The organism is Brachyspira pilosicoli, assembly GCF_036997485.1.
Classification (GTDB): Bacteria; Spirochaetota; Brachyspiria; order Brachyspirales; family Brachyspiraceae; genus Brachyspira; species Brachyspira pilosicoli_C.
In genome coordinates this window covers 115,343-173,013 of record NZ_JAWLPU010000004.1, presented here as the reverse complement: position 1 = coordinate 173,013, position 57,671 = coordinate 115,343, and the positions used below count along the sequence as shown (strand labels likewise).

The 57,671-nt window shown below is 28.2% G+C and carries 52 protein-coding genes and 2 tRNA genes (2 of these 54 running past the window's edge); 24 read left to right on the top strand and 30 right to left on the bottom strand.

What is annotated here, in order from left to right; translation table 11 throughout:
- Positions 1-892 carry the 3' portion of a hypothetical protein gene (locus tag R4I97_RS10930; RefSeq protein WP_335785076.1) on the top strand. It extends 683 nt beyond the left edge of the window, so the window shows 892 of its 1,575 coding nt (coding positions 684-1,575); its start codon lies off the left edge, out of view; its stop codon occupies positions 890-892.
- 249 nt (positions 893-1,141) lie between these two features.
- Here the strand turns inward: R4I97_RS10930 and R4I97_RS10925 are convergent, their stop codons facing one another.
- The gene (locus R4I97_RS10925; protein ID WP_335785075.1) at positions 1,142-2,134 is read right to left on the bottom strand and encodes an RluA family pseudouridine synthase; all 993 of its coding nucleotides are present in this window, start codon (positions 2,132-2,134) and stop codon (positions 1,142-1,144) included.
- 34 nt (positions 2,135-2,168) lie between these two features.
- Positions 2,169-2,687, bottom strand: coding sequence for a dCTP deaminase (gene dcd, locus R4I97_RS10920; RefSeq protein WP_335785074.1), 519 nt, complete (start codon positions 2,685-2,687; stop codon positions 2,169-2,171).
- A 98-nt stretch (positions 2,688-2,785) separates the two neighbouring features.
- Between dcd and R4I97_RS10915 the strand changes: the two genes are divergently transcribed.
- On the top strand, positions 2,786-4,114 hold the full coding sequence (locus R4I97_RS10915) for a glucose-6-phosphate isomerase (protein ID WP_335785073.1): 1,329 nt from the start codon (positions 2,786-2,788) through the stop codon (positions 4,112-4,114).
- Between the two features lie 229 nt (positions 4,115-4,343).
- Here R4I97_RS10915 and R4I97_RS10910 read toward each other — a convergent pair whose 3' ends face one another.
- Positions 4,344-5,957 (bottom strand): peptide ABC transporter substrate-binding protein, encoded by a 1,614-nt coding sequence (locus R4I97_RS10910; RefSeq protein WP_335785072.1) that lies wholly within the window; start codon positions 5,955-5,957, stop codon positions 4,344-4,346.
- Positions 5,958-6,240: 283 nt separating this feature from the next.
- Here R4I97_RS10910 and R4I97_RS10905 point away from each other — a divergent pair, with 283 nt between their 5' ends.
- Complete coding sequence (locus tag R4I97_RS10905) at positions 6,241-8,094, top strand: tetratricopeptide repeat protein (RefSeq protein ID WP_335785071.1); 1,854 nt, start codon at positions 6,241-6,243, stop codon at positions 8,092-8,094.
- A gap of 403 nt (positions 8,095-8,497) precedes the next feature.
- Here the strand turns inward: R4I97_RS10905 and R4I97_RS10900 are convergent, their stop codons facing one another.
- Both R4I97_RS10900 and R4I97_RS10895 read right to left on the bottom strand, forming a co-directional pair.
- Positions 8,498-9,352: an ankyrin repeat domain-containing protein gene (locus R4I97_RS10900; RefSeq protein WP_335785183.1), complete on the bottom strand. Its 855-nt coding sequence runs from the start codon at positions 9,350-9,352 to the stop codon at positions 8,498-8,500.
- A 118-nt stretch (positions 9,353-9,470) separates the two neighbouring features.
- Positions 9,471-10,631, bottom strand: coding sequence for an ankyrin repeat domain-containing protein (locus tag R4I97_RS10895; protein WP_335785070.1), 1,161 nt, complete (start codon positions 10,629-10,631; stop codon positions 9,471-9,473).
- Positions 10,632-10,999: 368 nt separating this feature from the next.
- On the opposite strand from R4I97_RS10895, the gene tilS reads away from it, so the two are divergent.
- Positions 11,000-12,358 (top strand): tRNA lysidine(34) synthetase TilS, encoded by a 1,359-nt coding sequence (tilS, locus tag R4I97_RS10890; protein WP_335785069.1) that lies wholly within the window; start codon positions 11,000-11,002, stop codon positions 12,356-12,358.
- 276 nt (positions 12,359-12,634) lie between these two features.
- On the opposite strand, the gene R4I97_RS10885 is transcribed toward tilS, so the two are convergent.
- Entirely contained in the window at positions 12,635-13,012 is a 378-nt protein-coding gene (locus R4I97_RS10885; RefSeq protein WP_335785068.1) for a PepSY-like domain-containing protein, read from the bottom strand.
- A 417-nt stretch (positions 13,013-13,429) separates the two neighbouring features.
- Between R4I97_RS10885 and leuS the strand changes: the two genes are divergently transcribed.
- Entirely contained in the window at positions 13,430-15,991 is a 2,562-nt protein-coding gene (gene leuS, locus R4I97_RS10880) for a leucine--tRNA ligase (RefSeq protein ID WP_335785067.1), read from the top strand.
- A 95-nt stretch (positions 15,992-16,086) separates the two neighbouring features.
- Here leuS and R4I97_RS10875 read toward each other — a convergent pair whose 3' ends face one another.
- Positions 16,087-16,728 (bottom strand): SGNH/GDSL hydrolase family protein, encoded by a 642-nt coding sequence (locus R4I97_RS10875; protein ID WP_335785066.1) that lies wholly within the window; start codon positions 16,726-16,728, stop codon positions 16,087-16,089.
- Between the two features lie 484 nt (positions 16,729-17,212).
- On the opposite strand from R4I97_RS10875, the gene R4I97_RS10870 reads away from it, so the two are divergent.
- From R4I97_RS10870 to tmk, 3 genes are all read left to right on the top strand, one after another.
- Complete coding sequence (locus R4I97_RS10870) at positions 17,213-18,013, top strand: SDR family NAD(P)-dependent oxidoreductase (RefSeq protein WP_335785065.1); 801 nt, start codon at positions 17,213-17,215, stop codon at positions 18,011-18,013.
- Positions 18,014-18,151: 138 nt separating this feature from the next.
- The gene (mraY, locus tag R4I97_RS10865; RefSeq protein WP_335785064.1) at positions 18,152-19,300 is read left to right on the top strand and encodes a phospho-N-acetylmuramoyl-pentapeptide-transferase; all 1,149 of its coding nucleotides are present in this window, start codon (positions 18,152-18,154) and stop codon (positions 19,298-19,300) included.
- Positions 19,301-19,339: 39 nt separating this feature from the next.
- Positions 19,340-19,951 (top strand): dTMP kinase, encoded by a 612-nt coding sequence (gene tmk / locus R4I97_RS10860; protein WP_335785063.1) that lies wholly within the window; start codon positions 19,340-19,342, stop codon positions 19,949-19,951.
- On the opposite strand, the gene R4I97_RS10855 is transcribed toward tmk, so the two are convergent.
- Both R4I97_RS10855 and R4I97_RS10850 read right to left on the bottom strand, forming a co-directional pair.
- The gene (locus R4I97_RS10855; protein ID WP_335785062.1) at positions 19,920-20,336 is read right to left on the bottom strand and encodes a single-stranded DNA-binding protein; all 417 of its coding nucleotides are present in this window, start codon (positions 20,334-20,336) and stop codon (positions 19,920-19,922) included. The genes tmk and R4I97_RS10855 overlap by 32 nt on opposite strands.
- 109 nt (positions 20,337-20,445) lie before the next feature.
- Positions 20,446-21,102: a DNA-formamidopyrimidine glycosylase family protein gene (locus R4I97_RS10850; RefSeq protein WP_335764372.1), complete on the bottom strand. Its 657-nt coding sequence runs from the start codon at positions 21,100-21,102 to the stop codon at positions 20,446-20,448.
- A gap of 246 nt (positions 21,103-21,348) precedes the next feature.
- On the opposite strand from R4I97_RS10850, the gene R4I97_RS10845 reads away from it, so the two are divergent.
- Entirely contained in the window at positions 21,349-21,888 is a 540-nt protein-coding gene (locus R4I97_RS10845) for a nitroreductase family protein (protein WP_335785061.1), read from the top strand.
- A gap of 68 nt (positions 21,889-21,956) precedes the next feature.
- On the opposite strand, the gene R4I97_RS10840 is transcribed toward R4I97_RS10845, so the two are convergent.
- From R4I97_RS10840 to ilvD, 3 genes are all read right to left on the bottom strand, one after another.
- The gene (locus tag R4I97_RS10840; RefSeq protein WP_335785060.1) at positions 21,957-23,048 is read right to left on the bottom strand and encodes an iron-containing alcohol dehydrogenase family protein; all 1,092 of its coding nucleotides are present in this window, start codon (positions 23,046-23,048) and stop codon (positions 21,957-21,959) included.
- 114 nt (positions 23,049-23,162) lie between these two features.
- Complete coding sequence (locus R4I97_RS10835; RefSeq protein WP_335785059.1) at positions 23,163-24,101, bottom strand: bile acid:sodium symporter family protein; 939 nt, start codon at positions 24,099-24,101, stop codon at positions 23,163-23,165.
- 459 nt (positions 24,102-24,560) lie between these two features.
- Positions 24,561-26,243 (bottom strand): dihydroxy-acid dehydratase, encoded by a 1,683-nt coding sequence (ilvD, locus tag R4I97_RS10830; protein WP_335785058.1) that lies wholly within the window; start codon positions 26,241-26,243, stop codon positions 24,561-24,563.
- 140 nt (positions 26,244-26,383) lie between these two features.
- Between ilvD and R4I97_RS10825 the strand changes: the two genes are divergently transcribed.
- From R4I97_RS10825 to R4I97_RS10810, 4 genes are all read left to right on the top strand, one after another.
- Positions 26,384-26,923, top strand: coding sequence for a flavodoxin domain-containing protein (locus R4I97_RS10825; RefSeq protein WP_335785057.1), 540 nt, complete (start codon positions 26,384-26,386; stop codon positions 26,921-26,923).
- Positions 26,924-27,385: 462 nt separating this feature from the next.
- Positions 27,386-29,017 (top strand): NAD(P)/FAD-dependent oxidoreductase, encoded by a 1,632-nt coding sequence (locus R4I97_RS10820; RefSeq protein ID WP_335785056.1) that lies wholly within the window; start codon positions 27,386-27,388, stop codon positions 29,015-29,017.
- Between the two features lie 86 nt (positions 29,018-29,103).
- On the top strand, positions 29,104-29,607 hold the full coding sequence (locus R4I97_RS10815) for a DUF2147 domain-containing protein (RefSeq protein ID WP_335785055.1): 504 nt from the start codon (positions 29,104-29,106) through the stop codon (positions 29,605-29,607).
- Positions 29,608-29,651: 44 nt separating this feature from the next.
- Positions 29,652-30,557, top strand: a complete 906-nt coding sequence (locus R4I97_RS10810; RefSeq protein ID WP_335785054.1) for a hypothetical protein — start codon at positions 29,652-29,654, stop codon at positions 30,555-30,557.
- A gap of 78 nt (positions 30,558-30,635) precedes the next feature.
- On the opposite strand, the gene R4I97_RS10805 is transcribed toward R4I97_RS10810, so the two are convergent.
- From R4I97_RS10805 to R4I97_RS10770, 8 genes are all read right to left on the bottom strand, one after another.
- Positions 30,636-31,841 carry an OmpA family protein gene (locus R4I97_RS10805; protein WP_335785053.1) on the bottom strand — a complete coding sequence of 402 codons (1,206 nt, stop codon included), beginning with the start codon at positions 31,839-31,841 and terminating at the stop codon, positions 30,636-30,638.
- A gap of 1 nt (position 31,842) precedes the next feature.
- On the bottom strand, positions 31,843-34,665 hold the full coding sequence (locus R4I97_RS10800) for a methyl-accepting chemotaxis protein (RefSeq protein WP_335785052.1): 2,823 nt from the start codon (positions 34,663-34,665) through the stop codon (positions 31,843-31,845).
- Positions 34,666-34,720: 55 nt separating this feature from the next.
- Positions 34,721-36,133 carry a F0F1 ATP synthase subunit beta gene (atpD, locus tag R4I97_RS10795; protein WP_335785051.1) on the bottom strand — a complete coding sequence of 471 codons (1,413 nt, stop codon included), beginning with the start codon at positions 36,131-36,133 and terminating at the stop codon, positions 34,721-34,723.
- Positions 36,134-36,193: 60 nt separating this feature from the next.
- Positions 36,194-37,069 (bottom strand): inositol monophosphatase, encoded by an 876-nt coding sequence (locus R4I97_RS10790; RefSeq protein WP_335785050.1) that lies wholly within the window; start codon positions 37,067-37,069, stop codon positions 36,194-36,196.
- A gap of 26 nt (positions 37,070-37,095) precedes the next feature.
- Positions 37,096-37,878 carry an MlaD family protein gene (locus R4I97_RS10785; RefSeq protein ID WP_335785049.1) on the bottom strand — a complete coding sequence of 261 codons (783 nt, stop codon included), beginning with the start codon at positions 37,876-37,878 and terminating at the stop codon, positions 37,096-37,098.
- A 16-nt stretch (positions 37,879-37,894) separates the two neighbouring features.
- Complete coding sequence (locus tag R4I97_RS10780; RefSeq protein WP_335785048.1) at positions 37,895-38,671, bottom strand: ABC transporter ATP-binding protein; 777 nt, start codon at positions 38,669-38,671, stop codon at positions 37,895-37,897.
- 15 nt (positions 38,672-38,686) lie between these two features.
- Positions 38,687-39,661: a type I phosphomannose isomerase catalytic subunit gene (locus R4I97_RS10775; RefSeq protein WP_335785047.1), complete on the bottom strand. Its 975-nt coding sequence runs from the start codon at positions 39,659-39,661 to the stop codon at positions 38,687-38,689.
- A 330-nt stretch (positions 39,662-39,991) separates the two neighbouring features.
- On the bottom strand, positions 39,992-41,011 hold the full coding sequence (locus R4I97_RS10770; RefSeq protein WP_335785046.1) for a zinc-dependent alcohol dehydrogenase family protein: 1,020 nt from the start codon (positions 41,009-41,011) through the stop codon (positions 39,992-39,994).
- 228 nt (positions 41,012-41,239) lie between these two features.
- Between R4I97_RS10770 and R4I97_RS10765 the strand changes: the two genes are divergently transcribed.
- The gene (locus R4I97_RS10765; RefSeq protein WP_335785045.1) at positions 41,240-42,712 is read left to right on the top strand and encodes a glycogen/starch synthase; all 1,473 of its coding nucleotides are present in this window, start codon (positions 41,240-41,242) and stop codon (positions 42,710-42,712) included.
- A 24-nt stretch (positions 42,713-42,736) separates the two neighbouring features.
- Complete coding sequence (locus R4I97_RS10760) at positions 42,737-43,234, top strand: YajQ family cyclic di-GMP-binding protein (RefSeq protein WP_013243475.1); 498 nt, start codon at positions 42,737-42,739, stop codon at positions 43,232-43,234.
- Between the two features lie 82 nt (positions 43,235-43,316).
- On the opposite strand, the gene trxA is transcribed toward R4I97_RS10760, so the two are convergent.
- Positions 43,317-43,634: a thioredoxin TrxA gene (trxA, locus tag R4I97_RS10755; RefSeq protein ID WP_013243476.1), complete on the bottom strand. Its 318-nt coding sequence runs from the start codon at positions 43,632-43,634 to the stop codon at positions 43,317-43,319.
- Between the two features lie 277 nt (positions 43,635-43,911).
- Entirely contained in the window at positions 43,912-45,312 is a 1,401-nt protein-coding gene (locus R4I97_RS10750) for a lytic transglycosylase domain-containing protein (protein ID WP_335785044.1), read from the bottom strand.
- Positions 45,313-45,465: 153 nt separating this feature from the next.
- Between R4I97_RS10750 and R4I97_RS10745 the strand changes: the two genes are divergently transcribed.
- Positions 45,466-45,924 (top strand): hypothetical protein, encoded by a 459-nt coding sequence (locus tag R4I97_RS10745; RefSeq protein ID WP_335785043.1) that lies wholly within the window; start codon positions 45,466-45,468, stop codon positions 45,922-45,924.
- Here the strand turns inward: R4I97_RS10745 and R4I97_RS10740 are convergent.
- From R4I97_RS10740 to frr, 3 genes are read right to left on the bottom strand one after another with little or no spacing between them, the layout of a single operon-like run.
- Positions 45,921-46,829 carry a phosphatidate cytidylyltransferase gene (locus R4I97_RS10740; RefSeq protein WP_335785042.1) on the bottom strand — a complete coding sequence of 303 codons (909 nt, stop codon included), beginning with the start codon at positions 46,827-46,829 and terminating at the stop codon, positions 45,921-45,923. The genes R4I97_RS10745 and R4I97_RS10740 overlap by 4 nt on opposite strands.
- Positions 46,830-46,832: 3 nt before the next feature.
- Positions 46,833-47,558 (bottom strand): isoprenyl transferase, encoded by a 726-nt coding sequence (locus R4I97_RS10735; RefSeq protein WP_335785041.1) that lies wholly within the window; start codon positions 47,556-47,558, stop codon positions 46,833-46,835.
- A 2-nt stretch (positions 47,559-47,560) separates the two neighbouring features.
- The gene (gene frr / locus R4I97_RS10730) at positions 47,561-48,109 is read right to left on the bottom strand and encodes a ribosome recycling factor (RefSeq protein WP_335762550.1); all 549 of its coding nucleotides are present in this window, start codon (positions 48,107-48,109) and stop codon (positions 47,561-47,563) included.
- A 203-nt stretch (positions 48,110-48,312) separates the two neighbouring features.
- Here frr and R4I97_RS10725 point away from each other — a divergent pair.
- The 7 genes from R4I97_RS10725 (at position 48,313) to R4I97_RS10695 (ending at position 51,723) form a co-directional block, all read left to right on the top strand.
- Positions 48,313-48,385, top strand: a tRNA-Met gene (locus tag R4I97_RS10725).
- A gap of 33 nt (positions 48,386-48,418) precedes the next feature.
- Positions 48,419-48,492: transfer RNA gene (locus R4I97_RS10720), tRNA-Met, on the top strand.
- A gap of 30 nt (positions 48,493-48,522) precedes the next feature.
- Positions 48,523-48,732 (top strand): 30S ribosomal protein S21, encoded by a 210-nt coding sequence (gene rpsU / locus R4I97_RS10715; protein WP_013243482.1) that lies wholly within the window; start codon positions 48,523-48,525, stop codon positions 48,730-48,732.
- Between the two features lie 159 nt (positions 48,733-48,891).
- Positions 48,892-49,479 carry a hypothetical protein gene (locus R4I97_RS10710; RefSeq protein WP_335785040.1) on the top strand — a complete coding sequence of 196 codons (588 nt, stop codon included), beginning with the start codon at positions 48,892-48,894 and terminating at the stop codon, positions 49,477-49,479.
- 14 nt (positions 49,480-49,493) lie between these two features.
- Positions 49,494-50,627 (top strand): TmpB protein, encoded by a 1,134-nt coding sequence (locus R4I97_RS10705; protein ID WP_335785039.1) that lies wholly within the window; start codon positions 49,494-49,496, stop codon positions 50,625-50,627.
- 26 nt (positions 50,628-50,653) lie between these two features.
- Complete coding sequence (locus tag R4I97_RS10700; RefSeq protein ID WP_335785038.1) at positions 50,654-51,220, top strand: peptidylprolyl isomerase; 567 nt, start codon at positions 50,654-50,656, stop codon at positions 51,218-51,220.
- Positions 51,221-51,237: 17 nt separating this feature from the next.
- Entirely contained in the window at positions 51,238-51,723 is a 486-nt protein-coding gene (locus R4I97_RS10695) for a peptidylprolyl isomerase (RefSeq protein ID WP_335785037.1), read from the top strand.
- A 686-nt stretch (positions 51,724-52,409) separates the two neighbouring features.
- Here the strand turns inward: R4I97_RS10695 and fabF are convergent.
- The 4 genes from fabF to pyk all read right to left on the bottom strand — a co-directional run bounded on the left by fabF (position 52,410) and on the right by pyk (position 56,379).
- A complete protein-coding gene (fabF, locus tag R4I97_RS10690) occupies positions 52,410-53,663 on the bottom strand; it encodes a beta-ketoacyl-ACP synthase II (protein WP_335785036.1) in 1,254 nt (417 codons plus the stop codon).
- 72 nt (positions 53,664-53,735) lie between these two features.
- On the bottom strand, positions 53,736-53,972 hold the full coding sequence (acpP, locus tag R4I97_RS10685; RefSeq protein ID WP_013243488.1) for an acyl carrier protein: 237 nt from the start codon (positions 53,970-53,972) through the stop codon (positions 53,736-53,738).
- Positions 53,973-54,044: 72 nt separating this feature from the next.
- Positions 54,045-54,794, bottom strand: a complete 750-nt coding sequence (gene fabG / locus R4I97_RS10680) for a 3-oxoacyl-[acyl-carrier-protein] reductase (protein ID WP_335785035.1) — start codon at positions 54,792-54,794, stop codon at positions 54,045-54,047.
- A 151-nt stretch (positions 54,795-54,945) separates the two neighbouring features.
- Positions 54,946-56,379, bottom strand: coding sequence for a pyruvate kinase (pyk, locus tag R4I97_RS10675; protein WP_335785034.1), 1,434 nt, complete (start codon positions 56,377-56,379; stop codon positions 54,946-54,948).
- Positions 56,380-56,496: 117 nt separating this feature from the next.
- On the opposite strand from pyk, the gene R4I97_RS10670 reads away from it, so the two are divergent.
- Positions 56,497-57,021: a hypothetical protein gene (locus R4I97_RS10670; RefSeq protein ID WP_335785033.1), complete on the top strand. Its 525-nt coding sequence runs from the start codon at positions 56,497-56,499 to the stop codon at positions 57,019-57,021.
- Here R4I97_RS10670 and rsmA read toward each other — a convergent pair.
- Positions 57,018-57,671: the 3' portion of a 16S rRNA (adenine(1518)-N(6)/adenine(1519)-N(6))-dimethyltransferase RsmA gene (gene rsmA, locus R4I97_RS10665; protein ID WP_335785032.1), read on the bottom strand. 198 nt of this gene lie beyond the right edge of the window; 654 of the gene's 852 nt are visible here — the last part of the coding sequence; its start codon lies beyond the right edge, outside the window; it ends in the stop codon at positions 57,018-57,020. The two genes, R4I97_RS10670 and rsmA, sit on opposite strands and share 4 nt — an antisense overlap.

Here is a 57,671-nt window from a genome sequence, read left to right as displayed (position 1 = left end):
TGCTGTTAAATTAATGCCTCAAATAGACACTAATTTAACAACGAATGATAATATAAATAATATGATGTCTACAAACATTAACACAAACGATACTATTCTTACAAACATATCTACCGTTACAAATTATAATTTATCTAATATAAGTGTTTATACAAATGAAGAAGGTATAACTGTTAAAGGACAATCAAACACTATAGCATTAATGATGGTTACAAATATTATTACGAATATAGTAGAAAATACATTAAATTTGGAAGACACTAATAACAATATTATTACAAACGAATTTATAAACACAAGCATTTTAATAAACAATAGAAACATAGGCGAGTTTAATTTAATTACAAATATGAGTTTTTCTCCAGACGGTCAAAGTTTGGTATTTATTAATATAGATACAAACAATATGATGCAACTCTATGTTAGAGGGAATATGTTAGGAAGCTATGATAATATATATACTTATCAATATTCAAAGGACTCGAAAAACTTTGCTTATGGAGTAAGCAGCAATAATATATCTTTTATAATTCTTAATAATAAAAAAATTAATGATGAATATAATAAAATAAATAATATATACTTCTCTGACAATAATGAATTAGTATACAATGCCTCAAAAAATGACAGGGAATATATTATATCCGACAACTTTGAAAGCCCTTCATATAACTTTGTCACTTCATTTAAGTTTTATGGAGATTCTTTTGCTTTTACAGCAGAAAGACTTGGAAGAAAGTATTATTTTATATGGAATAAAGAAACAGCTACAAGAAAAGAGTTAGGCGGCTATGATTATATATCAGAAATAGATGCCTACAGCAGCGAAGCAATATCAATAGCTTCAGACGGCAAGAATGTATTTATAATAAAGAACGGTTTTATATACTAAAAATTTTAACTTTGTCAGAAAATATTTTTTAAGTTCTTTATTTGTGGTGGCTTTGCCCCCACACCCCCACTTCTTTTGCTGCCGCAAAGAAGCAAAAAGGCTACATTTTTATAAAGTATAGATAAAAACAGATAGTATTATTTTATATATTTCTTATATAAAAACTAAAATATTTGCATTTTTTGCAACTTTTTGCGGCGGGAAAAAGTTGATAAAAAATTATAAAAAAATATACAAAATGTTATCATTTCACTTTATTTTAGCAATAAAATCTTTTAAGTCTTTTGGTATTTTTGCTTTTACTTTTATACGCTCATTAGTGATTGGGTGATTAAATTCTAACATATAAGAATGAAGTGCCTGCCTATAAAAAAATCCTTCTGGTATTATGCTTTTTTCTATAAAAGAATTAAAAACTTTAGGTCCATACTTGCCATATATTTTATCTCCAACCATATAAAGATTTTTTGAATGAAGATGCACTCTTATTTGATGCATTCTTCCTGTGTAGAGTCTTATTTTTAGTATGGCATAATCACCTATTTTTTTTATAGTTTTAAACTTTGTCTTTGAATATTTTGAATCTTCAACATTTTCTTTATGTAATATTTGATATCTTCTGTAAAGTTTATCGCCCACCTCTTGCATATATCCTTCAACAGTAAAAGAGTCTTCTATATCTTTAGCATTCTCCACTATAGCAATATAAGTTTTTTTTATATTATTATTTTTATTTGCAAGCATAGCACAAAACTTTGAAGCCACCAAAGAACCGCGAGAAAGTATTACACACCCGCTTGTCTCTCTGTCTATTCTGTTAATCATATTTAAATGACAGCCTAATCTCTCTTGCATAATGGTATGTAAAGTATTGTAATAATATTTTCCAGAAGGAATCACAGGCAAATTAGCAGGTTTATTTACTATAATTAAATCGCCATCATCATAAATTATTTCTATATCTTTATTTACTTCAGGCTCTTTCATATCTTTAAAATAGTATGATATCTCATCGCCTTTAGAAACGCTTCTGGTATATTTTATTTTCTCTCCGTTTACTAATACAAGGCCCTCGCCTATTAAATCCTGCCATTTGTTTCTGGAATAATAAGAAAATCTGTTCCCCATATATTTATCTAATCGCATAGATTCAATATCTTCTTCAATACGGCACTTTCTTATAACAGCACCTTCATACAAATCTTTATTAGTAGAATGGAGTTTATTTTTAGATTTTTTCATAATTTAAATTAATTTATTATAAATTTAAAAATAATTATTTAAAATCTTTATAAAGCATACTCGGCTGAACATCAGTGTTGTTTTGATATTTGCTGCTCACATACTCTTCATATTCACCGTCTATAGTGTGATAATAAAGCTGAGCAATTTCTACTTCTGGATATATTATTATAGGCTTAATGCAAAATATCTCTAAAGTCCAATAACCCGCAAAACCAACATCTCCAAACCCAGCAGTAATATGTATAAATATGCCAAGTCTTCCTATAGATGACCTACCCTCTATCATAGGCACATATTTCTTTGTTTTTGTATATTCTAAAGTTCTTCCCAAATAAAGCTGATTAGGCTCTAACTGATATCCTGTTTCAGGTATAATGATTTCTTTAGTTTCATTAGGTTTTTTCATATCTAATACATTATCTTTATATACTAAAAGTTTGTTATGAAGCCTTACATTATAACTATTTGAGTTTAATTGTTTTCTGTTAAAAGGTTCTATTATAATATTTTTATTTAAATTTTTTTCTATTTCAAGTCCAGACAAAATCATTTTATTTGTACCTTAATTTTTTATATTTATTTCTTTATTTTTCGGTATTATTATTGTATAATTTATGTATTATAAAACTATATTATGAGGTGTAAAAAATGCTATCTATAAATTATAAAAATGTATTGAATTTTTTGCAAGAGCATGAATTAGAATATTTAGCAAGCTCAGCAGAGTATGCTAATGAGCTTTTAGAAAATAAAAAAGGTGCCGGCAATGATTTTTTAGGTTGGGTTAATCTTCCAACTGAGGCTATGAAGATGGCAAAAGATATTGAAACTTTAGCAGCAGAGATAAGAGAGAATGCTGAAGTATTAGTATCTGTTGGTATTGGAGGTTCATATCTTGGCGGAAAAGCTGTTATAGAATCTTTCTTAAACCCTTTTGCTCAAGCTAAAAAAGGAAATACTCAAGTTGTATATGCTGGACATAATATGAACGGCGAGTATTTTAAACATTTATTAGATTATTTAAAAGGTAAAGATTTTTATATTAATGTTATCTCAAAAAGCGGTACTACTACTGAACCTGCCATAGCTTTTAGAATATTAAAAGAATATGCTGAAAAAAGATATGGTAAAGAAGCTTCAAAAAGAATAATAGCTACTACAGATAAATCAAAAGGAGCTTTGAAAACATTATCTACAGAAAATAAATACAGAACTTTTGTAATACCTGATGATGTCGGCGGAAGATATTCTGTACTTACTCCTGTTGGACTTATACCTATAGCAGTTGCTGGAATAGATATCAAAGAGTTTATAAAAGGGTTTGATTCTATGGCTAAGGCTACAAAAAAAGCAGATTACAAACAAAATCCTTCTATGCTTTATGCTATGCTAAGAAATGCACTTTACACTAAAGGCTTTAACACAGAAATAATGGTAAACTATATTCCAAGAATGCATTATATATCTGAATGGTGGAAACAATTATATGGAGAAAGTGAAGGTAAAGATAAAAAAGGAATATTCCCTGCTTCTGTAGATTTCTCTACTGATTTACACTCTTTAGGTCAATTTATACAAGACGGAAGAAGAGGATTATTTGAAACTGTTATAAGAGTAAATGAAGAAGAAATAGATTTGAAAATAAAAAAAGAAGAATCTGACTTAGACGGACTTAACTACTTAAAAGGAAAATCTTTACATCAAATAAATAAATCTGCATTAGAAGCTACAGTTTTAGCACATGTTGATGGAGGAGTTCCTAATATTATAGTAGATATAGATAAAATTACCCCATTTACTATTGGAGAACTTATGTATTTCTTTGAGAAAGCTTGCGGAATATCTGGACATCTTCTTGGGGTTAATCCATTTGATCAGCCCGGCGTTGAGGCTTACAAGAAAAATATGTTTGCTATGCTTGGTAAAAAAGGCTATGAGAAAATGGGAAGAGAATTAAAAGCAAGATTAAATAAATAATTTTTTACATCATAAATAAATAACAGGGATATAGCAATTTGCAATATCCCTTTATTTTTGCATATATTCTTAGATTATTGAGATATTCTATACATATAATACCTAAACAATAAAAAAGCTGCATAAGAAATTCTTATACAGCATTAAATATTTTTTAACTTTAAATTATTATACAATAAATCTATATAAATATTATATATCGTATATAAATTAAATAATATACTTAGAATTAATTTTCTATATAAGCATAGCTGAATTTATGGTTTGCCAAACTATCATATACAACGCCTTTCAATTTAGGGCTAACTAAAGTAGGTGTAGCATAATAATATAATGGTATTATAACATCATTATCCATAAATATTTTCTCAGCTTTATGCATAGCATCCATTCTAATATTCTGATCTATTGTACTCATAGCAGTTTGAAGCAAATTATCATATTCTTTATTTGTAAATAGAGCATGGTTTTGAGGACTATAACTTAAGAACATACCTAAGAATGTCATAGGGTCATTATAATCAGCAGTCCATCCGCTTCTTCCAATAACATAATTCTTATCAGTATATAATGTTTGTAAAAATACAGCCCATTCTTGCTGACTTACAGAAGTATCTATTCCTAAATGCTCTTTCCACATTTGCTGAACAGCTTCAAATGTAGGAATCTCTCTATTAGAATCAACTATAAATTGAAGTACAGGGAAACCTTCTCCATTAGTATATCCAGCTTCTTCCATTAACTTTTTAGCCTTTTCTATATTTTTTTGATAATCTTCAGGTTTAACACTTATATAATCTCCCCCTACCTCTCTAAAATCTCCATTAACATCAGGAGCTCCAAAAGGTACGAATGCACCAGCAGGCACACCAGCTTTTACTATATTATCTACTATATAATTTCTATCTATAGCCAATGATAAAGCCTTTCTAACTCTGCCGTCTTTTAAAACTTCATTAGTATGATTTACAGCATAATAATATGTTCCAAGACGTTTAACCATTTGAAGTAATCCTTCTGCCTTTAAAGTATCAATATCCTGAGCTGGTACTCTATCAGAAAAATGTAAAGAGCCTTCTTTTATACCAGCAACTGAAGCTGTAGGGTTATCCATTAAAACAAATGTGATTTTTTCCGGAACTAAATTCTCATAATCCCAATAATTAGTATTTTTTACCATTACTATATTATTATCAATATTACGTTCTATCATCACATAAGAACCATTTCCTATATAGCTTTCTGGATTGATAGTCCAAGTGTTGCCGTATTTTTCTATAATATCTTGTCTAATTGGGTAGAATGTAGTAAATGCTGTTAATTCCAAGAAATATGCAGTAGGTTTTTCTAATGTTACTTCTAAAGTATAATCATCAATAGCCTTTATGCCTAAACTATCCAATTCCATTTTACTAGAATTAATAGCCATAGCATTTTTTACAGGTTCAAATTGATAACTATATTCACTTGCTGTTTTAGGGTCTACCGCTCTTTTCCAAGCATATACAAAATCTTTAGATGTTAATGGAGTTCCGTCAGACCATTTGCCGTTAGTTCTTAAATGGAATGTATATGTGAGTCCGTCTTCGCTTATATCCCAGCTTTCAGCAGCTCCGCCAACTAATACACCTTCTTTATTTTTTGTTGTAAGTCCTTCAAATGCATGTATTATGTAAACTGAAGCATCTGATGCTATATTTAATGTAGGGTCTATAGTTTTAGGCTCTGGACCTACATTTATAAATAAACCTTCACCTTGATTTTCTTTTTTTGATGAACAAGATGTTATTATCAAGCCTATTGATAATAAAAAAATAAAAAATAAATGAATAATATTTTTCATAAATCAATGTCCTTTTTGTTTTTTCTAAATAATTAGGAAATATATTATATCATCAATTATTAAAAATCAATTAATTAATAAAAAAAATAAATTAAATTAAAATATTAAAATAGATTATAATCTCTATAGAGGGGGGTCTATAGAAATTTCTAATGTTTTAAAAAATTATTTTGACAAACTTAAAAATTTTTAGTATATGCAATTTAATTTTATATAGTGTTAAATTATTTTTTTATTATAATATAATTTATATAAAATTAATAAACTATGATAGGAATAAAAAATGCCAAAAATATCTAATTATCTTTTTAGTAAACATATAGAAAAATGCAAAATATCGTTAGAAGCTTTTGAAGAAAGAGAAGTTCCAGATTTAAAAGATGATTCTAAAGAAGAAGCAGAAAAAATTCTATATGAGGCAAATAATTTTTTAAATAACATTGATGCATTCAATTATTCTGATTTTTATGATTTTAACAGTAAAGCAGAAAATTTTAATGATGAATTAAACAGAATACTTGAAACATTCTATATAAAAGAGCCTGACGAACTTTATACTTATAACAGGTTTATTGAATATTTTCATTATGATAAAACTATGTTTAATGATGAAAATGATGAAATAGATATTAATGATTTAGACACTTTAGATGAATATTTCGATTGTAATACTAATGGAGTTGCTCTAAACAATATGAGAGAATATAGAGATGCTATAGATTATTATAGTAAAGCTATAGACTTAATTGATTATTATGCATTAGCTTATTATAACAGAGGACTTGCTAGAAGTAATTTAGGATTTTTTAAGAAAGCTATAAAGGATTATGACAGAGCTATAGAATTAAGTAAAAATTATAAAGACGCTTATTATAACAGAGGGTTTGCTAAAAATAATGCTGGCTTACACAAAGAAGCTATTGAAGATTATAATAAGGTTATAGAGTTAGACCCTAATAATATAGATGCATATAATAATAGAGGAGTTTCCAAAAATTATTTAGAGCTTTTTGATGAGGCTATAAAAGATTTTAATAAGATTTTAGAGTTAGAGCCTAATAATTATTGTGCTTATGGCAACAGAGGAAATTCTAAAAACGATTTGGGACTTTATAAAGAGGCTATTGAAGATTATAACAAAGCTATAGAAATTAATCCAAATTATTCAGATGCTTATTATAATAGAGGAAATTCAAAAAAAGAATTAGGTTTATTTAAAGAAGCTATAGAAGATTATGATAATGCTATAAAATGGGAACCTAACGATATAAATACTTATCTTAATAGAGGAAATGCTAAATACGATTTAGAATTATATGAAGAAGCTATAAAAGATTATGACAAAATTATAAAATTGGATAATAATTATGTAGATGCTTATTATAACAGGGCAAATGCAAAAAGAGAGCTGGGTTTATATAAGGAATCTATAAAAGATTATGATAAAGCTATATATTTAAATCCTAATTATAGTGACGCATATAATAATAGAGGGCTTTCTAAAAGTGAGTTAGGAATGTATGAAGAAGCAATCAAAGATTATGAAGAATCTATAGATTTATGTGCAGATAATCCAGAAGCATATTATAATATAGGAAGTGCTAAATATGATTTGGATCTTTTAAAAGAATCAATTAAATATTATGATAAGGCTATAGAATTAAGACCAACTTACAGTGAAGCATATAATAACAGAGGACTTTCTAAAAATGATTTGGGACTTTATAAAGAAGCTTTAAAAGATTATGATAAATCTATAGAGTTAAACCCAGATGACAGCAATACTTATAATAATAGAGGACTTACTAAATATAGTTTGGGCTTGTATAAAGAAGCTATAAAAGACTATACTAAGGCTATAGAATTAACTCCTGATTATACGAATGCTTACGGTAACAGAGGAAGTGCTAAAGATGAATTAGGACAGTATAAAGAAGCTATTGAAGATTATGATAAAGCTATAGAATTAGAACCGAATACAGCTTATTTATATAATGATAGAGGCTGGGTTAAGAAAAATGCAGGACTATATAAAGAAGCTTTGAAAGATTATAAAAAGGCTTTAGAATTAGATCCTAATAATGAATATGCAAAGAGCAATATTGCAAATCTTAAAAAAGAACATGGCTTGAAATAAAATTAGCTTTATTGTAATTATAAAATAAAAATTTTTTAATTTATGATTTTTTTATTCAACTTTTTCCAGCCTTACACGGTGTGGACTTCGTCAAAGTTGCAAAAAGTGCAAATACTACAACTTTATATTTTATAATATATCTTCGATGTAATATAACATCTAAAATTTAACGTACACATAAAAGGTAGATTTCATAAAATGCAGTTCTTTTGGTTCTTTTATAACAATAAAAGAACTGGGGTGCGGGGCAAAGCCCTGCAAATATTTTAATTTAAAGAAATAATTTTTTATATAATATATGTTTTTTCAACTTTTCCCGTGGCAAAAGTTGCAAAAGCACTTATTAATTTTTTATTATAATCTATTTTACAGTTTTAGTATTTTTAAGCCATATAAAAATCAATTATCTGAAAAATTCTGAAATATTAAAAACTATAAAATGTAATATTAATGCAGGTATACCAATTACAATTAGAAGTACAATCTTAAAAATATTAAATAAAGTACTAAATATTCCAGTAAAAATTAATTTTGTATTATAAAATATACCGGGATACGCTTTTTTTCCATTATTATTTTTTATATTTTTATCTGCATTATTTTCTATCAAAAGATAGGCAACTTTTTTTTCCATATCAATATCTCTATACTCATTATTTTTTTTATATGAAATTTTATGAAGTGCAGTATCTCCATCATTATTTTGTAAATTAATATTGACTGAGTTTTTTATGAGCATTTCAATAATATCATATTCTTCTGTTCCTATATTATCTCTAGAAAGTATATAGTGAATTATACCATTTCCGTCATTATCTTGTATATTAATATTTGCTCCAAGATTTATAAGTGTTTCAATTTTATATTTACTATCTGGAACTCCTATAATTTCACTTGTACCGAATTTAGGTTTATGAAGTGAATTGTAGTACTTACTTATATCAAGTATAAGGCTTTTTCCCTCTTCATTTTTCTCATTAATATCCATTCCATTATCTAATAAAACCTTTACGAAATTAGAGAAATTATTAGTGCTTAAATTAGGTATATAGTTATACCATGTTTCACTGTTCGCTATAGAATAAGTTATATATTCTTTATTGTTTTCAATTATGTATTTAAACTCATCAATATTTTCTGATACTACTGATTTGTATAATGCTGATTCTTTATTTGTTGCCGCTAAATTCTTAAAATCTTCACTTACCTGACCATAAGCAATGTACGAACTAATTATAATAATCCATAATATTTTCATCATAAACCTCTTTTTAATTATGTATTATATTTTTTGATTATACATTGTAGCGGTATATTTTGTCAACTTAGATTTTATTTTAGATTTCATTGATTATATTTAGTAGAAAATAAAATATTTATTTTTTCTTATAATATTTTTTTACTAAATCAATCATTTTTTTATCCTTAATAGCCTCGGCATATTCTAAAACATTGTAGCTTTCTTTTATACTTCTGCCATAGTCATTATCAGGTTTCATTTTTATATTTAAATCCACTCCATTTTTAAATAAATATTCAGCAACTTCATAATTATGTTGGTCTATAGCATGAAATATCGCAGTATAGTTTATATCATTAGGATAATAGTTCACATCAGCCCCATTTTCAACTAATGCCTTAACTATTTCTAAATTACCCGCACCCGCAGCAATTGCTATAGGAGGATAATAATCTAGAAATTTTGTATCTAAATCAGCACCATTATCTTTTAAAAGCTTTACTACTTTTGGAGTAGACGCCGCAAGTATAGTAGCAGGAGCAACTCCGCTATCATTTGTAGCATTTACATCGGCACCATTTTCTATTAAAAGTTTTGAAGCTTCATAAGGATTTTGTCCTGTAACAGCCCAAAGTAATGGAGTATCCCCATTATCATCGGCTTTTCCATTAACATCTATTCCATTATCTATTAAATATTGCATTATATTAAGATTTCCATTTTCAGAAGCATAAATAAGTGCAGATGCTCCCCAAGATGATTTTGCATTTATATCTGCATTGTTTTCTATTAATAGATTAAACATCTCTTCATTACCCTTTTCGCATGCAATCATAATCATATTTTTTCCGTCTTTATTTTTTATATCTAAATCAGAGTCATGTTCTATTAGTAATTTTGCTATTTCTATATTGCCAGTTCTTACAGCTTCCATTAAAGCATTAAATCCATCGCCTGCTCTTAAATTAACCAAAGCCCCATTATCAATTAAAGCTTTTGCTATATTGTAATGATTATATGATGAAGCTATCATTAAAGGAGTAGAATTAGGATAGTGGGTAACATCGCCTATAATAATCTCGCCTTTTGAAGAAGCATTTATACCGCCCTCATTTATTAATTCTATTATTTCAGCAACACCTGTTTTATTTTTATTCTTTTCTAATAAGCTTAATAATTCATCGCTAGGCTTTATTATTTCATTTGTAATTAATAAACTATTTATTTTCTCATTATTGCTCTTGGAATAAAGCGATGAAATTGCAATTATCAATATAAATAATATCTTCTTTTTCATAAAACAACCTCTTTTATTAATATCTTTGTTATTATATATCAATGTACACTAATACTCAATATTAATAAAAAAGATAGTAAAGTTATAAAAAAATATTAGAAAAATATCAAAATAACAACTATTATTATAAAAGTAATTTTATAAAAAATGATATCTATCTATACAATAAATTTATAACAAAACTAATTATACTGCTATACAGTTCAAAAATATATTAAAATAAAAATATGCTGTCTAATAAAAAATTGGATTATAACAAATACGATATAAAAAGTAATTATAAATGAAAAAATATTATGTTTATATAAAAATATATGATATACTCTATAGATATTAAAAATTGAAAAAATAGTTTAATGGATAGTATTATGCTAAAAGAAATTCAAAATTTTTTACTTTCAAACATAGATGATATACAAAATAAAACTTTAGCAGCAGCATATTCAGGCGGCATAGACTCTCATGTTATGCTAAATATTTTATACAAATTAAAAGAGCAATTATCATTTAATCTAATAATACTTCATGTTAATTATAACTTGAGAGGAGAAGATTCTACAAATGATGAATTATTTGCACGTGATACAGCCAAAAAATATAATATAAAAATATATGTTAAAGAAATAGAACCAAACAGTTATGAAGGAAAAAATATTCAGCTCGAGGCGAGAAATGATAGATATAGTTTTTTTAAAGAACTTTACAATAAAAAAATATATGATTATTTATTAATAGCGCATAATAAAGACGATTTAGCAGAAACTATTATTTATCGAATAATTAAAGGCTCTGGTACTAATGTTTATAAAAGCCTAAGAGAAAAAAAAGGATATATTTTAAGACCGCTGCTTAATTTTTATAGAAAAGATATTGAAGAATATGCTAAAAATAACAGTCTCTCTCACAGAGAAGATATTTCAAATAAAAAAAATTATTATGCAAGAAACAAAATAAGAAATTTAGTAATACCTATGCTTGAGGAAATAAATACAAAAGCAAAAAATAATATTATACGATTTGCAAAAAAGAGCTATGATGAAACTATAATGCTTAGAAAAAAAACCAACTTCCTATACAAAAAAAATATTTCTAACAGTAATAAAACTCTTAATATAACAAATATAAAAAATATCAATGATATGTTTATAAGTAAAATAATAATTAAATTATTAGCAAAAAATAATATAGAAATAACAGAAAAAAGAATTATTGAGATAATAAATATAATAAAATCAAAAAAGCCTAATATAAAAATAAGATTAGATAATATTTATTTAATTAAAGAATATAATACCATTAATTTAAAGAAAAAAGAAGAAGAAAAAGAAAACATTAATGATTATATAAAAATAGAAAAAGATGGTGTATATCAATTTTTAAATGCAGAAATTGAAACACAAACTATTTTAAATAAAAATATTAATTATAAAGACAATATTTATATAAAGGCAAACTATCCTATAATAATAAGAAAAAGAAGATACGGAGATTTTTTATTATCCTATCCTGATAGTCATAAAAAAAGTTTAAGAAAAATTTTAATAGATTTAAAAATACCTCACTATACTAAAGAAAAAATCCCCGTAATCACTTCAGCTTATGATGATAATAAAATACTTGCATTATATTTAGAACCTTATGGTTTAAATAAAATAGCAAACGATGCTGCTGTGACTAAAGAAGACAAATATATAATAAAATTTTCTTTTAATAAATTTAATATATAAATATTTAACATTAGTAATATAAAGAATAAAAAGTTATTTTAAATTACAATAGAATAAGCGTATATCTCATATAATCCTCAAAAGTAATTTAATTCACTAATAAAATAAAAATTATAAACAATAAATATTTGAAAATTCAAAAAAGAATTTTATAACTTCTGTAATCAAAAATTAAAATTAATAAATCTAAAATTAAGAAAATATAACAATTTTTTAAAATTACAAAAGTAAAAAACTACTTAAACCAAATATCCCCCCTATATACTAAAAATACTTTTAAGCTAATAAATCTCCCCTGTAATTTACACATAAATCTATAGAATTGCTTAATTTTATTCTATAAAAATTTATTCTTTTATTTATTTCATATATATGAGCGCCTTTATATTTTTTCATAATATTTTTTACACAATTTGATATAGATTTTGGAAGTATATTTTCTCTTATATCCTCATCGCTGCTTATATAATTCCAATTACCATTTTTATCAAAATCAATATAAGTTCCGTTAGATAATTTTACTTCATATTCATCGTTAATTTTATCTATATATATTATTTTTGCATTATGGAAGTAAAATTCTATTAATCTTCTAGCATTTTCAGGCAATTTACTAGGGGTTATTTTTATAGAGAGTTGTAATTTAGCGTTCATATTGACCTCCGTCGAGTTATTGTAAATTATCTTTACAATTATAATTATAGTCAAAGGAGGAGTTTTGTCAATATAATTTTACAATTATTTTACAATAAATTTACAATAAACATCCTTTTATAAATAATATATAATACATATTACACATAAGATACAGATTAATGTAAATTTTATGTAAAATATAAAATATTATTTTTTACAATTAACATAAATCTATGCAAATATACAAAAAATACTTGAAAAATATAACATTTTGCAATATAATTTTTGTTGTAAAAATATTCAGTAAATATATTTTGCTGTTATCATCTTATTTTAATTCTTTATACAGTAATAAAATAAGCGAGATTTTACAAAATACACATAAAAATAATAATTTTTTATTAATAAATAGTATCAAACTACGGAGTGTTAATCATGGAATATAATTTTACCACCATTGAAAAGAAATGGCAGAAGTACTGGAAAGACAATCAATCTTTCAAAACAGTTTCTAAACCTACAGACAAAAAATATTACGTATTAGAGATGTTTCCATATCCATCTGGAAAAATGCATATGGGGCATGTTTCTAATTATACTATAGCTGACTCTATAGCGAGATACTACAAACTGTTAGGATATGATATTTTACACCCAATGGGCTGGGACGCTTTCGGTATGCCTGCAGAAAATGCTGCTATAGAACATAAAACTCACCCTGCTGAATGGACTTTGAAAAATATTGCTAATATGAAAGAGCAGTTAAACTTGCTTGGATATTCTTATGATTGGGATAGAGAAGTTACTACTTGTTTGCCTGATTATTATAAATGGGGACAGTGGTTCATATTAAAAATGTATGAGAAAGGTCTTTTATATAGAAAAGGCGGAGATGTTAACTGGTGTGAGCATTGTAATACAGTATTAGCAAATGAACAAGTTACAGCAGAAGGCACTTGCTGGAGATGCGACGGAGAGGTTACTAAAAAGAAACTTGAACAATGGTATATAAAAGTTACTGATTATGCAGAACAATTAGATGCAGATTTGAAATTATTAGAAGGTTATTGGCCTGATAATGTTATAGCTATGCAGAAAAACTGGATAGGAAGAAGTGTTGGTGCTTATATCAATTTTAATTTAGATGACGGCAAAGACTTCCCTATATTTACAACTCGCCCAGACACTATTTATGGTGTTACTTATATGGCTATAGCTTGGAACTATGAAGGTCTTTTGGATATGTGTACTGCCGAACAAAAAAGTGCTGTAGAGGAGTTCATTAAAAAGTCTGCTAAGATTGACCAAAAAACAGATTATGAGAAAGAAGGTGTATTTACTGGAAGATATGTGGTTAATCCATTTAATGGAGAGAAGGCTCCTTTATATGCTGCTAATTTTGTTTTGGCTGAATATGGTAGCGGTGCTGTAATGGCTGTTCCTGCTCATGACCAAAGAGACTTTGAATTTGCTAAAAAATACAATATTCCTGTAAAGGTTGTTATACAAAATGCTGACAATTCTATAAAAGCAGAAACTATGACAGAGGCCTATGTAGAAGACGGAATAGTTGTTAATTCTGACATATTAAACGGACTTTCTTCAAGAGACGCTATAAAAAGAGCAATAGAGTATGCTGCAGAAAAAGGTTTTGGAAGAGAGCAAGTACAGTATAAACTTAGAGATTGGCTTATATCAAGACAAAGATATTGGGGCAACCCTCTTCCTTTTGTACATTGTGAGAAATGCGGTGTTGTACCTGTTCCTGAAAGCGAATTACCTATAACACTTCCTATGGATATAGAGTTTACAGTTGGAGAGAATCCTCTTAAAAAATCTGCATCATTCGTTAATACAACATGTCCAAAATGCGGTGCTCCTGCTAAAAGAGAAACTGACACTATGGATACATTTACATGCAGTTCTTGGTATTATGCAAGATATACAGATGCTCATAATAACAAAATGCCTTTTGATCCTGAAGCTGCTAATGCTTGGCTTAGTGTTGACCAATACATAGGCGGTATTGAACATGCTTGTATGCACCTTTTATATTCAAGATTCTGGTACAAGTTTATGAGAGATATAGGACTTATAAAAGGAGATGAGCCTTTTAATAGACTTCTTACTCAGGGTATGGTTTTAGCAAATAGTTATGAGGCTAAATCGTTAAAAAAATTCTATACTCAAGAGCAGATGAACAATAAAGAATACGAAAAAGACGGCATTAAAAAAGAAGATATTATAGTAAAAATGGAAAAGATGTCAAAATCAAAAGCTAATGGGGTTGATCCTGCTGAGATTATAGAGCTTTTCGGTGCTGATGCTGTTAGAATATTTGTTATGTTTGTTGCTCCTCCAGAAAAAGATAAAGAATGGTCTGATGAGGGTGTTAAAGGTTCTGCAAGATTCTTAAACAGAATTTGGAACTTATTCTTAAAATACAAAGATGAAGAAGCTTTCAAAAATGCTAAATCATTTGACTACAACAATCTTTCAAAAGACGGACAAAAATTATTTAGAAAATACAATAAAACTATTAAGAAAGTTACAATAGACATTAAAGACAGATTCCACTTCAACACAGCAATTGCATCACTAATGGAGCTTTTAAACGACATGTCTGCTATAAAATTAGCCAACAATGATGATTATGCTATGTTTAGAGAAGTTATTAGAGGATACTTAATTCTTCTTAACCCAATAGCTCCGCATATCACAGAAGAGCTTTATCAGATATTAAATTTTGGTAAGATGATACTTGAAGAAAGTTGGGTTGAGCATGATGAACAGTATTGTAAAGATGATACATTTGAGCTTGTATTCCAAGTTAATGGTAAGATAAGAGACAGAATAGAAGCTGATGTTAATATAAGCGAAGATGAAGCAAAAAACCAGGCATTATCAAGCGAAAAAGTTAAAGCGTTTACAGAAGGTAAAAATATCATTAAAGTAGTTTATGTTAAAGGAAAGCTTGTAAACATAGTTATAAAATAAAGTATAATTAATAAAAAACAATAAAGAGTATGGATTAAAAAATCTATACTCTTTTTTATATTTTATATTATAATTTTTTTACAAATCAAATATTATTATTTATTAAAAATATTTTTTATTTCCATAGCTAAATTTTCAGCTATTATTTTATGTGATTCTTTGTCAAGATGTACTTGATCTTCTTCAGTAAATTTTACTATGCTTCCTAAATCAAAAAAATGCACTTTTTCTTGTTCGGCAAGTAATTTATATTTTGCTGCCAATTCCTTAGATATTTTTATAGAATTTTGATTAAACCCCGAAAAATCATAAAGAGCATGAACTTTCTCCCCTACTGGAGGAGGGGCAAGCAATAAAATTTCAGGTTTTTTGTATTCCATTGAATCTTCGCTATTTCTAATTTTAAATATAATTCTTTTAATTCCTTCAGTAATTAAGTTAGAAGTAGCAGAAAAATGTACCTTTACATCATTTGTACCCAAAGATAGTATAACTAAATCTAATGGTTTATGTGTATCTAACGCTATTTCTATATATGCCATTCCGTTTCTGCCAGGCTCAAATGGATCATCAAATACTGTTGTTCTTCCGCACAAACCTTCTTCAATAACTCTATAATCATTACCTAAAATATTCTGTAATATTCCTGTCCATCTTTCATCTATAGAATATCTCTTATTTAATGTTGGTATAAAACCAAATGTATTACTATCACCATAACATAATATATTTATCATAATTTTAACGCCCTATTAAAGTAAATTTATTTTAATAATATTAATAAAACTATATTTGTCAATATTAATTATTAATAAATATATCTCTATATTAAAAATTGTAGTATTTTTTTTATTTAGTTTTAATTACATCCCCACCCTTTATTTTTTATAGTTTAATAAAAAAATACAATTAAAATTATCTTTATAGCTTAATTAGAAATCAAAGCCCCACCCAAGTTTTATTTAAATAAAAAACCTATTCAACGCACGGTTAAATAAATTTTATATACAATAAAAATTAAAATTCTAATTAACTTATATTTATAATTTCATTTAGCGTGCGGAATGTATATTGAAAATTTAAACAATACTATTTTGGCTGTTAAAGTAAAAGGAAATATTAAAAAATATAAATAACATAAAATTAATTTCGAGTTGTTGACCTATAGAAAATATTGTATATATTATAATTGATAACTTTAAAAATAAAGGAGTATTATTAATGAAACTTGTAGAAAATAAAATAGCTTTAGTAACTTCATCAACAAGAGGGATTGGTTTAGAATGCAGTAAGAAATTAGCCGAAAATGGAGCTAAGGTTTATTTAGCAGTTAGGAGGCTTGATGCTGGTAGAGAAATAGCTGATGAAATTATAAAAAATGGCGGTAAAGCAGATGTCGTTTATTTTGATGCAACAAAAGAAGAAACTTTTACTTCTATGGTAGAAGATGTTATAAAAAAAGAAAACAAAATAGATATACTTGTCAATAATTTTGGCACAACTGATGTTAATAAAGATTTAGATTTAGTAAATGGAGATACAGATACATTTTTTAAAATTGTAAATGAAAATATAAAAAGTGTTTATTTGCCTTGTAAGGCTGCTGTAAAAAATATGAAAGCAAATGGGGGCGGAAGTATAATTAATATTTCATCTGTTGGAGGATTATTTCCAGATATATCTCGTTTAGCCTATGGTATATCTAAAAGTTCTATTAATTTTTTAACTAAAAATATAGCCGTACAATATGCAAGAGATAATATAAGATGTAATGCTGTACTCCCTGGATTTGTGGCAACTGAAGCTGCTATGGAAAATATGTCAAAAGAGTTTTTAAATGCTTTTTTGAAAAACGTTCCTTTAAATAGACCCGCTACAACAGAAGATATAGCAAATGCTGTATTATTTTTTGCTAGTGATATGTCTTCTTTTATTACAGGAGAGACTATGCCTGTTTCCGGAGGCTTTGGTGTTCCTTCTCCAATGTATGCATTGTATCAGGATATGATGAAAAAAGGTTAATATTAATTATTAACATAATTATTTTTTATTGACAAAAAATAAATTTATAATACTATTTAATAGTTTATTTTTAACAATTTTACATTTTTGTTAAAATTATGCTTATAATAATATATTTTATTTAAAGGCTATCACTTTATGCTATATGAGATTTTTTATCCGCTTCGAGAGAGTTTTTTTGGTTTCAATGTTTTTAGATATATTACTTTCAGAACGGCAGGTGCTGTTGCTACTGCATTGATTTTAGTGTTGGTATTTGCTCCGAGTATAATAGAAAAATTAAAGAAACTGCATTTTGGTCAGGTCGTAAGAGATGATGGACCAGAGACACATTTGGTTAAAACTGGTACCCCTACAATGGGCGGTATATTTATAGTAGGAAGCGTATTAATAAGTATACTGTTATGGGGAAAATTGGATAATATAAAAATTATACTTCTTACAATATCTCTAATTATACTTTCTATAGCAGGTTTTTTAGATGATTTTCTTAAAATTAAATATAAAAACTCTAAGGGACTTCCCGGTAAATATAAAATTGTATTTCAAGTGATAGTTGGTTTAATAATAGGAATATATTTATATTATTTTGATAAATCCACTTTTTTAATGAAGTTTGATTTAGAGAAAGGAATCAGTGTTTTGGAAGCTGTAAAGGTGGCACAAGTTCCTTCATCTACTTTATTTATACCATTTTTTAGCAATGTTTATATAGACTTAAAAATGCTTTATATACCTTTTTCTATATTTGTAGTTGTGAGTATGAGTAATGCTGTTAATCTTACAGACGGATTAGATGGTTTAGCCATTGGGCTATTAATAATAATGTCTATGGCTTTTGCAGTGCTTTCTTATGTATCTGGTAACTCATTAATAGCAACATATTTAAAAATACCTTTTATATCTGATGCAGGAGAAGTTACCGTATTTGTAGGGGCTTTGATTGGGGCTGGTTTAGGATTTTTATGGTTTAATGCTCACCCTGCACAGGTGTTTATGGGAGATGTGGGTAGCTTATCTCTTGGAGGAGTTTTAGGGATAATTGCATTATTTATAAAACATGAACTTCTTCTTTTAATAGTTGGAGCTGTTTATGTTTCTGAAGCTTTTAGCGTTGTTGTGCAGGTGTTTTCTTATAAACTATTCAAAAAAAGAGTATTTAAAATGGCTCCTTTGCATCATCACTTTGAGAAATCTGGATGGAAAGAAACACAAGTTGTTTTTAGATTTTATATAATAGGCATAATAACTGCTTTGATTGGTATAGCAACTCTAAAAATAAGATAATATAATTTTTAATAATTTATATAGGTGTGTGAAAGCTTTATGAAAGGAAAATTGATAGTTATAGAAGGAATAGATGGAAGCGGAAAGTCTACTATTGCAAAAAAATTAGCAGAAACATTAAATGAAAATAATATAGAAACAATATACACTTTTGAGCCTACTAATGCATATTATGGAGCTAAATTAAGAGATACAATGCTTTCTAAAGATATGGATTTAGATAGAGAATTAAAACTTTTTGTAGATGATAGAAAAGAGCATATTAGACTTATGATAAAACCATCTTTAGAAGAAGGTAAAACTGTTGTTCTTGATAGATATATGTATTCATCTATTGCATATCAAGGTGCTAAGGGTATTGATATAGAAAAAATAAAAAATATGCATGAAAGTTTTATTTTAATTCCAGATATAGTTTTTATTTTCCATCTGCCTGTAGAAAAATCTCTAAATAGAATCATAGAAAAAAGAGGCTTCATAGACAGATTTGAAAATGAAGAATATCTAAAAAAAGTAGATAATATATTTAGTAGTTTTAATGAGCCTTTTATATATCATATAAATGCTGATAAATCTATAGATGATATAAATAAAGAACTCATTGAAATATTAAAACAATCTAAAATACTTGCTCCAAACCCTCTTCAATAACATCTGATACAATTTGGCTATTTGCATTGTTATAATAATTATTTTTTTCTATAGTTTTTTTATCTAAACTTTTTACTTCTAAGGCAAGTATATAAATAGAGTTTTTTCTCGTTCCATCTTTAGCAATATAAGAGTTTTGTCTTAATTCCCCATTTACTAATATATGTCTTCCTTTAAGAAGGTTAATAGCAATTTTTTCTGCTGTATACCCCCAAGCTATTAAATCAAAAAAGTAAACTTCCTTTTGCAAGCTTCCATTAACATAATAATATCTATTGTTTGCTATAGAGAATTTGCATAATGATTTACCATTTTTTGTTTTTATATATGAAGGGTCTCTTGTTAGTCTTCCTTCTACTACTATTATATTAGCATTTCCAGACATAATTTTTACTCCTAATTTTTATTATAATATTAGTTAAACAAAAATTATAAAAAAATATGCCTGATTTTATTTTTATTTTTTAAGAATTTATTAATTTTTTAGAAATTATTTAATCTTCAGAATCTTCGCCATCTTCTTCATCGTCTCTGTTTCCAGAAGCCTCTCTTAATACTTGTTTTATAGCGTCAAAAATCTCTCTTGCTTTTGCTTTATTTATATCTGTAGTTTTAGTTCTTTTAGTAATCGAAGCCCTTTTTAATATCATATCTCCGTAAGTGTCTCCTATTCCGCTTATTATAAGAGGATTTTTAATGAGTTTTTCTACAGTTGTGGCATTATCTGCAAGTAATTGACAGAATAAATTATAATTAAATTGCTTAGTGAGAGGGTCATAACCTACTTGAGGCATTGTAGTATAATCTTTCCATATAGGTATAATATGTGTAGCATCATCTTTATCTTTACTCTCATCTACAACAAAGAAGTTTCCATTATCAGTTTCTAATTTTATTATTGCATTTTTATAAGTATTATTTTCTGTAAGTACAAAAGAGCCGCCAGAACCTAAATCTACGAGCATAGCATCTTGCGAGAATTGAAAATGCATATATCCGCCATGTCTTAACACATCTATAATTTTTTGTCCTTTAACTTCTTCAAGCTCTTTATATTTTTTGTCTAAAGCAACAACATTATTAATATAAGAATAACAAATCTCGCCCTTTAATGCATTAATTAAATTGATTAAATATGGTAACTCTTTCATACACTACAACCCCGTATATATTATGTTTACTTTGATTTTAACATTTTTATAAAAAAAAGCAATCTGAATAAATGTTATATTTATTTAGAATTCAATTTGTGATAATTAATACATATATAATATTATAAAAATATTATATTTTTAATAGTATTTTATTTTAAAAGTTATTATTTCTATATTTAATTTTATGTTTTTAATATATATATTTTTAGTATATAATATATTAAAAACAATTTGGAAATTATTATGCAAAATAGTTTATTAGACATTATTATGAATCGATCAAGCTATAGAGGAAAATACAAAAATATAAAAGTTCCTAAAGATGATTTAATAAAAATAATGAAAACAGGGCTTTCGGCTCCTTCAGGGTGTAACAAACAAACTGTATCATTAATTGCTGTTGATGATGAAAAGTTGTTATCTGAAATAAAACAATTAATTGATCCTCCAATTTGTGAAACTGCCCCTGCATTAATATGCGTATTAAGTAAAAAAATATATGCATATAGAGATAGATGTTATAGTGTTCAAGATTATTCTGCTGCAATAGAAAATATGCTTTTAGCTATAAAAGCATTAGGTTATGAAAGCTGCTGGTATGAAGGTCATATTACTGATGATGATAATATAGCTTCAAAAATTGCATCAAAACTTAATGTTAATAAAGAATATAAATTAGTTTGCATATTGCCTGTAGGATATGCAGATGAAGAAGTAAAATTAAATACAGATAAAAAACCTTTTAATGAAAGAGCTTGGTTCAATAGTTTTGATAAATTATAATATTCTTGTAATATTATCACAGCAATAAATTTTATTAAAACTCATTGCTGTAATCTTTTATATTTAACTTAAATTATTTTTTTATTAAATTCTTCCAAATCAATAATCGCTTTTAATATCATTTTTTTATCAACTTTATATGGACTGATATTTAAGTCTTTACTCTCAAGGGTTGTATCTAATGCCATATTAAGCTCTTCGTCATCTAAACTTGGTTTGTTTATACCTATATCTTTTAAGCAGGTTGGAAGAGAAATAGATTTATTAAAATTAAAAATCTCTTCTCTTGCCTCATATTGTTTATCCATAGTAAGCAGCAGCAATACTCCGTATGACACTAATTCACCATGAAGTAATGTTTCTCTTATTCTTTTTATTTTTCTTAGTCCGCTATACATACCATGTGCTAAAGATATATGATAATCATCTTTTGCCATTACAGATGTTAATCCTGTAGTATATATTATATGAAGTATTACTCTTTTTAAAGCATCGGTTGCTTTTTTATTTCTAAAATCATCTATAGCTTCTGCATAATGTTTTAATATATCATTAGAACAGTTTTTTATTATTTCAATACCTAAGAAATTTTTATAATTTAGACTCTCATTTCTTGTAGAAAATAATGCTTCATATTGTTTAGATAATGCATTTCCTATACCAGCTATAAAATAATTTTCAGGAGAGTTTAATATGATATCAGTATTTATAAATGTATGCAAAGGAGGTCTTTTTTCACTAAACATTTTTTCGAAACTTCCATCATTATTATGAACAACTGAAATACCAGTTACAGCAGCACAATTTGAAGCTAATGTGGGAAATGTAAATATGGGTTTATTTATAGTATGTGCTAAAACTTTTGATGTATCTAATGATTTTCCCCCTCCTACTGCAAATATCATATCAGCTTCCATTACTGCTTGCTTATTTTTAAGCAAATCAACATTTTCGAAAGTAGATTTCTCGCCATAATGAAACATTCCTGTTATAGTTATATCTTTTATATTATTTAATATTGACTCTATCGATGCTTGAATGGATTTTTTACCAGATATTATAACAGCTTTTTTTCCATAATTTGAACATATACTATATATATCTTTATAAACATCACTTCCTATACTAAAATTAGGCAGAAATAATTTTTCTAAACTCATTTTTTATCCTTTATTATTATAAAATTATAAATAAATTATTTTTTAAGAAATAAATAAGAATGACTAATAAATAAAGTTGTAAATTATATTCAAGTTTATCTCTTAATAATAATTTTATTTTTTTGTTCTTGCTGCCATTATATTAGCAACTATTGAACCTGATATACAATGCCATACACTTCCTATAGCTCCTGGTACAGCTGCAAGAGCCATATAAGCAAAATGTGTTGATGCTAATGAGGAAGCTAATCCTGCATTTTGCATACCAACTTCTATGGATATAGTTTTGCATTTAGCATTATTAAACTTGCAAACCTTACCTAATAAATATCCAAGCATATAACCTAAAGTGTTATGTATTATTATGACTATAACCACTAAATGACCAACCTGCATAAGTCTTTGTGAGTTTGCAGATACTACAGCAGCTACTATTGCCACAACTGCAACTACTGATATTAAAGGAAGCACATCTTTTAAATGCTCAACAAATTTATGAAAGAATTTATTTATTATAAATCCTAATACTATAGGAAGTATAACAACCTGAAGTATTGATATAAACATACTTACAGCATTAACATCTATTTTCTCACCTGCATAAAGCAGTGTAAGCAGAGGAGTTGCAAGCGGAGCAAGTATAGTAGACACAGAAGTCATACCCACAGACAAAGGCACATCTCCTTTAGCTAAATAAGTTATAACGTTAGAAGATATTCCGCCAGGGCAAGTGCCTACAAGTATTACTCCTATTGCAAGTTCAGGAGGAAGTCTGAAGGCTAAAGAAAGTAAAAATGCAAGTAATGGCATTATAGTGAATTGTGCTATTGCTCCTATAGCTATATCTTTTGGTCTTGTGAATAATACTTTGAAATCTTCAACTTTTAATGTTATACCCATGCAGAACATTGCTGTCATAAGAAGATAGTTAACATAAGTTGTTTTTATGAAGCTTACAGATTTTGGGAAAAATAAAGCTAATGCTGCTACAACTAATACTATAACTGACATATATTTACCGAAGAAATTACTTATTTGTTTTAATGTTTTCATTTTAATATCCTTTTTTATTATTTTATTAGTTTTTGTTTTATTGTTTTTATATTAGATTTGTTTCAAAACTTATTGATATTGATTAAATATATTTAATATATTTTAGTATTAAAAAATTCAGTCCTTTTGCTTCTTTGGGTCACCAAAAGAAGTGGGGTGCGGGGCAAAGCCCCGTTATAAAATTTAAATACTATAATTATTACTAATATCTTTAAAAGTTATGAAACAAGTCCATTTTTTTAAAATTAATTTCTAATAATCATATTTCGCTCCTTTAAAAAATTTTATTTAAAATAAATTTAGTCTAAGCTTATATCAGCTATAAACTAAACAATTTTTATCCTGGCTTAAAAGATAGATATTCAAGCAGTCTGTAATTTTTTATAATGACTTTTAGATTATTAGTGCTTATTTGATGTTATAGAATTAATATCTATAACATCAATTTATTTTTTATAATTATTTCAATACAGCACCAGTATTAGCAGACTGAACAAGTTTTCTATATCTTCCAAGCCAGCCTCTAATTTCTTCTAAAGGTTTAATAGGAATCTCTTTTCTTCTTTTTTCCATTTCTTCATCAGAGATTTCTAAATTGATTTTATGATTAGGTATATCTATGCTTATGATGTCATTTTCTTTTATGAATGCTATTTCGCCTCCGCTTGCAGCTTCCGGTGAAACGTGACCTATAGATGCACCTCTTGAAGCTCCTGAGAATCTTCCGTCAGTGATTAATGCAACATCTTTATCAAGCTTCATACCAGCAAGTGCAGAAGTGGGGTTTAACATCTCACGCATACCAGGGCCGCCCTTAGGTCCTTCATATCTTATAACTACAACATCGCCTTTGTTTATTTTACCGGCATATATAGCAGCTATTGCCTCTTCTTCGCTATCAAACACCCTTGCAGGGCCTTTATGTACAAGCATTTCATCAGCAACAGCAGAACGCTTAACAACGCAGCCGTCTTTTGCTATATTTCCCCAAAGTATTGCAATTCCTCCTGTTTTACTGTAAGGGTTTTCTATATTTCTTAAAACATTATTATTTTTATTTACAGCATCTTTTATATTTTCAGCTATTGTTTTACCTGTAACAGTCATAAGAGAAGTATTTATAAATCCGCCTTTATCAAGCTCTTTCATAACAGCAGGTATTCCGCCGGCTTTGTATAAATCTTCTATATAATTATGTCCGGCAGGTGCTAAATGACAAAGATTAGGAGTGCGGTCGCTTACTTCATTTATGATTTTTAAGTCTAATTCTATTCCTGCTTCATTAGCTATGGCAAGTAAATGAAGTACGCTATTTGTAGAACAGCCTAATGCCATATCAACTGCAAGTGCATTTTTGAAAGATTCAGGAGTTATTATATCTAAAGGTTTTATGTCTTTTTTTAATAATTCCATAACCTGCATACCGGCTTTTTTAGCAAGCAAAGTTCTTGCAGAATAAACAGCAGGTATTGTTCCGTTTCCAGGAAGTGCTATACCTAATGCCTCAGAAAGACAATTCATGCTGTTAGCAGTATACATTCCCGCACAAGAACCGCAGCTTGGGCATGTATGCTGAGCATATTCTTCCAATTCAGCATCATTTATAAGATTAGCTTTTTTTGCTCCAACAGCTTCAAATATATTTGATAAGCTTACTCTGTTATCTCCATGCTCTCCAGGAAGCATAGCTCCTCCGCTTATAACTATTCCAGGTATATTCATTCTCAAAAGCCCCATTATCATACCAGGAACTATTTTATCGCAGTTAGGAACAAGTACAACTCCGTCTAAACCATGTGCTATAACCATACTTTCAACAGAATCAGCTATTAATTCTCTTGAAGGAAGTGAATATTTCATTCCCAAGTGTCCCATAGCTATTCCGTCGCAAACACCTATTGAAGGTATAAGTATAGGTGTGCCTCCGCCTATTAATACTCCTGCTTTTACAGCTTGGGAAAGTTTATCAAGATGTATATGTCCAGGTACAATTTCACTATATGCAGAAATAATTCCAATCAGAGGTCTTTTTAATTCTTCATCTGTATATCCCATAGAATAAAATAAAGATCTGTTTGGTGCTCTTTCATCACCTTTTAATACTCTGTCGCTTCTTAAAGAACTATTTTCTCTGAAACTCATAATTATTATTTCTCCATTTTTTAATAAAATTGTAATGCATACATTCTATTAGTAGAATGATAAAAAATCAAGTATTTTTTTATATTAAAATTACTAAATATTATTATTGCAAAAAAAATTATTTATTATATTATAGATATATGTCAAAAGATATTGCTGTACTTTATAAAAGTAAATATGGTTCTTCCAAAACATATTCTAAATGGATTTCAGATAAATTGCATGCTGATATATTTGAAATAGGACATGTGTCTTTAAATACTTTAAATGATTATAATAAAATAATATTTGTAAGTGCATTATATGCAGGTAAATTATCTGCTATTAAAACAATTAGAAAGCTTTATAATAGTTTACATAATAATAAAAAAATATACTCTGTTGTTATAGGTATAGGCGACCCTAATGACAAAGATATTTATAATGCTTCATTAGATAAAAATTTTAAACCTAATGAAAAAGAAAATATAAAGTTTTATTTTTTGAGAGGATGCATAGACTTTGATAAATTAAAAATTCACCATGCTTTAATGATGCATATGCTAAAAACTATAATATCAAGCAAAGCAGTTAAAACAGAAGATGAAGAAATGCTTTTAAAAAATTACGGAAAAAAAATAGACTTTCTTAATAAAAACTCTGTAGATAATATAGTCTCTGACATAAAAAAAGAACAATAATTTATATAAAAAATAAACTTTTTTTATTATGTCTTTATTCTATAATAAATTCTATTTTAACTATATAATCTAAAAAATAAAGACCATAATCAAAATATGATACCCTTTTATAATTTATACTAAATTAATATTTTATAATAAAATAAAAATACAAATTTCTTTTGTTATATATTTAACAAAAATTGTAAGAAAGAACAATAAACAAGATGATAAAATCAAAACTATTCACATAAAAATACAAAATAATATTTGTTTTTTAATAAAAATATCAAAACATCATAATATTTTACGCTACATTTTATACAAATACTGCGAAAATTGTAAAAAAAACTTAAAAAAGTATTTATATATACGCATTTTCATAAAAAAACGCTTGTATTTTTATAATTTTATATTATTATTTGTATATAAGCAAAAATGATTAAAAACGCTTATAAATATTCTTTTTATAAGGAGATAAAAATGGAAAATAATAATAAATATGATATAGTAATTATAGGTTCTGGTTTAGGAGGATTAACATCAGGTGCCTATTTAGCAAAACAAGGAAAAAAAGTATTAGTTTTAGAAAGTCATAACATAGTAGGCGGTTGTGCTACAGTATATAAAAGAAAAAATGTTAAGTTTGAAGTTGGGCTTCATGAGATGGATATGGCTAAGAAAAACAGAGATATGAAGCATGTGATATTTAAAAAACTTGGTCTTTATGACAGAGTTAATTTAGTAAAGCTTCCACAAACTTGGAGAATAAAAACAGAAGATACTGATTTAGTGATACCAGAGGGTTATGAGAATGTTATAAATACTTTAGAAAAAGAGTTCCCAGAAGAAAAGCAAGGCATAAGAAAATATTTTGCTGGGCTTTCAAGAATGATGTATATGATAAGAAGAGTGCCTTATGATTTGAAGTTTTTTGATTTCTTCTTTTACCCTATAACAACATTCCCTATGAACTTGTATCATTTGTTTACACAAAAGAAATTGGGTAATGTGTTGGATTCTATGATAAAAAGTGATAAATTAAAAAGAATATTAAACATTAACATTACTTATTATCATGATAACCCTTATGAGTTTAGCTGGTATTATCATGCTTGTGCTCAGGGAGCTTATTATAATTCTGCTTATTTTATCAAAGGCGGAAGTCAGAACCTATCAAATGCTTTAGCTGATATAATAAGAGAGAATGGCGGAGAAGTGAGAGTTTCTTCTGAAGTAAAAAAGATAAATGTAAAAGGCAATATTGCTGAGGGAGTAACTTACTTTGATAAGAGGGCAAAAGAGGAAGTAACAGTTTATGGTGATTACATAATAGCAAATGCTGCTCCTAAAGTGGTTTATGATGAATTATTGCCAAAAGGATATGAAGACAAAAGAATAAACAAACTTAAAAACTCTGTATCATTATACACAGTTTACATAATATTTAAGAAAAAGTTCTCAGAGCTTTACCCTAATAATGCATACTCTACATTTATAAGTACAGAGAAAACATTGAACACTACATTCAAAGAAGATGCTAAAGGACAAAAAGATATACCAGTAGCCGACAGAAACTTTGTATTTGTAGACTATTCAGCAATAGACAGCGGACTTGTAGAAGATGGAGATGAGCGTTCATTTGCTGTACTAACAGGACCTTCATTCTTAGATGAGTGGAAAGATTTAAGCGATGAGGAATATAAAGCTAAAAAGAAAGAGTTAGCAGAAAAATTGATAGAGAGAGCAGAGAAACATTACCCTGGATTTAGAGAAAATATTGAATATTATGAAGTAGCAACACCAAAAACAATAAAGAGATATATTAAAACTCCAGACGGTACAGCTTATGGTTTTGCTCAAGATGGATATTTGAAAAAAAGCCGCAGTGTGAGAGTGTCTCCTACAGTTAAAAATCTTCACTTTGCTAGTGCTTGGGGATTTCCTGGCGGCGGATTTACAGGTGCTTTATTAAGCGGATATTTGGCAGCAAGAAATATATTATTCCCTATAAAGGCTTATGTGGCTTTAAGACTACTACTTTGTACAGTAATCGGCACAGCACTTGGAACAATACATCATTGGCTTCCTCTGATAATTAATCTTTTTAAGTAATATAAATCTCAAATAAATATCTTGTTGGTGTTATACAAAATAATGCCAGCAAGATAATGAAAAACAAATTAAAAGGAGTATTTAGTATGAAAAGAAATTTAATAATAAAAGTATTAGCTTTTACTATGTTATTTAATATAATAGCTTTGGCACAAAATTCAGATGATATAGTTGGTTTATGGTATAGTCATGCCGATGCAAAAAACAGAATTGCGGTTATAGAGATATTCAAAGAAAACAATAAATATTATGCTTATTCATTTGCTTATACTAATTCTAATGATGTTGTGTATGATGTTAATAATCCAAAGAAAGAATTAAAAAACTTACCATTAAAAGGATTAGTATATTTATATGATTTAGAGTTTAAAAATGGCGAATGGAAAAATGGTAAAATATACAATCCAGAGCAAGGAAAAGTGTATAATGCAAAAATAGAATTATCTAATAATAAACAAGAGATAAAATTAAAAGCTAGTATAGATGGTGCGGGGCTTTTTGGAAAAACTCTTACTTGGAGAAAAGTACCTGCTAATGAAGTTTCTAAATATACGCCATTAAATAAAAATGAGTTAAGAAGGTTAAACTAAGTATTATGAGAAAATATATTTTTATAGGTGATAAGGAGGATTTTATGAAAAAAGTATTAATCATTATGCTTAGTTTAATTATAAGTTTGCCGTTAATAGCACAAGACAATGCAAAGCCTCAAAGAGATTTAACAGATACTTCTGATGAGGGCTGGTATTTTTCTAATCACTTCTTAGGAAGATGGAATCACTTTGGGGCATTGTATCAAGGTCAAGTGTTTTATAAAAAAGCTTTATTTAGAGAAAGAAACAATTTCTTCTTTGCTGATTCTTACCTGCTTGCTGGCATAGAACAAGAGTTCAGCAGCTTTTCAAGAACATCAGCTTATGTTGAGTTTCAGCCTCTAATAGCATTAAAGTTCTTATTTAAGTTTACGTATGAGGCAGGTTTAGCAGACCCAGGAAAACCTACTTTGGTGGATAGTAATACAAAAGAGTTTAATCATGCACTTCCGCCGTTTACAGGTCTTAATCCAATGACTAAAAAACCTCAGTATGTAGGCGGAAATACAATATATTTTCAAATGGCCCCTACACTTACAATGGGAGGACCAGCAGGACCGGGTTTAATAGCTTTAATATACACTCCATATATAAGCTATATAAGAGCATTTGGAGTTGATAAAGATAATTTTGTATACTTGCCTAGAGAGGCTATAGTTGTAAAGGCAGAAGATTGGTACTTTAATCATGATATAAAATTAGGATACAGCATGAAAGAATGGGGCATGGCTTTTGCTATCAATACCACAATAGAGCAAATGATTTCAAGTAAAGATTTATTTAGAGTTGGACTCTTTGCTGCTTATAGCTATAAGAAGCCTATAGAAAAAGTTCCGAGCCTCACACCTTTTGCTAATGTAAAATTGGGTACTTGGCTTGTAGAGAAACATATACAATATAAGTTTGCCATTCAAATGGATATAGGTCTTGAATGGAAGTTTTTATAATAATAATAATTTAGACAACACGAAGAATATATAAAAATACATTTTTGGGCTTGTAAAAAAGAGAGATTTTTTGCAGGCCTATCTTAATTTTATTATAATATCTACTCTTCTATTTTTTTGCCTTCCATCAGGATTATCATTTGAAGCTATAGGCTCTTTATCTCCGAAACCTCTATAAGATAATTTATCATGGTCAAGTTTTGGCAAGATATAATCTGCTACAGTTTTTGCTCTTTTTTCTGATAGGGCTTGATTGTAATTTGCTTCTCCTGTATTATCAGTGTGTCCTTCAACTATGATTTCTCTGTCTGGATAAGTTTCTTTGATTGCATTTATAATACTATCAACAGTGCCTTTAGCATCTTCTCTAAGTGTATAAGAATCTGTATCAAATAAAATCTCCCCTAACCTAATTACTAACCCTTCAGGAACAGTATCAACTACAACATCATCATTAAGATTATCTTCTAATTTTTTTCTGTTGAGCTCATTTTCTTCTTCTGTAGGGGTATTATAAATTTTATAAGTGCTAATAATATTCATCTTGTATTGCAAGCTAAGGTAAGATAAGTTTTTACCATATCCAAATAATATCTGATATCTCTCGGTTTGTGATACAGGTATATTTTTATTCATATCCCATAAAAAAGTTCCATAATTAAAACCATATATTCTCTCTGGATAACCATTTTTAGAAATCCCTGCCTGAAGCAAATCTTTATCAGTCATAATATGATATTGTATAACAGCAAGAGGGTCATTATTTTCATTTGTTTCAATGTTTGCAAATAAATAATCAGCAGATAATGCCATAGCAAGATTAGGAGCATTATTAACTTTTACTATCTCCATAGCTTCACTATTCCAAGAATGCGTGAGAGATATTTCTTTATCTGGAAAAGTAGGAATATGTCTTACATTCGGCATAAAATAATTATAAGGAACTTCAAATTTACCATTAGTGTGTATTATAAAATCGCTTGAATATTCTTCTTCCAAATGAAAAACACTATCTTTGTCATATAGCCTAAAAATTTTGAATACACCGCTAACTCTATATCCGCCTTTAGGAGCTATTGCTATAACTGTTAAATCTACAATGTTTCTTTCTTTATAAGTTTTTTTTAATAATCCGTTTTCATAATATTCTACATCAGCAGTCTTTACAGATTCAATCCTCTCTCCAACTTTGAGATTCCAAAAGAACTTATGAGATATTGTTTGAGTATAAGAAATATTAAAAATAAATATTATTAAAATTAATATAAATTTTATTTTACTCATATTAACCTTTATTTTTCATTCTCTTTTTCTCTTCTTTCATCTTCTGTTTTTTAGCTCTCTGTTCTAATTTTAATTTTAATTTATCCAAAGCCTTAGATTCTTTCTTAATATCTTCCTCAGTTTTTTCTGTTTTAAATGAAATAACAGATTTATACAATTGTAAGAATATATATTGTAATTCTTTAATTCTCTTATCCATAGTCTCCATACTATTACTGCTCGCATTAGACAACTCACTCACATTTTCTATAGAGCTAACAAGCCTTTTAATATCATTTTCAGTAGCATTAACAACATTAACTACATCTTCAGCTAATTTATCAACGCTTGTTATATTCTGCCCAACAGTAGAACTCATCTGCATCTGCTTTATAGATAATTCCTGAATATATTCAGTAATACTATTTAGGTTTGAAATATTAGCCAATATATCTCTTCTTCCAATATCAAGCTCATCATTAGCATTAGATATATTAGCAATTAAGTCAGCAATAGTGTTAGAACCCTCAAGTATCTTCTCCATAGATTCAGAGCTCTTAAACGCCAAAGATACAGTATGGTCAATAGCCTGTGTAGTCTCTTCAATAATGTCATCAATTATTTTAGAGTTTTCATCAGTATCTTCAGCCAATTTTCTAATTTTATCAGCAACAACTGTAAAACCTCTACCATGTTCGCCTGCATGAGCAGCCTCTATAGCAGCATTCATTGCAAGCAGGTTAGTTTGTTCTGCTATGTTATGAATAACTTGCGTGATGTTTGTAATCTGTTTTGAATATTCTTTAATACTTTGAATGGATTCTGTAACAGATTCTCCTATATTACTTCCATCTTGTGCTTCTGTGTATAATACTTTAGCATAAGTGTTTGCTTTATTTGCTCCTTGGCTTACTGTAACAATATTTGCTATCATCTGCTGAACTGATGTGCTTGTTTTTGATATTGCTTCTGATTGTGATTTTATTTTATCTGTTATGTCATTAATATTATCTAATAATAATTGTATAGTTTCATTAACAGAATTAAACTTAGTTCTTTGCATAAAGCTCACTCTTGCTGCATTAGAAGAGGACTCTGATATTTTTGAGGAGTTTTCAAATTCTTTTTCAAACTCTTTGTATATAGTATTAAAATCACTAATACTCATACTAATAGAAGCTCTCATGTTCTGTATGTTTCCAGTCATAGTATATGCATTATTTTTAATTGTTACAATGATGTTTTGCATTTTATCCAAAAACTTATTAAATGAATATACTAATTCTCCTGTTTCATTATTATTAACTATAGGAAGTCTAATAGTTAAATCACCAGAACCTTCACTGAGTGATTCAGAAACGTTTTTGGCAGCAACTAAAGTTCTTCTTAAGTTATATATTAATAATATTATAGATATTGAGAATATTAATAGTCCTGCATATATAAATAAATTAGCAATAGACAACACTTCTCTAAAAGCAGTATCTGTTTGATATGCAGGCTGATAACTCCAACTGTTTATTACATATATATCATTAAATAATTGATATTTCACAAACAATAGATTTAATGCTTCATTATAAAATATTTTGGCGCCTACAACACTATTTATACTGCTATTATTTTGTTCATCTCTAATTTGAAGAGAAGTAGTAACGTTCCCTAATATATTTTGCATATTTTGAAGCTCATTAGGATTATTAAAAGCATTAATATTATAATCTTTATCTGTAATAAATATATTTAAATTATCTTTATATAAATTATTATTTAACAAATCTTCATATATTGAAGTCTTCACTTCTAATAAAATAAAACCTATATTATTATTATTATAAATAACAGGATTATAAACATAAAAAGCATCATTATATTTTATAATGCTTATATAATAATTAGTTTCACTAGTTAATAGATTTAATTTAGTTCTTTCTATATTTGGAGTATAATTTGTATATACCCTAGTTACACTATTGTCTTTATATCCAAAATCCACATATAGATTTCTTGCGGTATTATCATCTATATTCATTCCAATCTTATCTAAATTAGAAAAATATATAGCAAAAGAAATAATATCAGGATCATTTACATATTGTTTTTTTATATAATTATTGATTATATCTATATTTTCATTAAAATTATTATTATTTCTTGGATAATTATTTATGTAGTATGATAGTGCAGTAGCAGCATTGATATATTTATCTATTCTTCTTGAAAATTCATTTACAAAATCATTAGCATATTCTCTTTTTAATGAAGCATTAGAAGCAGAATAGTGATAAGACTCAGCCCTATAATGCATACCATTAACTAAAGTAATAATAAATATTACTACCGATATTAATATAGGTCCTAAGCTATAGCTCATAGGCAAATAATATTCTTTAGAGCCTGTTTTTCTATATAAAGGTCCTACCAAAAAGTTAAAAGAAATAGAAGCAAGCCCCATAGAAAAAGTTATAAGAAATATTACCATTATGAGTCTTATATTGAGAATCTCAAAAATACTAATACTTCCTTCTATTAAGTAAATAGTATATGAAACTATAGCAACCAATACAACAGCAAATCCGGTTTTTATAACATACAGCCTTCCGAGCATAACAGAGCTTTTTCTCTCAGCTTTTATACAATCCAAAAATAAACTTATAGAAGTTCCTAATGCTATTAATACAATAAAGAAATATACATATCCTCTTAAAGAACTGCCCAATTGATATATAGTTCTTAATAGTATAGAGTATAATTCAACAGATACTGTAGCAACTATTAAAAAATGTATAGGTATATAGAACTTTAATTTATTTTTTCTAGAAGTTTCTTTTTTATTTAATAGCATAAATCAACCTAAAGTATTATTATTGTTTTAATTATCGGTAAGGCTGTATTAATATTTAAGCATTTATAGTTTTAGCTTTAGCAATAGCTTCCTCTATAGAACCCACCAATCTAAAAGCTTGATCTGGCAAGTCATCATAATCGCCATTACAAATACCTTTAAAACTTCTAATAGTATCTTCTAATTTAACATATCTTCCTTGAAGACCAGTAAATTGTTCTGCCACAAAGAAAGGCTGACTTAAAAATTGCTCTATTTTTCTAGCACGAGATACAATTAATTTATCATCTTCAGAAAGCTCATCAGCACCTAATATTGCAATAATATCTTGTAAATCTTTATATCTTTGTAATATATGCTGAACTTTTCTAGCTACTTCATAATGTTCTTTACCTAACACTATAGGGTCTAATATTCTGCTTGTTGAAGCGAGAGGGTCTACTGCCGGATAAATACCTTTTTCACTCACTTCCCTCGATAATACAGTTGTTGCATCAAGGTGAGTAAATGCTGTAGCAGGCGCAGGGTCTGTTAAGTCATCTGCAGGCACATATACCGCCTGTATTGAAGTAATAGAACCATGTTTAGTAGAAGTTATTCTCTCCTGTAAAGCACCCATTTCTGTGGCAAGTGTAGGCTGATAACCTACTGCTGAAGGCATACGTCCAAGTAATGCTGATACCTCACTTCCAGCCTGAGTAAATCTAAATATATTATCTATAAATAAAAGCACATCCAAATTAGCAGAATCTCTAAAATATTCAGCCATAGTAAGAGCAGTTAAAGCTACTCTAAGTCTTGCTCCAGGAGGCTCATTCATCTGACCATAAACAAGACAAGTTTTATTAATAACCCCAGATTCTTTCATCTCAGACCATAAATCATTACCTTCTCTTGTTCTTTCACCAACACCTGCAAATACAGAATATCCGCCATGTTCGCTTGCAATATTATGTATAAGCTCCATTATAAGAACAGTCTTACCAACTCCGGCACCTCCAAAAAGACCTGTTTTACCGCCTTTAATATATGGAGCAAGCAAATCTATTACCTTAATACCTGTTTCAAAAATTTCAAGCTTAGGCTCTAAATTTTCAAATTTGGGCGGTGCAGCATGTATAGACCTATGTTCTTTTGCTTTTATAGGCTCACCTTTATCTACTGTTTGACCTAATACGTTAAATATTCTTCCTATAGTTTCATTACCTACAGGAACCATTATATGATTGCCTGTATCTATTATATCATCTCCCCTAGATATACCATCAGTGGATTCTAAAGCTATAGCCCTTACTCTTCCGCTTCCCAAATGTTGCTGGACTTCACAGACTATATGTCTTTTTATTCCTTCTACTTCTTTATCTATATAAAGAGCATTTAATATAGCAGGAAGATGTCCTTCTTCAAATTCGGCATCTAATGTTGAGCCTACTACTTGAATTACTTTACCTTTTTTACCTTCTATCATAAATTTTTCCTTATAAAAATATTAAAAAATATTGATATATATTTTATATCTATTGAAAACTTATTCAAGTACTTTTATCATTTCTTTATGAATTTTTTTATTACTTGCAATATATTGTTTTTTAGAAAAAATATTATATTCTTTCATATTAATATTTGTTACCATGCCGCCAGCCTGCTTCAAAATCACAGTACCCGCACATATATCCCAAGGTGATAATCCATATTCAAAAAAACCATCAGCAATACCTTCTGCTACCATACATATATCTAATGCCGCAGAACCATCTCTTCTAACTGCTAAACTCCTCTTTACCATATTAGCAAAATCTATCATTCTATTATTTAGAAAATCATCATCGGTACTAGTATTATAATAAAAACCTGTAATTATTAAAGAATCTATTAATTTGTTATTACTGCTTACATTAATTACTTTCTTATTTTTATATGCTTTTGATTTAATATGTGCTTTATATACTGTATCTGTTATAGGATTATAAATAACTCCTAATACAGGAACATCCTTATATGCCAAACCAATAGATACACAATAAAATGGGTAGCCATGTATAAAATTGGTAGTGCCGTCTATCGGGTCTACTATCCAATTAAAATCTTTATCATTATCAGTTTGCCCAGATTCTTCACCATAAAAACCAAATTTTGGATATTTTTTAGTTAAATATTCTCTTATTGTTTTTTCATTTTTTACATCTATTTCTGTAAATAAATCTGTTTTACCCTTATGAGATATCATCTTTGGAGAAGAAAAAAACTTAAGAGAATATTTTCCCGCTTTAATTGCAATATATTCAGCATCTTTTATACATCTATTTAAAATAGACTTTGGTATTTTATTTATTTTTGCTTCTATTTCTTTCTTTGCTTTTATCTCTTCTTTTTTTTCATCACTTAATTTTTTAAATATAGGCATAATTAGATACTCCTTAAAAAATTATATTATCTATTAGTCCTAGTCTCTCTAAATAATAATGCAGAAGGATTGTCTCTTAATTTTTCACTAAATATTCTCATATTATCAATAATAACAGCTACATTTGTCTGCATATTTGTATCTTTCATAATAATTCCTGCTGTACCTTTACCATTTTCTACATCATTAATTATGCTAGATAAATCTTTTGTTATAGAATTAATATGTATTAAACTCTCATTAAAATTTGAAATTACATCTGTAATAGTTTTTTCATTAGTACCTATAATTTCAGTTATACTCATAATAGTTTTAGACAAATTAGTTAATATTCCAGAAAACTGTTCAAAGTTTAAATCTTTACCAATATCTCCTATAGAACCTAATGTACTTTCTAAACTAAAAGGCTCCACACCTTGTACTATAGATCCTGGTTCTATAGATTTAAGTCCAGAAGTTGTAATTGTTGGAGGCGTTGCCATAATATACTTTTCACCAAGACCTAATCCTACTGTTTGTATAGTAAATCTTGTACCTTCTGGCAATATTACTTTTCTATCTGTAATAAACAAAGTTACCCTTATAGTTCCATCCGGATTAATACTAATATCTTCTATGAAACCAATATTAATTCCGCCGCCTCTATATGATACTTTACCATTTACAAGCAAGTCGCCAATGAATACATAGTCTACATATATTCTATAACCGTTACCTTTTAATTTAAACTTACCGAATACAGTTATAGCTCCGATTAGCAACACTAAAGTAACTATAAAAAATATTCCTAATTTTACCTTGTTTTTCATAAATCTTCCTTATAAATTAATCTTTTGGTCTAATACTTTCTATATCTTCACCTTTTTTTGCTATACTGCTCATAAAAAAGAATTTTAAATGAGGGTTTTCTATTTCTTTTAAATGATCAGGGTCACCGCCTTCTATAATCTGCCCCTTATGCAGCATAACAACTCTATCAGCCATTCTAAATACACTAGTCATATCATGCGTAATAACTATGCTTGTAACATTAAGTATATTTTGCATTTTTACTATTAAATCATCTATTACCCTAGACATAACAGGGTCTAATCCAGTAGTAGGCTCATCGTATAACAATATTTCAGGGTCCATCGCAATAGCACGTGCTAGCCCAACACGTTTTTTCATTCCTCCTGATAATTCTGAAGGCATTTTATTTTCTATATTCGGCATACCTACCATATCTAATACTTCAGCTACTTTTATCTTTATTCTACTTTCAGGCATATCTTTTTTTATTCTTCTAAGACCAAAACTTACATTCTCATAAACATTTAAAGAGTCAAATAAAGCAGCCCCCTGAAAAACCATAGCGAACTTTTTTCTTACCTCAGTAAGCTCATTATCTGATATTTGATTTATATCATTTCCGTCTATTATAATGCTTCCAGAATCCGGCTGTAATAATCCTATTAAATGCTTTATAAGAACACTTTTACCGCAGCCTGAATTACCTATAACAGATAATGTTTCACCTTTATTTACTACAAGATTAACTCCATTTAAAACCTTTTGACTGCCAAAACTCTTATGTACATCTTTCAATTCTATTATATTCATATAACAAAAATTTCCTCAAACAGTAACTCTTAATAATTTTATACCTTTTTCAGTATATATATTATACTCTCCAAGATACGCAGGCAAAAGAATTGTCTTTCCAGCCTTTAACTCAACAATATTTTCATCACTTTCTATTGTTCCATTCCCTTCCATTACCAACATTATTTCAAATGTTTTATTATTAGTTTTAGAAGTATATTTATCTTTAATGATATATTCATCTGTTTTGAAATATTCATTTGAAAATATATTATTAATTTCTATATTATCTTTTTTAAGTAAATTTTCTTTTTTTGATTTTAACTGAAAAGCATCTATATCTTTGATAACATTAAAAGAGTCTTCTATATGAAGTTCTCTTGAATTGCCATTTTTATCTACCCTATTCCAATCATAAAGCCTATATGTAACATCACTTGGAGTTTGTATTTCTGCTATTAAACTATTACCCATTATAGCATGTATGCAGCCGTTTGGTATATAAAAAGCATCTCCTTTTTTTATGTCAAAATAATTAAACATATCTTCTATATTTTCTTTATTTTCTATAGCACCTTTTAGTTTATTTTTATCAATACCTTTTTTTAACCCAACTAAAAGTTTAGCATTTTCATCTGCTTCCATAATATACCACATTTCATTTTTGCCATGTTTATTATGTTTTTTATTAGCATATTCTTCATCGGGATGAACTTGTATTGATAATTTATCTCTTGCATCTATAATTTTTATTAGTAAAGGAAAATCTTTATTGTTTTGGCAATTACTTCCTAAAAGTTTTTCTCCAAGCTGCTCTATTACAAATGATATATCCTTATCTTTAAACTCGCCGTTTGCTATGATATTTTTATCATTTTTTAAATCACATATTTCCCAACTTTCACCAATATTCTTATCTTTATCAAAAGGTTTAGAATAAGATTTAACTAATGTGTTACCGCCCCAAATGGACTCTTTACCTATCTCTTTAAATTCAAATATATACATAGTTACATTATATAAAATAAAAAAAATAATTCAATACAATAAAATTTAATTATTTCAATACCGCACGCTAAATTAAGCAATAAATTATTAGTGTATTTTTATTATGTCATTTTATTTATAAATAATAGTTTTTTAACCGTGCGTTGAATAAAATTTAAAATATAATAAAAGCTTGGGTGGGAGCGCTTTTTTATTAATTTTAAATTTCTAATTAGAATTAGAAATTTAAAATAAAACAATAGAAAATAAAGGGCGGGGAGCGTTATAAAAACTAAAAAAGAGTATTAACTTTAAAAATTAATACTCCTCTCAATAACAATTTTACTATAATCATGCCTTAATTAAAACTTTACCGTCTTTAGCATATAACTTATTAATAAATACATCATTAATATTTTCTAAGTCAACAATATCAGTTATAATTTCTGAGACGTCTATAATACCTCTTGCTAATAAATCGGCAGCCCTCTCAAAGGCATAAGGATTAACAAAAGAAGTTTTTATTGTAAGCTCTTTTTGAAACATATCAAAAGGTTTTATTTTTACTTCATCATCAGGAGCAGTAAGCCCAAAAAGCATTATCTCAGCACCCTTACCCGCATATTTAATAGAATATTCAGCAGTCTGCACCTTACCAGCACAATCTATAACCTTATCAATATTAAATATATTATTATTTTTTAATATATCTTCAGTATTATCATTAATAGGGTCTATTACAATGTTAGCACCATATTTTTTTGCTCTATTTCTTCTTTTTTCAAACGGCTCTACAGCAATTATATTAACAGCACCTTTGTATTTTAAAAGTTGAACCATCATAAGTCCAATGTTTCCTGCACCGACCACCATTACAGTATCACCCTGTTTAATATCCATCAAATCAATACCATGTAAACAGCATGAAATAGGTTCAATCATGGCAGCACTCTCATAAGAAACATTATCAGCCACTTTAAATACTAAATTCTCTTTAACTGTAACATATTCAGCAAATCCTCCGTCTAATGATACCCCAACAGCTGTCATGTTATTACATAAATGTTTTTTGGCATTATTACAATAATAGCAATTGTTGCAGTAGTCATTAGGATCAACAGCAACTTTATCTCCAATTTTAACTTTAGTAACATTCTTCCCAACTTTCTCTACACAGCCAGAAAGCTCATGCCCCAATATCCTAGGAGGCTTAACATCAGTACAGCCTTTCTCGCCTTCATATATATGTACATCAGTTCCGCAAACTCCAGCATATTTTACTTTTATTAAAACTTCATTATCCTTAGGCTCTTTTATATTTACGTTTTCTACAACGATTTTTTGTTTTTCATAAAATACAGCAGCTTTCATTATTAAACTCCTATAAAAAATTATAAAATAATAATAATTAAATCGTATATATAGTAATTATATTAAAATTATTGTCAAGAAAAATAAATATTTATTGAGAAGTAAAAGTCATTATATATATTTAAAAAAATAATTTTTTTAATATATGTAATTTTAAATAGTTGATTTTTAGAGTTAAAAGGTATATAAATATATTATATAAATATATTTTAAAAGAGATTATTATTTATGAATGTATTTATGATTTCAAGTGAAGCCTACCCGTTTTCAAAAACAGGTGGATTAGGAGACATCGCTGGAAATCTTCCGCATGCTTTAAAACAAGTAAACGTTAATAGTTCTTTAATTATACCGCTTTATAAAGATAATTATAAACTAATAAACAATAATACATACACCTCATTCGATATAAAACTCGGCTCAGAAACAATACAAACAGAAATTATCAAACACAAATACAATAATATTGATGTTTATTTTGTAAAGAATGATTTTTTATTTAAAAGAGACGGCATATATTCAGAAAACTCTAAAGACTATGAAGACAATGCCAAAAGGTTTATAGCTTTTACTAAAAGTGCCATAGAATTATTAATATACCTACACAAAAAAGAAAATATTAAATTAGACATAGTTCATTTACATGATTGGCAAAGTGCATTGGCAGCACTCTATATAAAAGAAATATACAACACCGAAGAAGCTTTTAAAAACACAAAAGTAATATTTACTATTCATAATTTAGCCTATCAAGGCAATTTTAACACAGATATATACTCACTTCTTAATATATCTTGGAAATATTTCATACCAAGCAGAATAGAGTTTTATGGATATGTTAGCTTTATAAAGGCAGGCATTATACTTTCAGATATAGTAACAACAGTAAGCCCAAATTATGCCAAAGAAATACAAACAGAAGAGTTTGGATGCGGATTAAACAATTTACTTTTAAATAAAAATGAACAAGGCAAATTATTCGGCGTATTAAACGGCATGCATGACACTCAATGGAATCCAACAACAGATAAATATATAAAACATAATTATGATATAAATACAAAAGAAAAAAAGAAATTAATAAGAAATGCCTTATATAAAGAATTAAAAATAAAAGAAAAAAATTATCCATTAGTTACCATGATATCAAGGTTCGACCCTCAAAAAGGGCTTGATTTAATATATTCATCTTTCTTTGAACTTTCTACTTATGATGCTAATTTTATATTTTTATTTAGCAGCAATAATTATTTTAAAGACTTTGAAAATGATTTTGTAGCGAGAGTAAAAAGAGCAAAAAATATAAGAGTGCTATTTTTATTTGATGAAGCATTAGCTCATAAGCTAACAGCAGCAAGCGACATATATTTAATGCCAAGCAGATTTGAACCTTGCGGACTTAATCAAATATATAGCATGAAATATGGAAGCCTTCCAATAGTGCATTCTGTGGGAGGTCTTAAAGATACTGTTGTTAATTATAATGGTGTCAAAACAATAAAAAAAGCAACTGGCTTTTCATTCAATGAATATTCTCAAAAGTCATTCGTTGAGGCTATGGACTTAGCTTTCGATTTATATTATAATAATAAAAATCATTTCGATAATCTTGTAGATAATGCTATGAAAAAAGATTATTCGCTTTTAAAAACTGCTTTAGAATATAAAAAACTTTATAATAAAGTTTTAAAAAATAAATAAAAAAATAATTATTAGGAGGGATTTATGCCAAAAGATCCAAGCTTTGATATAGTTTCAGTAGTAGATATGCAGGTTATGGACGATTGTGTTAATGTTGCTGTGAAAGAAATTAGCAATAGATTCGATTTTAAAGGGCAAAATATCACAATAGAATTAAACAAAGGTGAAAAAACTGTAACCATAACAGCACCTGCAGAGTTTGTACTCAATCAAGTAAAAGATATTTTATTTCAGAAATTTATAAAAAGAGGCTTAAATCAAAAAAGTTTGAGAGAAAAGAAAAAAGAAAAAGCAAGCGGAGATGCTGTTAGAGAGATAAATGAAATAGTTAATGGCATAGATAAAGATTTGGCAAAAGAAATAGTAAAAGATATAAAAGACATGAAATTGAAAGTTCAAGCAAGCATACAAGATGAACAAGTAAGAGTATCTGGTGCTAAAAAAGATGATTTGCAAGCTGTAATTACTATGCTAAAGGGAAAAGATTATCCTATACCTTTGCAATTTGTAAACTTTAGATAGTAAGCAATTTATAATTGTTAAATAAAAAAGGCTTTATTATTATAAAAATAATAGAGCCTTTAATGATTCATAAAACCAAATATTATAACATACTATCAACCATAGCTTTAATATTTTCAATAGTAGCTTCTTCTTTAGTTACTTCTTTTACTTTAGCACCATCTTTATAAATAGCAATAGTAGGAAGTCCTAAAATCTTTTCACGAATAGCTAATCTTCTTGCTTTAGAAGTATTAAAAGAATAGAAAGGTACTTTGCCTTCATATTGTTTAGCTAATTCATGAACATGAGGCATTAATGCTTTACAAGGTTCACAAGTATCGCCGAAATAATCAACTAAGCATAATTCTTTTGAATTAATAACCTTTTCATCAAAAGTATCTTTATCTAATTCTACCATAATAAAACTCCTATATTAATATATTTTTTATACGATTAATTATATAAAAAATATAAGCAGTAGTCAAGCTAATATATAATTTATTGATATAAACAACTATATTTCATTTATTAAGAGGAGATTATTAATTGAAAAATATTTCCATTATAGTTACTTCAATATATTTTACTTATAAAAAACTAAAGCCAAACTATTAAAAACTACAAAAATATTATTATAAATAATAATTGCTATAATATCAATGGTATAAATATCTTTTCAATTTTTAGCATGATTGTTATTTATTTACAGGTATTCTCAAAAATATTTCTGAGCCTATTGAAAGCACATTACTGTCAAGCTTATTCCATGCTTTAATCTCAGCAATATCCACTTTGAATTTTCTTGCAATAATCCAAAGCGTATCCCCTGCCCTTATATGGTACATTATATCTTTATATTCATAATCAGGCGGAGGCAAAGATTCAAAATATACGAATTTACCCTCTCTTATTCTCTCTTGCTCTTCTTCATATTGAGCCAAATCCACCTGCTTGGCATTATCAAGACCTTGAATAGGAATCATCACCTGCTGACCTATATTTAAATTTCTTGATTTTAATTTGTTTATCTCAACAATAGCCTGCATAGGCACATTATAAAATCGAGACAAATGCGAAAGCGTTTCATTCATTTTTACTTCATGTCTTCTAAATGTAACCCTCTCAGAAGCAGGAATCTTGCCGAAAGTATCATAAAATAATTGCTCTTTTCCCTCAGGTATTCTTAAAGGATAACGCACCATACCCGGAGGAGTTACCCCTCTCGCTAAATGAGGATTAAGTGCTTTTAAATCCTCTGTTTCAGCATCTATCATATCTGCTATTATAGATAAATCAGCCGCATCATCAACATAAACCAAATCACCCTCTGGAAAAACTACCTTTGGTTTGTTAATCTTAAATCCAAATTTCTCTGGATTTTTTGCTATAATAACAGAGGCTACATATTTAGGTATATACTCTTCAGTTTCCTTAGGAAGCACCTTAGCCCTAAGTAAATCATAAAAATTATTGCTTTTTACTTGCTTAATAGCCTTAGATATTCTTCCCCCTCCTGCATTATATGCTATTAATGCAATAACCCAAGATTTAAAATTTTCATCAAGCCTCATCAAATGCTCAGCTGCAGCCTTAGTAGAACGCTCTGGGTCAAATCTATCATCAGACCAATAATTAACTTTTAAATTATATATAGCTCCCGTCATAGGCATAAACTGCCAAAGCCCAGCTGCACCCGCATGCGAAACAGCCTGAGGATAAAAACTGCTCTCTATTATAGGTAAATAAGCTAAATCCTCAGGAACTCCTTTTTCAGCAAATACCTGTTTTATATAAGGCAAATATATCTGTGCCCTGTCAATAATCTTTTGCATGTGCGGACGCCAACTTCCCTGATACTTGTCTAAATAATAAGAAACCCTCTCCGTACGAAAATCATCAACATTAAACCCTCTAAGCTCCACTACTTTAATATCGCTTCCAAGTGCCTCCCCATAAACTGTAAGCTCATAAAGATTAACGCCGTCTAAACCCTTTCGTAAATATAAATCAAAAGTGTCGCAAGAGTTAACAAACAAAATCAAAACTATTAAAAATATAGCTAATATATTTTTTCTTTTTAAGACTTTTATTTTCATGATTATTAATAAATATATTTAACATTTTTTTTTAATATTTGCAAGTGTGTAATTATCTTTTAAACTTTGTATTAATAGTATTATAACAGTTGACAATTTTTACAATTAAAAATATTATATAGTTTATAATTTATTGGAGAGAAAAATAAAATTATGGCTAAAATTGTAAAATGTAAATATTGTAGAACTGTTAATGATAAATACGCCAAACAATGTAAATCTTGCGGAAAAGTATTATATCCAGAAATATCTTTTAAAAAAGCAACTACTATAACTGTAATATTAGATGCCATATTCGCCTTTATATATATTTTTGGAATATTTTTATTTATATATAATGCTAACAATAATGAAACCCCAAAATATATAAGCTTGCTTCCTGCCCCAAATAGTGTTTCATTTTTTGTTATTATACTAATAATGCTATGTTTTGCTGTTACAAAAATATTATATATATTAAATGTATTCGTTTTGAAAAAAGATATAATATACACTATAAGAAGAGTTAGTTTATTCTTCGAAGCTATAATAATGTTTCCTTTGCAAACAATATTAGGCTTATATTTTTATGATATAGCAACAAGTGAAGATAAAGCAAAAAAGAATAATTAATTTAATGCTATTAAAATAATATAATAAGATATAGGTGCAGTTAATATTACACTATCAAATATATCAAACACCCCGCCATGCCCTGGGAACATTTTGCTTGAATCTTTAGTATCATACATTCTTTTAATTAAACTTTCTCCCATATCTCCAAGAAAACCTGTTAATGTAAATATTATAGTAAACCATATTATTTGCGATAGAGAAAATGTAGGTATATCTTTACCAAGAACTATGCTTAAATATCCTTTTGAGTATAAATAATAATAAATTATAGAAACAGGTATTGTAAACAAAAACATACCTACTAAACCTTCATAGCTTTTATTAGGTGAGGCACTATTGGAAAGTTTATGTTTTCCAAATTTTCTTCCAACCAGATATCCGCCCGTATCGCTAAGCCAAGCACATAATAATATAAATACAATATAATATTTACCGCTAGGCATAAAACGCATTAAAGATATATGCCACACTCCAAGCCCAACATATATAAAACAAAATACCGCAGTAAGTATAGCCCTACCCCTCTCCTCAAAAGTAGATACATTGACCTTAAACATATTTATTATAAAAAGAGCAGCTATTAAAGCAAATACCATAACAAGCGATAAGCTCATAGACATATTATTTATTTGAGTAAACTTATAAAGACGGGAAAAATCTCCATGAAGTATATTGTTGCCGCATATAGTGATAATATATCCTAAAACCATTGCTGCTATTGTAGTAACAACAGTTCTAAAATTCTTCTGCCTATAAACCTTAGCCATATTAAATATTTCTAATGTACTTATTATAGAAATAGCTAATATCAAAGCATGAAAGAGAAAAATAACTCTATTGTAAAGCAAAATAATAGTAAATAATGGTAAAGTTAATGCTACAGATATAAGCCTTCCTTTCATATTTTATAAGCCTCCATACCTTCTGTTTCTGTTTGAATATTCTTCTATAGCTTTTTTAAAATTCTCTTTAGAAAAATCAGGCCATAATATATCAGTAAAATATAATTCACTGTATGATGCCTGATACATTAAAAAATTGCTTAATCTATGCTCTCCGGAAGTTCTTATTAAAAAATCTGGGTCTGGTATGTCTTTTGTATATAAATAATTTACTATAGAGTTTTCATCAATATCTTCTATATTAATTTTATTTGTTAATACATCAAAATACATATTTTTTATAGCAGTTTTAAGTTCGTCTCTAAAGCCATAATTTAATGCTAATACTACAGTAAGTATTGGATTTTTACATTTTTCTAAAGTTTCTTTTTCTGTTTCTTCTATAGTTTTTATAGTGTCTTTTGGAAATTTAGAAATATCGCCTATATGCTTTACTAAAATATTATTTGAAATGAGTCTTTTAATTTCTTTTTTGTAGAATTCTTTTAGAAGTTTAAATAATGCTTTTTTTTCTTCTTCAGGTCTTTTCCAATTCTCTGTAGAAAAAGCATAGAGTGTTAAATATTTAATATTAAGTTCACAACAAGCTTCTACTATATTAATAACATTTTCACTTCCAGCTCTATGTCCAAAACTTCTGGATTTGTTACGAGCTTTAGCCCATCTGCCGTTACCGTCCATAATTATAGCAACATGTGAAGGAACTTTATTATCCTTTTCTGTCATCATAATTATATTTTATCTAATTCTTTTTCTTTTGAAGTAATTAATTCATCTACTTTTTTTATATAGCTGTCTGTATCATTTTGTATTTTTTTCTCAAGATTTTTAGATTCATCTTCAGTAATAGTTTTTTCTTTTAAATCCTTTTTTATAATATCATTTTCATCTCTTCTTATATTACGAATAGCAATTTTAGCCTCTTCACCTCTATGTCTAACACCTTTTTTTAATTCTTCTCTTCTTTCTTTAGTAAGCTCAGGCACCATGATTCTAATATTACCGCCGTCATTAAAAGGATTAAAACCCAAATCAGCTTTTAATATAGCCTTTTCTATGTCTCCTACCAATGCTTTATCAAAAGGCTGTATCATTATAGTTTTAGCATCAGGGGTAGAAACGTTGCCTACTTGTTTAAGCGGCATACTGCTGCCATAAGCCTCTACTTTTACACCATCTAATATAGAAGCATTTGCTCTTCCTGTTCTAATACCTTTCAAATCATTTTGTAAACTATTAATAGCCTTTTCCATTCTATCTTTATAGGATTCTTTTGACATAGATTAAAACCTCTTAAAATTATTTGAATTAATTATAATTTAAGATATAAGTATTGTCAAGTTATTATTAGATAAGCAAGTTTTTCTAAACAATTAATATCTTAATAGCGGCACTAAAATGAAACATTTTAACTCGATTTCGCTATAAAAAATACTTGACTTTTTTAATAAATAGTATAATATGCATATCAATATTTATACATCGCGGGGTGGAGCAGTTGGTAGCTCGTTGGGCTCATAACCCAAAGGCCGTAGGTTCAAGTCCTGCCCCCGCTAATAGCCAGTAATAAAGGCTTAAACTTTTTATTTGGCGGCGTGGCTCAGGTGGTTAGAGCATGCGGCTCATATCCGCAGTGTCAGGGGTTCAAGTCCCTTCGCCGCTAATAACTTTAATCAAAAGGCAGGTGAGTTAATTGGTACGTATTTTCGCTAATGAAGGTGAACCAGTTGAAAGCGTTATTAAAAGATTTAGAAGAGCTTGTGAAAACGAAGGTATTTTACAAGAATTAAAAGAAAAACAGTTCTACAAAAAACCTTCTCTTGAGAAAAAACTTCAAAGAGAAAAAGCTCTTAAAAGAATGAAAAGAAAAATCAAAAAAGAACGCAGATTAGGTTTACTATAAACTTATCTAATCTGATAAATATTAAAGCATTGATAGTTTTTATTATCAGTGCTTTTTTTATTGTAAAATTATATTATTTGTATTAAACTATTGACTTTTATCTTCTGTAATATTATATTAGAACAATAAAATATTGTAGTTTTTTCGGAGTATAATATTATGAAAGCAATCAAACACATAACAATACTTACTTCTATTTTATCTGTTATTATATCTTGCGGAGCATCTATGCCGCTTAAAGAGTATAAAGATGCTTCAACTTTAAGAGATAAAACGATTAAATATGAGCTTCAAAACTATTCTAAAGAACAATTCGATATAGCTGAATCAAGCTTTGCAGAAGCTACCATACTTATAGATGAAAATAAAGAACCAGACACTGTAAAAGAATTACTTACTACTGCTTCAAATGCATATTTAGTTGTTTTAAATGAGGGTTTGCCTGTATATGCTGAAGAATTAAAAACAGAAACTTCAAGAAACAGAGTATATTCTAAAGATATTAAAGCATATATAGTTGATAAAGAAAATTATGAACTTGCTGAATTAAACTATATTAATGCTTTATCTGCTTTAAGCACAAATAATTATGAACTTGCTGTAGATTCTTTCCTTAAAACAAGAGATTATCACAGTAAAGCTTTCTTTAATACAAAAGAACAATATGATAATAGCCTTAAAGGTATTCAAGAGGCTGATGATAAAATTAAACAAATAGAAGTTTTAGAAAATTCTACTAATAATTAATACGGAGTTTTATTATGAAAAAAGTATTATTAATTCTTTTTGCAGCTTGTTATTTAATATATGGACAAGAGACTAATATAACAAATGAAAATATAAAAGACAGTGAAGATTATCAATTAGCGCAAAGATATAGAGAATTAGCTATAGAGGCTCATAATGCAGGTGATTATAATCAAAGCATTGAGTTTTCTAAACAAAGTAAAGAATATTCAGACAAAGTTATAGCTAAATTTGGAGTGTATGGATTAGTTTTAAATGCACAAAGATATGCTGAAAGAAACTTAGCTTTACTTAAAGGAGTTGGAGGAGATACTAATGAATCTTCTATGAATCTTTATGAAGACTCTGTAATGGACTATGAGGCAGGAAACACTATATTTGATGCTGCTACTAATGATACAGATTATAGTAACTCTATAACAAAATATACTGATTCTTCTTTAAAATCTAAATTAGGCTATGATTTGGTATCAATAGGTTTAAGAAGAGATTATCTCATTAATGAAGGTGCTATCACTAATGCCGACAGCAATGATAATCAAATATTAAATTTAAGATATAACGCTGTAATGCTTTCAAAAGCAAAAGACTATAACAACTCTGCTTCAAATGCCAATGAAGCAATTAATATATTAGATATGCTTGAAGCTCCTATAGCTTATGCAAAAGCACAAGAATCTCTAAACAAAGCTAAAGAAGATGGATATAATGAAACAAAAATGACTAATTATAATCAAGCATCAACTACATTAACATTTGCTAAACAAGCATTAGATAATGAAGATTTTTCTAATTCACTATTTAATTCAAAACTCGTAATAGAGATGGTTAATGCTATGTATAACGGTACTGATTATAATCAAGAAACTACTATAGTAGAAACAACAGGAGTATTATTCCCTAAATATTATAAAGTACAATATAGAAAAGTTGATACTGATTCATTATGGAAAATAGCTTCTTATGACTTTATATATGGTGATGGTAATTTGTGGAGAAAGATATACGAAGCTAATAAAGACAAAATAAAAGACCCTAACATTATAATAGGCGGGCAAATATTATTAATACCTAGTCTTAAAGGAGAATCAAGAGACGGCACTTATGACTCTAATAAGCAGTATGGTAATATAAAAGATATAAAATAAATTATTAAGAGAGGAAATAAAGTTTAATGTTGAAAAAGACAAAAGTTATTTTACTATCATTATTAGCTGTGATAGCATTTACAGCAGTATTATTGGCACAAAAGCCTAAAACATCTAAAGAACATTTATTTATAGAAACAGATTATGGTACTATAGAAATAGCATTCTATCCTGAAAAAGCTCCTAAACATGTAGAAGCTATTAAAAAATTAGCAAATCAAGGTTTTTATGACGGCACACTTTTTCATAGAGTAATACCTGGTTTCATGATACAAGGAGGCGACCCATTAAGCAAACAGCCTAACAGAGCTTTACATGGTACAGGAGGCCCTGACTTTGTAATACCTGCTGAGTTTAATGATGTATCACACAAAAGAGGAATATGTTCTATGGCAAGAAGTCAGAATATTAATAGTGCTGGTTCACAATTTTTTATTTGTGTAGCTGACAGTCCTTTTTTAGATGGACAATATACTGTTTGGGGTGAGGTTATTAAAGGAATGGACGCTGTAGACAAGATAGTTAATCTTAAAAGAGATGCAAATGATAACCCTCTTACACCTGCTAAGATGAATAAAGTATATGTAAAATAATAAATAAAGGAAAAATAATGGAACATTTATTTATAGAAACAGATTATGGCACTATAGAAATAGAATTCTATCCTGATAAAGCTCCTAAACATGTGGAAGCTATCAAAAAATTAGCAAATGAAGGCTTTTATGATGGAATTAGATTTCATAGAGTAATACCTAACTTTATGATACAAGGCGGCGACCCTACAAGTAAAGACCCTACTAAAAGGCATTTACATGGTACAGGAGGCCCTGGTTTTAATATAGAAGCTGAGTTTAATGATGTATCACACAAAAGAGGAATATGCTCTATGGCAAGAAGTCAGCATCCAGACAGTGCTGGCTCACAGTTTTTTATTTGTGTAGCAGACAGCCCTTTCTTAGACGGACAATACACTGTTTGGGGGAATGTTGTTAATGGAATGGACGTTGCTGATAAAATAGTTGCTTTACAAAGAGACCACAACGACAACCCTATTGTAAACTCAACTATGAACAAAGTATATATCAAAGAAGTATAAATAATTAATAAAGTAAAAATATTAAAGCGATAGAGTTATAATAAGCCCTATCGCTTTTTTATATATTGAAACAATCATTTTATAAATTTTATTTTTATCAATACAATGATGTATTTATCAATACTATAAAATATTATTGAATCTTATTAAGTTTTGTTTTAAGTACATAAAAATAAAGTACATATTTTAGCTAAAAATAGCCTTTTTGGTTCTTTGTGGCAATACCAGAGGCACTTCCTACGGTCGCAAAAGAACTGGGGTACGGTGGCTAGTCCCCGCAAATAATAAAAAACTCAACATTAATTAAACTTAAAATTTTTAATATATAACTAAACAACTATATTTTATTAATTTATATATTTTTATAAATATATTATCAACTTTTTCCCGCCGCAAAAAGTTGCAAAAAGTGCAAGTTATTAACCTTTATATATTTGAAATATGTATAAAATATAAAATAATACTTATATTTTTTTAAAAATGCAGCTATTTATTAAGCGTATCTGAATGGTAAAACTTTGACAAAGTACGCAGAGCGTAGGCGGGAAAAAGTTGAAGAAAACAAAAACTTATATAACAAAATATAGTCGTTTAATATATTATTTATAAAATATTTATGCAAATAAAAAAGTCATACTTAGTATTAAAACTAAATATGACTTTTAAATTATTATATAAACTATTTATTATACTCTTTTAAATACTATAGAAGCATTATGTCCGCCAAAACCAAAAGAATTGCTTATAGCGTATTCTATCTTGTAGTCTTGAGCTGTATTAGCAACAACATCTAAATCGCATTCAGGGTCTTGCTCATCAACATTAATAGTAGGGTGAACTTTAGAATCTATTATACTCATTACAGTAGCAATAGCCTCTATTCCGCCGGCAGCACCCAAAGCATGACCTGTCATAGATTTAGTAGAGTTAACTTTAATCTTTTTAGCATGGTCTTCACCTAAAGCCTTTTTAACAGCTTTAATCTCCGCAATATCTCCAACAGGAGTAGAAGTACCATGAGTATTAACATAGTCAATCTTGTCTGGAGAAATTTTAGCAGACTCTATAGCCAAAGACATAGCCCTAGCACCCATAGCACCATCTTCTAAAGGTGCAGTAATATGGTTAGCATCAGCAGTAAAGCCATATCCGCAAACTTCAGCAAGTATATTAGCATTTCTTTTCTTAGCATGCTCATACTCTTCAAGTACAAGTATACCAGCACCCTCAGCTATAACAAAACCATCTCTTCCCTTATCAAAAGGTCTTGAAGCTTTAGTAGGTTCATCATTTTTAGTAGATAAAGCCCTCGCATTATTAAATCCAGCTATAGTAAGAGGATTGATAGTAGCTTCAGAACCGCCAACTATCATAATATCAGCCTCATTATCTTTAATATGCTTGTATCCTAAACCTATAGAATGGTTTGAAGAAGCACAAGCAGTAACTGTGCTATAATTAGGACCATTCATGCCATATTCCATAGCTATTAAACCAGGTGTCATATTAATAATCTGCATAGGAACAAAGAAAGGTGAAACTCTGCTTGGTCCGTCAGCAAGTATTACATTATGATTATTTAAAAGAGTAGTGATACCGCCTATACCGCTTCCAAGTACACAGCCTGCTCTCAAAGGATCAAAACCTGTCTTAGGCTCTATACCAGCTTGTTTTAAAGCATGATAAGCAGCATATACACCATAAGTTATAAAAGGGTCAAGTCTTCTCAACATCTTCTTATCAGAATAATAATCACCCTCTAAAGCAGCTACTTCGCCGCCTATTTTAGTAGCTAATTGCTCTTTTTCTGGATCAAAATATTTACTAAGTGTTTTGATGCCGGAAACACCATTAAGAAGATTATCCCAGAAACTTTTAACATCATTTCCAAGACAACTTACAATGCCAAGACCCGTAATAACAACTCTGCGTTCGCTCATAATAACTCCTATATGTTATAAATAAAAATTCCCGCAAAAAATTACGGGAATAATTAATATTCTTAAAGAAAATTATTTCTTATGCTCTTCAATATATTTAGCAGCATCAGCTACATTTTTAATTTTTTCTTGTTCTTCTTGAGGAATTTTAATGTCATAACGTTTTTCTAATTCCATAATAAGTTCTACTAAATCAAGTGAATCAGCGTTCAAATCATCTACGAAAGAAGCTGTATCTGTGATTTTACTTTTGTCTGAAATGTTTAATTGATTAGCAACAACATCCTTAATTTCATCGATTAATGCCATGTTGAATCTCCTTTTTATTAATTTATTATTATTTTTAATTTATTATAAAGTGCAAAGCAACTTTATTAACTATTACATAGACATTCCGCCGTCAACTGCTATAACTTCCCCTGTTATATAATTGCTCAAATCTGAAGCAAGAAATACAACTATATTAGCAACATCTTCAGCATTTCCTAATTTTTTTAAAGGCGTAATATCCATTATCTTTTTTACAGCATCTTCAGCAAGCACACCTGTCATATCTGTTTGAATAAAACCAGGTGCTATAGCATTAACGCATATTCCGCGAGGAGCAAACTCTTTAGCCATAGATTTAGTAATACCTATAATACCAGCCTTAGCTGCAGCATAATTCACCTGACCAGCATTGCCCATTTTTCCTATAACGCTTGATATATTAATTATCTTACCCTTTCTTGCTCTTAACATACTTTTAGCTGCTTCTCTTGAAGTGTAAAATGCTCCAGATAAATTAGTATCTATAACATCATTCCAAGCACTGTCGTCCATTTGTATAACTAACATATCTTTAGTAATACCAGCATTATTAACTAATATATCTATAGAACCAAATTTCTCTATAGTCTTAGCAACAACCTCTTTACAAGATTCGCTAGATTTTACATCATGAACTAAAGCAAGCGATTCTACATTATATTTTGATTTTAATTCATCAGCAACTTCTTGAGCCTTATTAATATTTGTAGCTGTAACAACAACATTAGCTCCTTCATTAGCTAAAGCTTCTGCTATTTTTTTTCCTATTCCCCTACTTCCGCCTGTTACTAAAGCTGTTTTATTTTTAAGATTTAAATCCATAATTATCCCTAAAATTATTTAAATACGCTTATATTAATTAAAACAAAATATACTAAATTTGTCAAGTCTATTTTGCAACTTTAAAATTACCGACTTTTTTGTTTAAAAGGTCGAAAAATGATAAGAATTAACTATTATTTTATATACAAATTTAGTGCATAACTACTATACGAACACTATTCTCTTGCCACCTACCCTGCCATTTACTTCCGCTCACTACAATTATTCTGTCCCCATGTTCTGCTAATTTATGTTCTACCAAAGTATCTTCAAGTATGTTAATCTCTCCTCCATGGCTAATACCAGCACTAAAATTCAAATCTTCAGGCATATGTATAGTATAAACATTATGACATATAGCAAGACCATTACAAAGATTATTATCAGCAGACATAAATACTATAGGTGTTTTTGGTCTTTTCTTAGATAAATTCCTAACAGTTCTTCCAGACCTTGAAAGAGCTATTATTGCCTTATTATCTAAACTATATGATAAATAAGAAGCACTATCAGCCAAAGCATCATTAACGCCGCTGTCTAAATAAGTCATATTATCATGAGAAGTTTTATTAATAGACCTCTCAGCAGCCTCTACTATAGAAACCATAGCCTTAACAGACTCTATAGGATAATCTCCAGAAGCAGTTTCTGCAGACATCATAACAACATCAGTACCATCTAATACAGCATTAGCAACATCACTAGCCTCTGCTCTTGAAGGAACAGGGCTTTTTGTCATACTCTCAAGCATTTGGGTAGCTATTATTGTAATCTTACCCATATCATTTGCCATTTTTAGTATCTTCTTCTGCCAAACAGGAACCTCTCCAAATGGTATTTCTACTCCCAAGTCTCCTCTTGCAACCATTACTCCATCAGACACTTTTATTATACTCTCTAAATTCTCTAATGATTCTGTATTTTCTATTTTTGATACTATTCCAACATGCTTAAAATCATTATCATCTAATATCTTTCTAAGCCTTATAACGTCCTCTGCTCTTCTTACAAAACTCATACCCAAATAATTAGCACCATTTTTAGCCGCAAATAAAGCATCATTAACATCTTTCTCTGTTAAAACCTCTGTTGTTACATGAGCACCAGGTAAATTAATACCCTTACTGCTTAATATAGTACCTCCAGTTATAACCTTACATACAACAAGTTTTGAAGCTTCATCACTTGATTCTACTATAAGCTGTATAGTGCCGTCAGCTATCAAAAGCAAAGAACCGCTCTTTACATCATGGGCAATATTCTCATGCGTAGTAGGTATTATGCTTTCATCATTAGTTTCTTTATGTCCGCTTAATTTTACAATATCACCCTCTTTTACAGTAATATTCTCTTTTAGCTTACCTATTCTTATCTTAGGCCCTTGTAAGTCTGCTAATATTGCTACAGGTTTGCCCAACTCATCAGAAACTTTTCTTATTATCTTTATTCTCTCTAAATGCTCGTCATAGCTTCCAAATGAAAAATTAAGCCTGCATACATTTGCCCCATTCTCTATTATCTTTTTTACCATTTCTTCATTAGACCATCTAGGTCCTAAAGTTGCTATTATTTTTGTTTTCCTCATAATATTTTACCACCTCTTATAAAAAATATTATAAAACATAGAAATATTTTTACAACTTTTTATATTAAAAATTAATATTTTTTTGCTTTAAAAATACTATTAATGTATAATAATAAAATGAATAAAAAATTATTATATTTACTGCTTATTACACTAATCATATTCTCATGTAAAAAAATAGAAAATATCACAGTTATATTTGATGATGTAACAATAGATATACCAGAAAACTTTCAGCAAAATTATATAAACAACATGGTAGAATATAATCCAAACTTCAAAATAGTAGATTCCTACGGTATAGAAACAAAAACTTCTATATACAACGTTTCATATACAAAATCTAATTACCCCATAGATATTTTAGCCTCAAAAGAAGGCATAATAAATGGCGTTATCAATAATAAAGTATTAAAAGAAGTAAAAGTAGAAAAAGAAGGATATTACAAAGAACAAACTAATGCCTACGATATGCTAATTAGCTATTATTACGGACCAAACAAAACATATCAAAGAAGCTTTATAATGATAAACGGCAACAACATCATTCAAATAACTGCTATATATAATGCCAACAGCAAAAAAGATGATAAAACTATAAACGATATAATAAACTCAATAAAAGAAAGAGATAATAATTAAATATAATCTTTTATTATTAGAGAAAGTTCTTTTACTTTTTCTATACTCAAAGATTCTCCTCTAACCTCTTTATCAATATTTGCCTTTTCTAATATTTCATCTATTTTATCTTTATCAATATCTATGTATGGAGATTTCAGAAAATTGTTTTTTATAGTTTTTCTTCTGTTGTGAAACAATGTCTTTGAAACAGATTTAAAAATATTAAGCATACTCAAATCAACTTCTTTAGGCTTAATACTTATAATAGATGATGTTACTTTTGGTATTGGATAAAACACTTCTTTTGATACATTATACTCTAATTTAATATCCGACATAAAACTTGCAAACAATGTTAAAGCAGAATAGTCTTCACTGCCCTCTTTAGCAATTAACCTGTTTGCAAAATCACTTTGAACCATAAAAACAGCATAATTCCACCTATTATAGCAGTCACAAAAAAGCCACTCTATTATAGGGCTTGCTATATTGTATGGTATGTTTCCATATACATCAAAGTTTTTATTTTTATCTATATCATTAATATCAACTTTTAATATATCGTTATGAATAATATTTATATCTTTATAAGTTTCTTTTAAATGATTATACAAAGCATTATCATATTCAACTATAGTAAGATTGTTTTTATATATATCAACAAGCAC

Excerpts from the sequence above, each read along its gene's own strand:
- R4I97_RS10925 (WP_335785075.1), bottom strand. The coding sequence starts at position 2,134 with ATGAAAAAATCTAAAAATAAACTCCATTCTACTAATAAAGATTTGTAT.
- dcd (WP_335785074.1), bottom strand. The coding sequence starts at position 2,687 with ATGATTTTGTCTGGACTTGAAATAGAAAAAAATTTAAATAAAAATATT.
- R4I97_RS10915 (WP_335785073.1), top strand. The coding sequence starts at position 2,786 with ATGCTATCTATAAATTATAAAAATGTATTGAATTTTTTGCAAGAGCAT.
- R4I97_RS10910 (WP_335785072.1), bottom strand. The coding sequence starts at position 5,957 with ATGAAAAATATTATTCATTTATTTTTTATTTTTTTATTATCAATAGGC.
- R4I97_RS10905 (WP_335785071.1), top strand. The coding sequence starts at position 6,241 with ATGCCAAAAATATCTAATTATCTTTTTAGTAAACATATAGAAAAATGC.
- R4I97_RS10900 (WP_335785183.1), bottom strand. The coding sequence starts at position 9,352 with ATGAAAATATTATGGATTATTATAATTAGTTCGTACATTGCTTATGGT.
- R4I97_RS10895 (WP_335785070.1), bottom strand. The coding sequence starts at position 10,631 with ATGAAAAAGAAGATATTATTTATATTGATAATTGCAATTTCATCGCTT.
- tilS (WP_335785069.1), top strand. The coding sequence starts at position 11,000 with ATGCTAAAAGAAATTCAAAATTTTTTACTTTCAAACATAGATGATATA.
- R4I97_RS10885 (WP_335785068.1), bottom strand. The coding sequence starts at position 13,012 with ATGAACGCTAAATTACAACTCTCTATAAAAATAACCCCTAGTAAATTG.
- leuS (WP_335785067.1), top strand. The coding sequence starts at position 13,430 with ATGGAATATAATTTTACCACCATTGAAAAGAAATGGCAGAAGTACTGG.
- R4I97_RS10875 (WP_335785066.1), bottom strand. The coding sequence starts at position 16,728 with ATGATAAATATATTATGTTATGGTGATAGTAATACATTTGGTTTTATA.
- R4I97_RS10870 (WP_335785065.1), top strand. The coding sequence starts at position 17,213 with ATGAAACTTGTAGAAAATAAAATAGCTTTAGTAACTTCATCAACAAGA.
- mraY (WP_335785064.1), top strand. The coding sequence starts at position 18,152 with ATGCTATATGAGATTTTTTATCCGCTTCGAGAGAGTTTTTTTGGTTTC.
- tmk (WP_335785063.1), top strand. The coding sequence starts at position 19,340 with ATGAAAGGAAAATTGATAGTTATAGAAGGAATAGATGGAAGCGGAAAG.
- R4I97_RS10855 (WP_335785062.1), bottom strand. The coding sequence starts at position 20,336 with ATGTCTGGAAATGCTAATATAATAGTAGTAGAAGGAAGACTAACAAGA.
- R4I97_RS10850 (WP_335764372.1), bottom strand. The coding sequence starts at position 21,102 with ATGAAAGAGTTACCATATTTAATCAATTTAATTAATGCATTAAAGGGC.
- R4I97_RS10845 (WP_335785061.1), top strand. The coding sequence starts at position 21,349 with ATGCAAAATAGTTTATTAGACATTATTATGAATCGATCAAGCTATAGA.
- R4I97_RS10840 (WP_335785060.1), bottom strand. The coding sequence starts at position 23,048 with ATGAGTTTAGAAAAATTATTTCTGCCTAATTTTAGTATAGGAAGTGAT.
- R4I97_RS10835 (WP_335785059.1), bottom strand. The coding sequence starts at position 24,101 with ATGAAAACATTAAAACAAATAAGTAATTTCTTCGGTAAATATATGTCA.
- ilvD (WP_335785058.1), bottom strand. The coding sequence starts at position 26,243 with ATGAGTTTCAGAGAAAATAGTTCTTTAAGAAGCGACAGAGTATTAAAA.
- R4I97_RS10825 (WP_335785057.1), top strand. The coding sequence starts at position 26,384 with ATGTCAAAAGATATTGCTGTACTTTATAAAAGTAAATATGGTTCTTCC.
- R4I97_RS10820 (WP_335785056.1), top strand. The coding sequence starts at position 27,386 with ATGGAAAATAATAATAAATATGATATAGTAATTATAGGTTCTGGTTTA.
- R4I97_RS10815 (WP_335785055.1), top strand. The coding sequence starts at position 29,104 with ATGAAAAGAAATTTAATAATAAAAGTATTAGCTTTTACTATGTTATTT.
- R4I97_RS10810 (WP_335785054.1), top strand. The coding sequence starts at position 29,652 with ATGAAAAAAGTATTAATCATTATGCTTAGTTTAATTATAAGTTTGCCG.
- R4I97_RS10805 (WP_335785053.1), bottom strand. The coding sequence starts at position 31,841 with ATGAGTAAAATAAAATTTATATTAATTTTAATAATATTTATTTTTAAT.
- R4I97_RS10800 (WP_335785052.1), bottom strand. The coding sequence starts at position 34,665 with ATGCTATTAAATAAAAAAGAAACTTCTAGAAAAAATAAATTAAAGTTC.
- atpD (WP_335785051.1), bottom strand. The coding sequence starts at position 36,133 with ATGATAGAAGGTAAAAAAGGTAAAGTAATTCAAGTAGTAGGCTCAACA.
- R4I97_RS10790 (WP_335785050.1), bottom strand. The coding sequence starts at position 37,069 with ATGCCTATATTTAAAAAATTAAGTGATGAAAAAAAAGAAGAGATAAAA.
- R4I97_RS10785 (WP_335785049.1), bottom strand. The coding sequence starts at position 37,878 with ATGAAAAACAAGGTAAAATTAGGAATATTTTTTATAGTTACTTTAGTG.
- R4I97_RS10780 (WP_335785048.1), bottom strand. The coding sequence starts at position 38,671 with ATGAATATAATAGAATTGAAAGATGTACATAAGAGTTTTGGCAGTCAA.
- R4I97_RS10775 (WP_335785047.1), bottom strand. The coding sequence starts at position 39,661 with ATGTATATATTTGAATTTAAAGAGATAGGTAAAGAGTCCATTTGGGGC.
- R4I97_RS10770 (WP_335785046.1), bottom strand. The coding sequence starts at position 41,011 with ATGAAAGCTGCTGTATTTTATGAAAAACAAAAAATCGTTGTAGAAAAC.
- R4I97_RS10765 (WP_335785045.1), top strand. The coding sequence starts at position 41,240 with ATGAATGTATTTATGATTTCAAGTGAAGCCTACCCGTTTTCAAAAACA.
- R4I97_RS10760 (WP_013243475.1), top strand. The coding sequence starts at position 42,737 with ATGCCAAAAGATCCAAGCTTTGATATAGTTTCAGTAGTAGATATGCAG.
- trxA (WP_013243476.1), bottom strand. The coding sequence starts at position 43,634 with ATGGTAGAATTAGATAAAGATACTTTTGATGAAAAGGTTATTAATTCA.
- R4I97_RS10750 (WP_335785044.1), bottom strand. The coding sequence starts at position 45,312 with ATGAAAATAAAAGTCTTAAAAAGAAAAAATATATTAGCTATATTTTTA.
- R4I97_RS10745 (WP_335785043.1), top strand. The coding sequence starts at position 45,466 with ATGGCTAAAATTGTAAAATGTAAATATTGTAGAACTGTTAATGATAAA.
- R4I97_RS10740 (WP_335785042.1), bottom strand. The coding sequence starts at position 46,829 with ATGAAAGGAAGGCTTATATCTGTAGCATTAACTTTACCATTATTTACT.
- R4I97_RS10735 (WP_335785041.1), bottom strand. The coding sequence starts at position 47,558 with ATGATGACAGAAAAGGATAATAAAGTTCCTTCACATGTTGCTATAATT.
- frr (WP_335762550.1), bottom strand. The coding sequence starts at position 48,109 with ATGTCAAAAGAATCCTATAAAGATAGAATGGAAAAGGCTATTAATAGT.
- R4I97_RS10710 (WP_335785040.1), top strand. The coding sequence starts at position 48,892 with ATGAAAGCAATCAAACACATAACAATACTTACTTCTATTTTATCTGTT.
- R4I97_RS10705 (WP_335785039.1), top strand. The coding sequence starts at position 49,494 with ATGAAAAAAGTATTATTAATTCTTTTTGCAGCTTGTTATTTAATATAT.
- R4I97_RS10700 (WP_335785038.1), top strand. The coding sequence starts at position 50,654 with ATGTTGAAAAAGACAAAAGTTATTTTACTATCATTATTAGCTGTGATA.
- R4I97_RS10695 (WP_335785037.1), top strand. The coding sequence starts at position 51,238 with ATGGAACATTTATTTATAGAAACAGATTATGGCACTATAGAAATAGAA.
- fabF (WP_335785036.1), bottom strand. The coding sequence starts at position 53,663 with ATGAGCGAACGCAGAGTTGTTATTACGGGTCTTGGCATTGTAAGTTGT.
- acpP (WP_013243488.1), bottom strand. The coding sequence starts at position 53,972 with ATGGCATTAATCGATGAAATTAAGGATGTTGTTGCTAATCAATTAAAC.
- fabG (WP_335785035.1), bottom strand. The coding sequence starts at position 54,794 with ATGGATTTAAATCTTAAAAATAAAACAGCTTTAGTAACAGGCGGAAGT.
- pyk (WP_335785034.1), bottom strand. The coding sequence starts at position 56,379 with ATGAGGAAAACAAAAATAATAGCAACTTTAGGACCTAGATGGTCTAAT.
- R4I97_RS10670 (WP_335785033.1), top strand. The coding sequence starts at position 56,497 with ATGAATAAAAAATTATTATATTTACTGCTTATTACACTAATCATATTC.